Source organism: Mycobacterium sp. BMJ-28 (genome assembly GCF_054404835.1).
Genome location: NZ_CM136783.1, coordinates 3,346,490 through 3,401,112, shown reverse-complemented (window position 1 = coordinate 3,401,112; position 54,623 = coordinate 3,346,490). Strand labels below are relative to the sequence as shown.

Annotated in this window: 59 protein-coding genes and 1 pseudogene (2 of these 60 running past the window's edge); 26 read left to right on the top strand and 34 right to left on the bottom strand. The window is 67.2% G+C overall.

What is annotated here, in order from left to right; all coding sequences use genetic code 11:
* The 3 genes in view from ACXPWS_RS16920 to ACXPWS_RS16910 are tightly spaced (at most 26 nt apart) and all read left to right on the top strand, a layout consistent with a single transcriptional unit that may run on beyond the window.
* Positions 1-964: the final stretch of a primary-amine oxidase gene (locus ACXPWS_RS16920; RefSeq protein WP_458707774.1), read on the top strand. 968 nt of this gene lie to the left of the window's left edge; 964 of the gene's 1,932 nt are visible here — the last part of the coding sequence; its start codon lies off the left edge, out of view; the stop codon is at positions 962-964.
* 26 nt (positions 965-990) lie between these two features.
* A complete protein-coding gene (locus ACXPWS_RS16915) occupies positions 991-2,961 on the top strand; it encodes a DUF7064 domain-containing protein (protein WP_458707773.1) in 1,971 nt (656 codons plus the stop codon).
* Positions 2,962-2,978: 17 nt separating this feature from the next.
* A complete protein-coding gene (locus ACXPWS_RS16910; RefSeq protein ID WP_458707772.1) occupies positions 2,979-3,308 on the top strand; it encodes a YnfA family protein in 330 nt (109 codons plus the stop codon).
* Here ACXPWS_RS16910 and ACXPWS_RS16905 read toward each other — a convergent pair.
* Positions 3,305-4,183 carry an SCO6745 family protein gene (locus ACXPWS_RS16905; protein WP_458707771.1) on the bottom strand — a complete coding sequence of 293 codons (879 nt, stop codon included), beginning with the start codon at positions 4,181-4,183 and terminating at the stop codon, positions 3,305-3,307. The genes ACXPWS_RS16910 and ACXPWS_RS16905 overlap by 4 nt on opposite strands.
* A 74-nt stretch (positions 4,184-4,257) precedes the next feature.
* Here ACXPWS_RS16905 and ACXPWS_RS16900 point away from each other — a divergent pair, with 74 nt between their 5' ends.
* Positions 4,258-4,908: a TetR/AcrR family transcriptional regulator gene (locus ACXPWS_RS16900; RefSeq protein ID WP_458707770.1), complete on the top strand. Its 651-nt coding sequence runs from the start codon at positions 4,258-4,260 to the stop codon at positions 4,906-4,908.
* 15 nt (positions 4,909-4,923) lie between these two features.
* Here the strand turns inward: ACXPWS_RS16900 and ACXPWS_RS16895 are convergent, their stop codons facing one another.
* A complete protein-coding gene (locus tag ACXPWS_RS16895) occupies positions 4,924-5,628 on the bottom strand; it encodes a FadR/GntR family transcriptional regulator (RefSeq protein ID WP_458707769.1) in 705 nt (234 codons plus the stop codon).
* Between the two features lie 122 nt (positions 5,629-5,750).
* Here ACXPWS_RS16895 and ACXPWS_RS16890 point away from each other — a divergent pair, with 122 nt between their 5' ends.
* Both ACXPWS_RS16890 and ACXPWS_RS16885 read left to right on the top strand, forming a co-directional pair.
* Positions 5,751-6,254: a gluconokinase gene (locus tag ACXPWS_RS16890; protein WP_458707768.1), complete on the top strand. Its 504-nt coding sequence runs from the start codon at positions 5,751-5,753 to the stop codon at positions 6,252-6,254.
* Entirely contained in the window at positions 6,251-7,648 is a 1,398-nt protein-coding gene (locus ACXPWS_RS16885) for a GntP family permease (RefSeq protein WP_458707767.1), read from the top strand. The genes ACXPWS_RS16890 and ACXPWS_RS16885 overlap by 4 nt, the downstream gene beginning before the upstream one ends.
* A gap of 19 nt (positions 7,649-7,667) precedes the next feature.
* Here the strand turns inward: ACXPWS_RS16885 and ACXPWS_RS16880 are convergent, their stop codons facing one another.
* Genes ACXPWS_RS16880 through ACXPWS_RS16870 form a run of 3 tightly spaced genes read right to left on the bottom strand, consistent with a single transcriptional unit; the run spans position 7,668 to position 10,203 of the window.
* Entirely contained in the window at positions 7,668-7,994 is a 327-nt protein-coding gene (locus ACXPWS_RS16880; RefSeq protein WP_458707766.1) for a hypothetical protein, read from the bottom strand.
* A gap of 23 nt (positions 7,995-8,017) precedes the next feature.
* The gene (locus tag ACXPWS_RS16875; RefSeq protein ID WP_458707765.1) at positions 8,018-8,932 is read right to left on the bottom strand and encodes a LysR family transcriptional regulator; all 915 of its coding nucleotides are present in this window, start codon (positions 8,930-8,932) and stop codon (positions 8,018-8,020) included.
* A 20-nt stretch (positions 8,933-8,952) separates the two neighbouring features.
* Positions 8,953-10,203 carry a TetR/AcrR family transcriptional regulator gene (locus ACXPWS_RS16870; RefSeq protein ID WP_458707764.1) on the bottom strand — a complete coding sequence of 417 codons (1,251 nt, stop codon included), beginning with the start codon at positions 10,201-10,203 and terminating at the stop codon, positions 8,953-8,955.
* Positions 10,204-10,409: 206 nt separating this feature from the next.
* Here ACXPWS_RS16870 and ACXPWS_RS16865 point away from each other — a divergent pair, with 206 nt between their 5' ends.
* From ACXPWS_RS16865 to ACXPWS_RS16855, 3 genes are read left to right on the top strand one after another with little or no spacing between them, the layout of a single operon-like run.
* Positions 10,410-10,814: a nuclear transport factor 2 family protein gene (locus ACXPWS_RS16865; protein ID WP_458707763.1), complete on the top strand. Its 405-nt coding sequence runs from the start codon at positions 10,410-10,412 to the stop codon at positions 10,812-10,814.
* Positions 10,811-11,620: an SDR family NAD(P)-dependent oxidoreductase gene (locus tag ACXPWS_RS16860; protein ID WP_458707762.1), complete on the top strand. Its 810-nt coding sequence runs from the start codon at positions 10,811-10,813 to the stop codon at positions 11,618-11,620. Before ACXPWS_RS16865 ends, ACXPWS_RS16860 begins: the two co-directional genes overlap by 4 nt.
* Positions 11,621-11,640: 20 nt before the next feature.
* Positions 11,641-12,291 (top strand): nitroreductase family protein, encoded by a 651-nt coding sequence (locus tag ACXPWS_RS16855; RefSeq protein WP_458707761.1) that lies wholly within the window; start codon positions 11,641-11,643, stop codon positions 12,289-12,291.
* Here the strand turns inward: ACXPWS_RS16855 and ACXPWS_RS16850 are convergent.
* Positions 12,286-15,051 (bottom strand): annotated as a pseudogene (locus ACXPWS_RS16850) (MMPL/RND family transporter); the annotation flags it as partial. The gene ACXPWS_RS16855 and the pseudogene ACXPWS_RS16850 overlap by 6 nt on opposite strands.
* 135 nt (positions 15,052-15,186) lie before the next feature.
* Between ACXPWS_RS16850 and ACXPWS_RS16845 the strand changes: the two are divergent.
* The 3 genes from ACXPWS_RS16845 (at position 15,187) to ACXPWS_RS16835 (ending at position 17,989) form a co-directional block, all read left to right on the top strand.
* Positions 15,187-16,395, top strand: coding sequence for a sensor histidine kinase (locus ACXPWS_RS16845; protein WP_458707760.1), 1,209 nt, complete (start codon positions 15,187-15,189; stop codon positions 16,393-16,395).
* An 89-nt stretch (positions 16,396-16,484) separates the two neighbouring features.
* Positions 16,485-17,135: a response regulator gene (locus tag ACXPWS_RS16840; protein ID WP_458707759.1), complete on the top strand. Its 651-nt coding sequence runs from the start codon at positions 16,485-16,487 to the stop codon at positions 17,133-17,135.
* A gap of 44 nt (positions 17,136-17,179) precedes the next feature.
* On the top strand, positions 17,180-17,989 hold the full coding sequence (locus ACXPWS_RS16835; RefSeq protein ID WP_458707758.1) for an acyl-CoA thioesterase domain-containing protein: 810 nt from the start codon (positions 17,180-17,182) through the stop codon (positions 17,987-17,989).
* 24 nt (positions 17,990-18,013) lie between these two features.
* Here ACXPWS_RS16835 and ACXPWS_RS16830 read toward each other — a convergent pair whose 3' ends face one another.
* Complete coding sequence (locus ACXPWS_RS16830; protein ID WP_458707757.1) at positions 18,014-20,113, bottom strand: catalase; 2,100 nt, start codon at positions 20,111-20,113, stop codon at positions 18,014-18,016.
* A 71-nt stretch (positions 20,114-20,184) separates the two neighbouring features.
* Positions 20,185-20,724 carry a cysteine hydrolase family protein gene (locus tag ACXPWS_RS16825; RefSeq protein WP_458707756.1) on the bottom strand — a complete coding sequence of 180 codons (540 nt, stop codon included), beginning with the start codon at positions 20,722-20,724 and terminating at the stop codon, positions 20,185-20,187.
* A gap of 273 nt (positions 20,725-20,997) precedes the next feature.
* Between ACXPWS_RS16825 and ACXPWS_RS16820 the strand changes: the two genes are divergently transcribed.
* On the top strand, positions 20,998-21,381 hold the full coding sequence (locus ACXPWS_RS16820) for a heme-binding protein (protein ID WP_458713567.1): 384 nt from the start codon (positions 20,998-21,000) through the stop codon (positions 21,379-21,381).
* Positions 21,382-21,386: 5 nt separating this feature from the next.
* Here ACXPWS_RS16820 and ACXPWS_RS16815 read toward each other — a convergent pair whose 3' ends face one another.
* Positions 21,387-21,860, bottom strand: coding sequence for an RDD family protein (locus ACXPWS_RS16815; protein WP_458707755.1), 474 nt, complete (start codon positions 21,858-21,860; stop codon positions 21,387-21,389).
* A 136-nt stretch (positions 21,861-21,996) separates the two neighbouring features.
* Here ACXPWS_RS16815 and ACXPWS_RS16810 point away from each other — a divergent pair, with 136 nt between their 5' ends.
* Positions 21,997-22,905 (top strand): EamA family transporter, encoded by a 909-nt coding sequence (locus ACXPWS_RS16810; protein WP_458707754.1) that lies wholly within the window; start codon positions 21,997-21,999, stop codon positions 22,903-22,905.
* A complete protein-coding gene (locus ACXPWS_RS16805) occupies positions 22,875-23,237 on the top strand; it encodes a PNPOx family protein (protein ID WP_458707753.1) in 363 nt (120 codons plus the stop codon). Before ACXPWS_RS16810 ends, ACXPWS_RS16805 begins: the two co-directional genes overlap by 31 nt.
* On the opposite strand, the gene ACXPWS_RS16800 is transcribed toward ACXPWS_RS16805, so the two are convergent.
* The 4 genes from ACXPWS_RS16800 to ACXPWS_RS16785 form a co-directional block, all read right to left on the bottom strand.
* Positions 23,234-24,064, bottom strand: coding sequence for an ABC transporter permease (locus tag ACXPWS_RS16800; protein ID WP_458707752.1), 831 nt, complete (start codon positions 24,062-24,064; stop codon positions 23,234-23,236). The two genes, ACXPWS_RS16805 and ACXPWS_RS16800, sit on opposite strands and share 4 nt — an antisense overlap.
* Positions 24,061-24,936 (bottom strand): ABC transporter permease, encoded by an 876-nt coding sequence (locus ACXPWS_RS16795; protein WP_458707751.1) that lies wholly within the window; start codon positions 24,934-24,936, stop codon positions 24,061-24,063. Before ACXPWS_RS16795 ends, ACXPWS_RS16800 begins: the two co-directional genes overlap by 4 nt.
* A 30-nt stretch (positions 24,937-24,966) precedes the next feature.
* Positions 24,967-26,157, bottom strand: a complete 1,191-nt coding sequence (locus ACXPWS_RS16790; RefSeq protein WP_458707750.1) for a polyamine ABC transporter substrate-binding protein — start codon at positions 26,155-26,157, stop codon at positions 24,967-24,969.
* Positions 26,158-26,221: 64 nt separating this feature from the next.
* Positions 26,222-27,325: an ABC transporter ATP-binding protein gene (locus ACXPWS_RS16785; protein ID WP_458713566.1), complete on the bottom strand. Its 1,104-nt coding sequence runs from the start codon at positions 27,323-27,325 to the stop codon at positions 26,222-26,224.
* Between the two features lie 308 nt (positions 27,326-27,633).
* On the opposite strand from ACXPWS_RS16785, the gene ACXPWS_RS16780 reads away from it, so the two are divergent.
* Entirely contained in the window at positions 27,634-29,085 is a 1,452-nt protein-coding gene (locus ACXPWS_RS16780; protein ID WP_458707749.1) for a purine-cytosine permease family protein, read from the top strand.
* Here the strand turns inward: ACXPWS_RS16780 and ACXPWS_RS16775 are convergent.
* The 3 genes from ACXPWS_RS16775 to ACXPWS_RS16765 are packed head-to-tail and all read right to left on the bottom strand — an operon-like array spanning position 29,024 to position 32,352.
* Positions 29,024-30,193, bottom strand: coding sequence for an epoxide hydrolase family protein (locus ACXPWS_RS16775; RefSeq protein WP_458707748.1), 1,170 nt, complete (start codon positions 30,191-30,193; stop codon positions 29,024-29,026). The two genes, ACXPWS_RS16780 and ACXPWS_RS16775, sit on opposite strands and share 62 nt — an antisense overlap.
* Positions 30,194-30,197: 4 nt before the next feature.
* A complete protein-coding gene (locus ACXPWS_RS16770) occupies positions 30,198-31,691 on the bottom strand; it encodes an adenylate/guanylate cyclase domain-containing protein (protein WP_458707747.1) in 1,494 nt (497 codons plus the stop codon).
* 52 nt (positions 31,692-31,743) lie between these two features.
* Positions 31,744-32,352, bottom strand: a complete 609-nt coding sequence (locus ACXPWS_RS16765; protein ID WP_458707746.1) for a hypothetical protein — start codon at positions 32,350-32,352, stop codon at positions 31,744-31,746.
* Between the two features lie 91 nt (positions 32,353-32,443).
* On the opposite strand from ACXPWS_RS16765, the gene ACXPWS_RS16760 reads away from it, so the two are divergent.
* The 3 genes from ACXPWS_RS16760 to rox all read left to right on the top strand — a co-directional run bounded on the left by ACXPWS_RS16760 (position 32,444) and on the right by rox (position 35,918).
* On the top strand, positions 32,444-33,895 hold the full coding sequence (locus ACXPWS_RS16760) for an LLM class flavin-dependent oxidoreductase (protein ID WP_458707745.1): 1,452 nt from the start codon (positions 32,444-32,446) through the stop codon (positions 33,893-33,895).
* Between the two features lie 23 nt (positions 33,896-33,918).
* Entirely contained in the window at positions 33,919-34,392 is a 474-nt protein-coding gene (locus tag ACXPWS_RS16755; protein ID WP_458707744.1) for a GNAT family N-acetyltransferase, read from the top strand.
* Positions 34,393-34,481: 89 nt separating this feature from the next.
* A complete protein-coding gene (rox, locus tag ACXPWS_RS16750) occupies positions 34,482-35,918 on the top strand; it encodes a rifampin monooxygenase (protein WP_458707743.1) in 1,437 nt (478 codons plus the stop codon).
* Here the strand turns inward: rox and ACXPWS_RS16745 are convergent.
* Genes ACXPWS_RS16745 through ACXPWS_RS16735 form a run of 3 tightly spaced genes read right to left on the bottom strand, consistent with a single transcriptional unit; the run spans position 35,893 to position 38,536 of the window.
* Complete coding sequence (locus tag ACXPWS_RS16745) at positions 35,893-36,804, bottom strand: MetQ/NlpA family ABC transporter substrate-binding protein (RefSeq protein WP_458707742.1); 912 nt, start codon at positions 36,802-36,804, stop codon at positions 35,893-35,895. The two genes, rox and ACXPWS_RS16745, sit on opposite strands and share 26 nt — an antisense overlap.
* Entirely contained in the window at positions 36,801-37,529 is a 729-nt protein-coding gene (locus ACXPWS_RS16740) for a methionine ABC transporter permease (protein WP_458707741.1), read from the bottom strand. The genes ACXPWS_RS16745 and ACXPWS_RS16740 overlap by 4 nt, the downstream gene beginning before the upstream one ends.
* Positions 37,526-38,536, bottom strand: coding sequence for a methionine ABC transporter ATP-binding protein (locus tag ACXPWS_RS16735; RefSeq protein ID WP_458707740.1), 1,011 nt, complete (start codon positions 38,534-38,536; stop codon positions 37,526-37,528). The genes ACXPWS_RS16740 and ACXPWS_RS16735 overlap by 4 nt, the downstream gene beginning before the upstream one ends.
* 133 nt (positions 38,537-38,669) lie before the next feature.
* Between ACXPWS_RS16735 and ACXPWS_RS16730 the strand changes: the two genes are divergently transcribed.
* Both ACXPWS_RS16730 and ACXPWS_RS16725 read left to right on the top strand, forming a co-directional pair.
* Positions 38,670-39,584: a MetQ/NlpA family ABC transporter substrate-binding protein gene (locus ACXPWS_RS16730; RefSeq protein ID WP_458707739.1), complete on the top strand. Its 915-nt coding sequence runs from the start codon at positions 38,670-38,672 to the stop codon at positions 39,582-39,584.
* Complete coding sequence (locus ACXPWS_RS16725) at positions 39,581-40,942, top strand: LLM class flavin-dependent oxidoreductase (protein WP_458707738.1); 1,362 nt, start codon at positions 39,581-39,583, stop codon at positions 40,940-40,942. Before ACXPWS_RS16730 ends, ACXPWS_RS16725 begins: the two co-directional genes overlap by 4 nt.
* Before the next feature lie 9 nt (positions 40,943-40,951).
* Here the strand turns inward: ACXPWS_RS16725 and ACXPWS_RS16720 are convergent, their stop codons facing one another.
* Together ACXPWS_RS16720 and ACXPWS_RS16715 are read right to left on the bottom strand one after the other, a co-directional pair.
* On the bottom strand, positions 40,952-41,530 hold the full coding sequence (locus ACXPWS_RS16720; protein WP_458707737.1) for a class I SAM-dependent methyltransferase: 579 nt from the start codon (positions 41,528-41,530) through the stop codon (positions 40,952-40,954).
* A gap of 31 nt (positions 41,531-41,561) precedes the next feature.
* Positions 41,562-42,329: a helix-turn-helix domain-containing protein gene (locus ACXPWS_RS16715; RefSeq protein ID WP_458707736.1), complete on the bottom strand. Its 768-nt coding sequence runs from the start codon at positions 42,327-42,329 to the stop codon at positions 41,562-41,564.
* Between ACXPWS_RS16715 and ACXPWS_RS16710 the strand changes: the two genes are divergently transcribed.
* Positions 42,324-42,989, top strand: a complete 666-nt coding sequence (locus ACXPWS_RS16710; RefSeq protein ID WP_458707735.1) for a TetR/AcrR family transcriptional regulator — start codon at positions 42,324-42,326, stop codon at positions 42,987-42,989. The two genes, ACXPWS_RS16715 and ACXPWS_RS16710, sit on opposite strands and share 6 nt — an antisense overlap.
* 5 nt (positions 42,990-42,994) lie before the next feature.
* Here ACXPWS_RS16710 and upp read toward each other — a convergent pair whose 3' ends face one another.
* The 3 genes from upp to ACXPWS_RS16695 are packed head-to-tail and all read right to left on the bottom strand — an operon-like array spanning position 42,995 to position 46,051.
* Complete coding sequence (upp, locus tag ACXPWS_RS16705; protein WP_458707734.1) at positions 42,995-43,624, bottom strand: uracil phosphoribosyltransferase; 630 nt, start codon at positions 43,622-43,624, stop codon at positions 42,995-42,997.
* Between the two features lie 4 nt (positions 43,625-43,628).
* On the bottom strand, positions 43,629-44,798 hold the full coding sequence (locus ACXPWS_RS16700) for a URC4/urg3 family protein (RefSeq protein ID WP_458707733.1): 1,170 nt from the start codon (positions 44,796-44,798) through the stop codon (positions 43,629-43,631).
* Positions 44,795-46,051 (bottom strand): GTP cyclohydrolase II, encoded by a 1,257-nt coding sequence (locus tag ACXPWS_RS16695; protein ID WP_458707732.1) that lies wholly within the window; start codon positions 46,049-46,051, stop codon positions 44,795-44,797. Before ACXPWS_RS16695 ends, ACXPWS_RS16700 begins: the two co-directional genes overlap by 4 nt.
* A gap of 106 nt (positions 46,052-46,157) precedes the next feature.
* Here ACXPWS_RS16695 and ACXPWS_RS16690 point away from each other — a divergent pair, with 106 nt between their 5' ends.
* Positions 46,158-46,544, top strand: coding sequence for a hypothetical protein (locus tag ACXPWS_RS16690; protein ID WP_458707731.1), 387 nt, complete (start codon positions 46,158-46,160; stop codon positions 46,542-46,544).
* On the opposite strand, the gene ACXPWS_RS16685 is transcribed toward ACXPWS_RS16690, so the two are convergent.
* Positions 46,527-47,219, bottom strand: a complete 693-nt coding sequence (locus tag ACXPWS_RS16685; protein WP_458707730.1) for a TetR/AcrR family transcriptional regulator — start codon at positions 47,217-47,219, stop codon at positions 46,527-46,529. The two genes, ACXPWS_RS16690 and ACXPWS_RS16685, sit on opposite strands and share 18 nt — an antisense overlap.
* A 109-nt stretch (positions 47,220-47,328) precedes the next feature.
* On the opposite strand from ACXPWS_RS16685, the gene ACXPWS_RS16680 reads away from it, so the two are divergent.
* Positions 47,329-48,486, top strand: coding sequence for an acyl-CoA dehydrogenase family protein (locus ACXPWS_RS16680; RefSeq protein WP_458707729.1), 1,158 nt, complete (start codon positions 47,329-47,331; stop codon positions 48,484-48,486).
* A gap of 3 nt (positions 48,487-48,489) precedes the next feature.
* Here ACXPWS_RS16680 and ACXPWS_RS16675 read toward each other — a convergent pair whose 3' ends face one another.
* The 9 genes from ACXPWS_RS16675 to ACXPWS_RS16635 all read right to left on the bottom strand — a co-directional run bounded on the left by ACXPWS_RS16675 (position 48,490) and on the right by ACXPWS_RS16635 (position 53,799).
* Positions 48,490-48,753, bottom strand: a complete 264-nt coding sequence (locus ACXPWS_RS16675) for a hypothetical protein (RefSeq protein WP_458707728.1) — start codon at positions 48,751-48,753, stop codon at positions 48,490-48,492.
* Positions 48,754-48,948: 195 nt separating this feature from the next.
* Complete coding sequence (locus ACXPWS_RS16670) at positions 48,949-50,499, bottom strand: FAD-dependent oxidoreductase (RefSeq protein WP_458707727.1); 1,551 nt, start codon at positions 50,497-50,499, stop codon at positions 48,949-48,951.
* A 28-nt stretch (positions 50,500-50,527) separates the two neighbouring features.
* Positions 50,528-50,863 (bottom strand): rhodanese-like domain-containing protein, encoded by a 336-nt coding sequence (locus tag ACXPWS_RS16665; RefSeq protein WP_458707726.1) that lies wholly within the window; start codon positions 50,861-50,863, stop codon positions 50,528-50,530.
* Complete coding sequence (locus ACXPWS_RS16660) at positions 50,860-51,126, bottom strand: hypothetical protein (RefSeq protein WP_458707725.1); 267 nt, start codon at positions 51,124-51,126, stop codon at positions 50,860-50,862. The genes ACXPWS_RS16665 and ACXPWS_RS16660 overlap by 4 nt, the downstream gene beginning before the upstream one ends.
* Positions 51,123-51,563 (bottom strand): hypothetical protein, encoded by a 441-nt coding sequence (locus ACXPWS_RS16655; protein ID WP_458707724.1) that lies wholly within the window; start codon positions 51,561-51,563, stop codon positions 51,123-51,125. The genes ACXPWS_RS16660 and ACXPWS_RS16655 overlap by 4 nt, the downstream gene beginning before the upstream one ends.
* A 21-nt stretch (positions 51,564-51,584) precedes the next feature.
* Positions 51,585-52,004, bottom strand: coding sequence for a MarR family winged helix-turn-helix transcriptional regulator (locus ACXPWS_RS16650; RefSeq protein WP_458707723.1), 420 nt, complete (start codon positions 52,002-52,004; stop codon positions 51,585-51,587).
* Between the two features lie 9 nt (positions 52,005-52,013).
* Complete coding sequence (locus ACXPWS_RS16645) at positions 52,014-52,391, bottom strand: hypothetical protein (RefSeq protein WP_458707722.1); 378 nt, start codon at positions 52,389-52,391, stop codon at positions 52,014-52,016.
* The gene (locus ACXPWS_RS16640; RefSeq protein ID WP_458707721.1) at positions 52,388-53,320 is read right to left on the bottom strand and encodes a metallophosphoesterase family protein; all 933 of its coding nucleotides are present in this window, start codon (positions 53,318-53,320) and stop codon (positions 52,388-52,390) included. The genes ACXPWS_RS16645 and ACXPWS_RS16640 overlap by 4 nt, the downstream gene beginning before the upstream one ends.
* Positions 53,317-53,799, bottom strand: a complete 483-nt coding sequence (locus ACXPWS_RS16635; protein ID WP_458707720.1) for a cupredoxin domain-containing protein — start codon at positions 53,797-53,799, stop codon at positions 53,317-53,319. The genes ACXPWS_RS16640 and ACXPWS_RS16635 overlap by 4 nt, the downstream gene beginning before the upstream one ends.
* A 165-nt stretch (positions 53,800-53,964) precedes the next feature.
* Between ACXPWS_RS16635 and ACXPWS_RS16630 the strand changes: the two genes are divergently transcribed.
* Both ACXPWS_RS16630 and ACXPWS_RS16625 read left to right on the top strand, forming a co-directional pair.
* The gene (locus tag ACXPWS_RS16630) at positions 53,965-54,504 is read left to right on the top strand and encodes an RNA polymerase sigma factor (protein WP_458707719.1); all 540 of its coding nucleotides are present in this window, start codon (positions 53,965-53,967) and stop codon (positions 54,502-54,504) included.
* On the top strand, positions 54,501-54,623 hold the 5' end (the start) of the coding sequence (locus tag ACXPWS_RS16625; protein ID WP_458707718.1) for a QcrA and Rieske domain-containing protein. Its footprint extends 573 nt past the window's final position; only the first 123 of its 696 coding nucleotides appear in the window; it begins with the start codon at positions 54,501-54,503; its stop codon lies beyond the right edge, outside the window. Before ACXPWS_RS16630 ends, ACXPWS_RS16625 begins: the two co-directional genes overlap by 4 nt.

Below are 54,623 nucleotides of genomic sequence, written 5' to 3'. Positions count from 1 at the left end.
CTGCCTCGGTGAGATCCGCTATCTGGATGCGGTGCTGCACAACAGCAAAGGCGAGCCGTACACCATCGCCGACGCCATCTGTATTCATGAGGAGGACAATGCCGTGCTGTGGAAGCACGTCGACCACGGCGCCGGTGCCGAGGTGCGCCGGATGCGCAGGCTCACGCTGAGCTTCCATGTCACCGTGGCAAATTACGAGTACCTGGTGTACTGGCGGCTGTACCAGGACGGCAACATCGAATGCGAGGTCCGCGCCACCGGGATCATGGTCACCACCCCGTTACCGCCGGGTGCGCCGAACCCCAACGGCACGCTGGTCGACGATCGCACCTACGCCCCGTTCCATCAGCATTTTCTGGTGGCCCGCCTGGACTTGGACGTCGACGGTCCGGACAACACCGTCTACATGTCGGAGTCCTATGCCGAACCCGTATCCGAGACCAATCCGCACGGGTTGTCGGTGGTGACCCGGAACATCCCGTTGCGCACCGAAACAGAGGGCAGGCAGGATCTCAACTTCGGCACCCAGCGAACGTGGAAGGTGGTCAACACCAACGTCGTCAACGGTCTGGGCACCCACCCGTCCTACAAGCTGGTGCCCACCGGGGCACTGCCCGCGATGTTCGATCCGTCGGCGCCGGTGATGAAACGGGCCAACGTCATCGGACACACCCTGTGGGTGACCCCGAACCGGCCCGATGAGCGTTGGCCGGCAGGCGAATTCGTCAATCAGTCGGCCTCCGACACCGGACTGGGGGAGTGGACCAAGGCGGACCGGCCGATCCTGAACACCGACGTGGTGCTCTGGTATGTGTTCGGCCTGCACCACATCACCCGCCCCGAGGACTGGCCGGTGATGCCGGTGGACGTGGTGTCGTTCTGGCTGAAACCGTTCGGCTTCTTCGACCGCAATCCGGCCCTGGATGTCGCCCCCGAGGAAAAACTTGACACCTGTCACATGTGACCGGCGCCACTGCTAGGTTCACATCCATGCAGAGCCGACTCATCGAGCGTCCCACCGATCTGACCGACGACTGGCTCACCGGGGTGCTGAAGGCGGGCCGGGTCGTCGGCCACGACGTCGAGCGCATCGGCACCGGCCAGATGAGCGAGTGCTACCGAGTGACGTTGCGTTACGTCGACGGGGACAGTGGCCCGGCCTCGGTGGTGCTCAAGGTGGCCGCGGCCGATGTCAACAGCCGAACCACCGGCGTGGCGTTGGGGCTGTACGAGCGCGAGGTGCGGTTCTACGCGGAGGTCGCGCCGGGCCGCAACGGCCCGTTCGCGCCGTGCTTCCATCACGCCTACGACCCGGAGTCCGGGGCGTTCGATCTGCTGCTCGGTGACGCGGCGGCGGCCGGCGTGGGTGACGAGATCCGCGGGGCGAGCGCCGAACAGGCGACGCTGGCGCTGCACCAACTCGGCCTCGTGCACGGCCCGCTGCTGGGTGACCCCGAGCTGGCCGGCGCCGGCTGGCTGAACCGCGACGCGCCGATCAATCAGCCGCTGATCGCGGGGCTGTATGCCGGATTCTGCGAGCGCTACGCCGACCGGATCGCACCCGGGCACCGCGAAGTGTGTGAGCGGCTGGTCGGTGCCTTCGACGCGTACCTGACGGGGGAGTCCGCAACCGCACAGGGCCTGGTGCACGGCGACTACCGGCTGGACAACATGTTGTTCGGGCATCCCGGCGCGGATCGGCCACTGACGGTGGTGGACTGGCAGACCGTGACCTGGGGGCCGGTTTGCACCGATGTCGCCTACTTCCTGGGTTGCGCTCTGGCCCCGGAGGTCCGCCGGGCGCACTACGACGACCTGCTGGGGACGTATCAGCGCGCCCTCGGCGCCGGTGCGCTGACGCTGGACGAGGTGCGCGACGGTGTGCGCAGGCAGAGTTTCTTCGGGGTGATGATGGCGATCGTCTCGTCGATGCTGGTCGAGCGGACCGAGCGCGGCGATGAGATGTTCATGACCATGCTGGAGCGCCACTGCGAGCACGTGCTGGACACCGACGCGCTGGCGGTTCTGCCGGAAAGCGCTGTGCCCGAACCGCTCACACCCGATGCCTCGGACGAGGGTGCACATCAGCCGACCGATGAGCCGCTGTGGAATGAGAGCTGGTACTTCGATTTCGCCGACGAGGCCCAGGGCATCGGCGGCTGGGTGCGGCTGGGTCTGTATCCCAACCAGCAGAAGGCATGGGTCAACGCGTTGCTGTGTGGCCCCGATATGCCGACGGTCGCCATCAATGATTTCGAGGTGCCCTTGCCTGTGGACCCGGGGCACGTGCACACCGACCACCTCGAGCTGAAGCTGACCGCGACGGATCCGTTGCGCACCTACCAGGTCACCGTTCGCGGGTGTGGCGAGACCTACGACGACCCTGCCGGCCTGCTGCACGGTGAGCGCGGGAAGCCCGCCGACCTGGCGCTGGATCTCGAGTTCACCAGTGTCGGTGCGCCCTATCAGTACCGGATCACGCCGCGCTACGAGATTCCGTGCACGGTGACCGGGACGGCGATCGTCGCCGGCCGGGAGTACCCGTTGTCCGCGGTCCCCGGCCAGCGCGATCACTCCTGGGGCGTGCGGGACTGGTGGAGCATGGACTGGGTATGGAGTGCTCTGCACCTGCAGGACGGCACCCATCTGCACGGCGTTGACATCCGCATCCCGGGTGTCCCACCGGTCGGTATCGGTTACACCCAGCGCCACGGTGAACTCGTCGAACTGCAGTCGGTGCTGGCGGAGAAAGACTTCGCCGACAACGGATTACCGGTGTCGACGACGCTGTCTTTCACGCCAGGCGATATCGAGGTGACGGTGGACGTGAAGGGGCATGCACCCGTGCTGTTGACCTCGCCGGATGGGCGAGTCAGTCAGTTCCCGCGGGCCTGGGCCACGGTCAGCACTGCCGACGGCCGCACCGGGGTCGGCTGGGTGGAATGGAACCGCAATCTCTGACCCGGCAAGCTGGTGACATGCTCGCGCTGAAATCGATGTCCTTGTTCGTGCTCGCCGCGGTGCTGGAGATCGGTGGCGCCTGGCTGGTGTGGCAGGGCGTGCGGGAGCACCGTGGTTGGTGGCTGGTGGGTGCCGGTGTGATCGCCCTGGGCGCATATGGTTTCGTCGCCGCGTTCCAGTCCGATGCGAATTTCGGCCGGGTGTTGGCCGCCTACGGCGGGGTGTTCGTGGCGGGCTCGCTGGTGTGGGGGATGGTGGCCGACGGGTTCAGGCCCGACCGCTGGGATGTGACGGGGGCGCTGGTGTGCCTGGCCGGAGTCGGGCTGATCATGTACGTCCCGCGTTAGGGGCGGTCGTCGTCCAACTCGTCGCGGCGCAGGCCCATCGGGGTGGCCGCGGGGACATCTCCGCCGGCGACCACCAGGCGGGTCAGCGGTGTCAGTGCCGCGAACAGCGAGCCAAGCTGCTCGTCGTCGAGGGCGTCGAACGCCGCCAGCGCCAACCGGTCGGTACTGTCCTCGATCTCTGTCTTGAGCGCCGCGCCGGCTGCGGTCAGTGTGCCTGCCGCATCGATCAACCCGCGGGAGGCCAGCCGGTCCAGCTGTTCCCGCCAAGCATCCTCGTCGTAATCGCGGCTGGGGCCGATCATTTCGCGCGGCACCCGGCCGGCCACCGAATGCAGCACATTGCACTCCCGCCCGCTGATCCCGAGGGCAGCCAGCACGGCGACGTGCCCGTCACCGCGTTGCTCACGTAGCAGCGTGGTGGCGTGCCAGAGTTTGGCAAGGGGCTCCTCGGGCCATGGCAGTGCCGCGTTGGCGGCGAACAACGGGCGGCCGTCCAGCGGGGCGCTGCGGGCCGCGATCGCCGCCAGGTCGGCCGCGGTGCGCACCGTCTCGTCATCGGTGAGTCCGTATCGGCGCAGCGTCGCCACCGCGGAGGCCTGCCGGGCAGCCAGGGCGGCGGCCGGGGTGGCGATCTCCCATGCCGCGGGCAGTGCCTTGTGCACCTGGCGCTCCGAGAAGTTGTAGAACACCGCGGTGACGACCTCCGCGGGAACCGGCCCGAGCGGTGCCGAGCGGGCCGCGAAATAGCCCGTCCAGAATCCGCGATAACCGAGCTCGCCCAGGGCCGCGCGGGATTCCGGGGCGAAATACGTCAGCGCATGCACAGGTTCGAGTCGATCGAACAGACGGCGGGCCACCGAGAGAGGCCGATTCACGAGGCCAGTAAAACATCCGCGGCCGACGCCCAACATCCCGGTGCGGTTTCCGGCACCCCGGTAGGGTTTCCGGCATGGAGGACTCGACAGGAATCGGTTCTTCGGCACCATCAGACCCGACGAACCAGCGGCGGATACGTGATGTCGCGATCGCCTGCTTCGCGGAGCACGGCGTGTCCGGGACGTCGTTGCGCACCATCGCCGACGCCGCGGATGTGAGCGTGGGCCTCATCCAGCATTACTTCGGCAGCAAGGCGGGATTGATAGCTGCGATCGACGAGCACGTGCTGGAGGTGTTCGGACTGCTTCTGCATGATCGCCCGGCACCGGGATCGGAACAGAACTCGAGCATCTACCTGGGCGGAAACGCCCGGTTGTTCGTCGAGTACCCGGACGTCGTCGACTATGTCGCCCGGGTTCTGCCGGAAGGCGGCCCGACCGGCGCGGCGATTTTCGACGGGCTGGTGGACATCAGCGCGAAGCAGGGCGAAACGTTCATCGCGCGCGGGCTCGCCTGGCCCGACCTCGACCCGATGTGGTCGGTGCTGAATCCGGTGCTGGTACGTATCGCGGCGAGTGTGTTGCGCAGGCACATCGAACGCCACATCCCCGGTCCGCTGTACAGCCACGAGCAAACCGTGCGGTGGGACATCGCCACCACCAACCTGATCCGGCACGGTCAACTCGAGCCGGACACCGGCACCGCCGAACAGTCCGATCGCTGATCGGGATTTGCGCCGCTAGGCCTCGTCGGCGACCGCACGGGCGGCCTCGTCGATGATGGCTCGCATGGCGCGTTCCGCTCCGGATTCGTCGCGCAGCCGCACTGCCCGCGCCACCTCGTCGTGCAGTGCGATGGCCTCGGGGTTGGGCAGCTCGGGCATCATCCCGTGGTGGGTGCGCCCGGCGAGCACCTCGGCGACCACGCCGTTGAGCGCACGGAACATCTCGTTCCCGCTGGCCTCCAGCAGCGTCTGGTGAAAGATCTTGTCCGCCTGTAGGTATGCCGCGAGGTCGCCGGAGCGGCCGTGCATCACCATGTCCGACACCGCTGCGGCCATGATCCGGCAGTGGTGCGGGTCGGCCCGCGCAGCGGCCAGCGCGGCAGCTGCCGGTTCGAAGCCGCGGCGCAGCTCCGACAGCGACAGCAACTGCGCAGCACGGTCGCCGGATTCCAGGCGCCAGCGAATCAGCCTGGGGTCGAACACATTCCAGTTGACCGCCGGCTGGATGGTGATGCCGACCCGGCGCCGGGAGGCCACCATGCCCATCGACTCCAGGACGCGGATGGCCTCGCGGGCCACGCTGCGCGACACTCCGTGTTCGGCGCTGACCCCTTCGAGGTTGATCACGTCACCGGGCGGGTACTTCCCGGACACCACGGCGGCGCCGAGCGCGGTCAACACGTTGTCGTGCAGAGCGCTGACGTTTGGCGGCTTTACCACGGTTACATCGTGTCATAACTTAGCTCGACCGGTTTAAAGCAGATTTATTTGTGATGATCTTGCAATAGTCATACGTTTGAGTCATTCTGTGTGAGGTCAACCACAGCTAGGCAGGAGCAGCAATGACGTCACCGATCGTCGTCATGGGCGTCTCGGGGTCCGGAAAGTCCACCGTCGGCGCCGCGCTGGCGCAACGGTTACGTGTCCCCTTCGCCGACGCGGACGACTTCCACCCGCCCGCCAACATCGAGAAGATGAAGGCGGGTCATCCGCTCGACGACGCGGACCGCGGGCCCTGGCTGGACGCCATCGGACGCTGGCTGGGCGAGCATTGCGCCGCCGGCGGCGTGATGAGCTGCTCGGCCCTCAAGCGCCGTTACCGCGATCAACTTCGTGGGCACTGCGCAGGCACCGAGTTCCTGCATCTGAGCGGCACTCCCGAGGTCATCGGTGCCCGGCAGGCCAGCAGACCGGGACACTTCATGCCCGCCTCCCTGCTGGCATCACAGTTCGACACCCTCGAACCGCTGGCAGCGGACGAGGGCGGCGTCGTGATCGACGTCGGCCAGAGTATCGACGCCATCGTCGACACCTACATCTCACTCACTGGAGGGGAATCCCGATGAACGCCGCCGCGACACTGCTGGCCGACGCGCCCAAACTCGTCGAACCGGTGGCATCCGCCCCGCAATTGATTCTGGCCTTCCTCGTCGGCATCGCCGTCATCGTCGTCCTGATCACCCTGGTCAAGCTGCACCCGTTCCTGGCGCTCATCTTCGGTGGACTGACCGTGGGGCTGGTGGCCGGAGAGAACCTCACGAAGGTGCTCAAATCGTTCACCGACGGGTTCGGCTCGACGGCCGCGAGCGTCGGCATCCTCATCGCACTGGGCGCGATGTTCGCCAAACTGCTCGCCGACTCCGGTGGCGCCGACGAGATCGTGGACACCATCGTCGGTGCGGCGTCGCCACGGATGTTGCCGTGGGCCATGGCGCTGGTCGGCGCCATCATCGGCCTGCCGATGTTCTTCGAGATCGGTCTCGTGCTGCTGATGCCGGTCATCTACCTGGTGGCGCGCCGCTCCCAGCAGTCGCTGATCACCATCGGCATCCCCGCACTCGCCGGTCTGTCGGCCATGCACGGTTTCGTCCCGCCGCATCCCGGGCCGCTGACGGCCGTCGGCCTGCTCAACGCCGATCTGGGCGTCACCCTGGGCCTCGGCGTGCTGGTGGCGATCCCGACGATCGTCGTGGCGGGACCGCTGTTCGGAAAGCTCGCCGGCAAATGGGTGGTGGTCGACGCACCCGACACCTTCGACTCCTCACGCCCCTCCGATGAGGCGGCGCAGCGCCGGCCGTCGTTCGGGATCACCCTGTTCTCGGTGCTGCTGCCGGTCGCGCTGATGCTCGGCAAAGCCATCGCCGATATCTTCATCGACGACGAAAAGCAATGGCTCCGAGTCATCTTCGATGCTCTGGGCACGCCGCTGATCGCGCTGCTGCTCGCGGTCATCGTCGGCATGTTCACCCTGGGCCGGGGCGCCGGCATGGATCGGGCCGCGCTCACCAAATGCATCGAATCGGGCCTACCGCCGGTCGCCGGCATCATCCTGATCGTGGCCGCCGGTGGCGGATTCAAACAAGTGTTGGTGGACAGCGGTATCGGCACCATGCTGGCCCGCTGGGCCGAAGGTGTGCACATCTCGGTTCTGGTGCTGGCCTGGGTGCTCGCGGTGCTGATCCGGCTGGCCACCGGGTCGGCCACGGTCGCCACCATCACCGCCTCGTCGCTGATCCTCGGGTTGGTGGAGGGCATGAGTACCGGACAGGTGTCGCTGGTGGTACTGGCCGTCGGCGCCGGCTCGCTGTTCTTCTCCCATGTCAACGACGCGGGATTCTGGCTGGTGAATCAGTACTTCCGGCTCAGCGTCGGCCAGACCATCAAGACCTGGTCGATCATGGAGACGGTGCTGTCGGTGAGCGGCCTGGTCGTCGTGCTGATCCTGGACATCTTCGTCTGATCGCCCGGCGTCTCGTCGGTCAGGGACTCTGCCGGGGCCGGGTGTCGACCTGGGGCACCTTGACCCAGCCAGGGTTGTTGACGAAATCGGACAGGCAACCGGGCAGACCCCGGCAGGCGATGATCGCGCCGGCGCTGGGCGCGGCGCCGATCGCGGGTGGCACGGTGACCACCAGGTCACAGTTGTCGGTGTAGGCGCCGACTTGTTGCTTGCCGACCAGAATTCCTTGATTGGGACAGGTTGCCTGCGCCACGCCCGGTGGGTGGACCGCGGCCGGGGCGAGCATCGCTGCGCCCACGGCGCCGGCGAAGGCGCTCGCGGTGATCCAGCGGGCCGGGGTGCGCACATCCTGAGAATACGCTGGAAACGTCACCCGGGATACGGCCGAGGCCAGGGCTGCGCCGGCAGGGACCCCGGCGGCGGGCGCAGGCCTTCCAGCACCGCCCGCAGCGGTGGCCAGTGCGCGCGCCCGCGCCGGGTGACCGCGTAGGTGGTCAGTACTACGCTGGGATCGTCCAGTCTCATCACCGTCACACCGGCCATCGTGGGTCGGCCCATCGGAAGCAGGCCGACGCCGTATCCACCGACGATGAGATCCTCCACCAGGTCCAGGCTGTCGATCTGATGCGCGATACGCGGGGTGAACCCGGCGAGCGCGGCCAGTGCGCGCAGGGCGATCTCGTCGGCGGTGTTGCGCGAGTTGACGATCCATGGCCGGTCGGCATAACGGGCGATGCTGTTCTGTGGTGGGGCATCGTGGTCGGGCACGCCCAGTCCCCACGGGATGGACCACAGCGGGATCGCCTCGAGCACCGGACTCAGCGCGGCCGGCGCCAGGTTGTAGTCGTAGGTGAGCGCCAGGTCCAGATCGTCGTCGACGAGCAGCCCGAACGCCTCGGTCGGCTCGTATTCGCTGATCACGATTTTGATCGCGGGATGTCGGGCCGTCAGCTCGGGCACGATCGGCAGTAGCGAGACCCGGATCCCGGTGGCGAAACCGCCGATGCGCAGCGTCCCCGACGGCTCCGCGTGTGGATCGAGGTCCAGCCGCGCGGCGTCGATCGCGGCCAGGATGGTCACCGCATGGTCGGCGAGCCGCCGCCCGGCGGGGGTCAGCCGAACCCGGCGGCCGTCGGGCTCGATGAGCGTGGCCGCGGTCTCCTTGGCCAGCGCCGCGAGCTGTTGGGACACCGTCGATGTCGTGAGGTGGTGGGCGTCGGCGACGGCACGCATCGAACCGAGCCGCGACAACGTCAGCAGCAGCTGCAAGCGGCGAGGGTCCATTCGGCCATTGTGCCGTGAGGCTACGGCCGTACCGCGACACCGCGGATCATCGTGGCACGCGAGTGCGACAGTGCGCGGTCGGTGCCGAGTCCGGCGAGGATGTTCTCCGGGATCCATTGCACACCGATGACGCAGCGAGCCATCGCCTCGGCGTTCGGCCCGGCCATCCGGATCTCACCCGAGCGGACACCTGCCGACAGCATCGCTTTCGTCTGGCGCACCCGGGTGGTGAACGACCATCCCGGGTCGGCGATGTCGGGCGGGGACTGCCGCATCCAGGCCAGTTGGATGCGAAACTCGTCGGCGTACTTGTCCAGCGCGTTGATGTTCAGCCAGCTCAGCGCATCGAGCTTGGCCAGCGGCCCGGAGTCCGACCGCAGCACTTCGGTCCACCCGTCGCCGACCTTGTGACCGAATTCCATCATGATCGAAGTCAAAAGCTCATCCTTGGAACCGATGACGCGGTAGACGGTGCCGATGCCGATTCCGGCCGCCGCGGCGATATCGCGGATCGTCGTCATCTCATATCCGCGTTTGCCGAATTCGCTTCTCGCCGCCGCCCTTACGTGCAGGGCCTTGCTCCCGGCGTCGGGTGGCGCGCTGTCGATCCAGCTCTTGATCACCTCGCCGGCCGCCGCGAACGCCGCCGACCGGTTCAGGTCGGTGTCGGAAGGCTCACCCGTGGCCAGACCGCGCAGATAGATCTGGCACATCAGCGCGGCAACCTCGTCGCTGCCCGCCTTGTGCCGGATCATGTCCAAGCCGACGTGCAGCAAGCTCTGGCATATCCGGTCGGCGACGGTGGTCAGGTCGATCTCGGGCCGGATGAGACCGCTGCACTGCCCGGCGCCCAGCAATTGCCGCATCGCCGACTGGATACCGTCGGGGCGGCGCCGGGTGAGCGCAGCCAGGCTCGGATCGGCGCTCGGCCCTTCGTAGAACGACATCTGCAGCGCCGCACGGTGTGTCACGGCACAAGCTGCGATGGCACGCCCGAGGGCGAGGATCTGCTTCTCGATCTCCCGCGAATCCGGCTCGTCCGGGCCGTCGAGGGCGCGCTCACCGATCCGGTCCAGGTCGGCGTGGTACCACCGGGTCAACTCGGCGAGGATGGCTTCCTTGGATTCGAAGTGGTGGTACAGGCTGCCGGCCAGGATGCCGGCGGCGTCGGCGATCTGTTGCAGCGAGGCACGCAGACCCGATACCGCGATGACGTCGTTGGCGGTGCGCAGAATCTCGGTCCGGCGGGTGTGAGCGGGGGAGTCTGCCATCGGTTCCCCTCCTGTCCACCTCCATGACGGTCTCAGCTGCCGAGTGTATGACCTGTGCCGGCCGGGCCGGTCTGGACGGTGAGCCGCAAACGCGACGTTCTCTTGACTGCCCGTATGCGGCACACCTAGCGTCTGGGCAACTATTCGAGAGCATCTCTCGACTATTCGAGAACACAAGGGATGGCCATGTGCGACGGAGGCACCAGGTGAACGACGACCGCGCCGACATCTCCGATGTCCTCACCCGGTACGCCACCGGGATCGACCGCCGGGACTGGCCGCTGTTCCGCACCGCTTTCACCGAGGACTGCGTGCTGGACTACGGGGAGATCGGCACCTGGCAGGGCGTGGCAGCCATCACCGAGTTCATGGACCAATCACACGCCATGGCCGGTCACACCATGCACCGGCTGACCAATATGGCGATCACCGTCACCGGAGACACCGCGACCGCACGCACATATGTCGACGGCCTGATCCTGGCCGCCGACAACGCATCCGGAGTCAATGCGATCGGCTTCTACGACGACGAGCTCAGCCGTACCGTCGACGGCTGGCGGATCGCGCGGCGCCGATTCACCCCGGTCCGCATCGTCGCGGTGGCGTCATGAGTTTCGTGGACCGCTACGGTCCATGGGCGGTGGTGGCCGGCGCCTCCGACGGAGTCGGCGCGGCGTTCGCCGAGGGCTTGGCCGAACGCGGCGTGAACGTGGTGCTGCTGGCCCGCAGACAGCATCTTCTCGACGAGGTCGCCGACGGTATCCGAGCCCGCACCGGCGCGCAAACCCGAACGCTGGCAGTCGATCTCAGCAAGGACGGCGCCACCGCGACGATCGCCGGTGCCACTGCGGACCTGGAGATCGGCTTCCTGGTCTACTGCGCGGGTGCCGATCCGATCTTCCAGCCGTTCCTCGATCAGCCGGTCGGTGCCGCCGAAGCGATGGTGCAGCGCAACTGCATCGCGCCCCTGCGCCTGTGCCATCACTTCTCCGCGCCGATGGTGGCCCGCGGCCGGGGCGGCATCGTGCTGTTCGGATCCGGCGCGGGCTTCGCCGGCGGCCCGAACATGGTCGCCTACGGCGCGAGCAAGGCCTTCGACATGGTGTTCGCCGAAGCGCTGTGGGCCGAACTGCACGACAAGGGCGTCGACGTCGTCGGCCTGATCCTCGGCAAGACCGACACCCCGGCTCTGCGCGCGCTCGAGCACGCCAGGGGACTGCTGGCCGACACCGACACCGCGCCACCGGATGCCACGCCCGTCGGCGACGTCGTCGACGAGGCGTTCGCCAATCTGACCAACGGCCCCACCGTGCTGGTGGGCGAGCAGATGAAGTCCGTTGCGCCACTGCTCGCGTCGATGACGCGAAATGAGGCCGTCGCCTTGATCACCGCCGCCAGCGCGGCAACGATGGGATGAGACCGCGCTAGGGTGCCGCTATGGCGAGTGCGAGCAGTGACATCTGGGAAGTGCTGTCCACAGCGCGGACCATCCGCCGGTTCACCGACGAACCGGTGGCCGACGAAACCCTGGCCCGCTGCCTGCGGGCCGCGACTTGGGCGCCGTCGGGAGCCAATGCCCAGTGCTGGCGGTTCGTCGTGCTGCGCTCGCCGGAAGCCCGCGCCGCAGTCGCCCGAGCCGCCGCGCACGCCCTGTCGGTGATCGAGCCGGTCTACGGGATGACCCGCCCGGACCCCGAGGACACCGCACCGGCGGCCCGCAACAACCGGGCCACCTACGAATTGCACGACCTTGCAGGGGAATTCACCTCGGTGCTGTTCGCCCAGAAGAAGTTCCCGACGGCGTCGGAGCTGCTGCTCGGCGGATCGATCTTCCCGGCCATGCAGAACTTCCTACTCGCGGCGCGGGCGCAGGGCCTCGGTGCCTGCCTCACCAGTTGGGCCTCCTACGGCGGTGAGTCCATCTTGCGCGCGGCCGTCGGCGTTCCCGACGACTACCTGTTGGGCGGGCACATCGTCGTCGGTTGGCCCAAGGGCCGGCACGGCCCCCTGCGGCGCCGGCCGCTGCGTGACGCCGTCTACCTCGACCACTGGGACACGCCGGCCGATACGGTGCTCGGGACGCACTGAGGGCCACCAGAACCACCGGCCCAACAACACGACGAGCGACGGCAGCACGAAGGTCCGCACGATCAGCGTGTCGATCAGCAGCCCCACACCGACGGTGAGACCGATCTGCGCGACGCTGGTGACGGTGCTGCCCATCAGAGCCAGCATGGTGATGCCGAAGACCAGGCCGGCGGTGGTCACCACCCCGCCCGTGGCGCCGAACGCGCGGATCAGGCCGATACGGTCCCGGCCCTCCTCCCGGATCCGCATGGCAAGTAACAGGTTGTAGTCGGCCCCGACGGCCACCAGGGCGATGAAGCTGATCGGCCCGACCACCCAGTGCAACGGAACGCCGATGAGGTGCTGCCAGATCAGCACGCTGGCGCCCAGCGCCGCACCGAAGGACACCGCGACGGTGCCGACCACCACCAGTCCGGCGACCGGACTGCGCAGCAGCAGTGCCACGATCGCGAAGATCAGGGCCAGCGTGGTGACCGCGAGCAGGATCGTGTCGTGATGTACCAGAGCCTGCAGATCGTGGGTGGCGGGTCCGGTGCCGGCCAGGTACACCCCGGTCGGCATCAGCGTGCCCTCCTTGGTGGCTTCGGCCACGGCCGTGTCGATCAGCGTTGTGCGGGCGGCGCCGTCGTTGCCCCACACCTCACCGCGGCCGTACACCATCAGATACGTCGCACGTCCATCGGGTGAAATCAACTGGTCCAGTGCCGCTTTGAGCCTCGGATCGGCCAGGGCCCGATCCGGCATGTAGAAGCCGCCGGCCGCGCTGCCTTGGAAAGCGACCGCCGCCTCGCGCAGGTAGTCGGTGAGGGCGTGCAGACGCGGCCCCAGCTCGCCCAACTGTCCGCGCAGCTGCGCCATCGCCCCGCGCGCCCGGCCGATCGACGACGACATGGCATCGATCGCCGCGGGTATCTCGGCCAGCGCTCCGGTGGCGGCGGCCGACCCGTCGCCCATCCGGTTCACTCCTGCCGTCAGCACGGCGGTACTGGTTTGCACTGCATCGACGGGGGCCAGCACCCGCGCCGCCACCGCACATACCGGGTTGCCCGGGCAATCCGGTGTCGAGGCGACGAATCCCCGCACCGGATCCAGGTAGCCGGCCGTCTCATCGACGGTGCGCTGCAACGTCTCGGTGCCGTGGCGCATATCCGCCGCAGCCGCCGACACTTCACCCAGACCCGTCGCGCTGCCCTGCAGGCCGTGACGCATCCCGGTCAGCGCGGCGCCCATTCTGGCCAGCATCCCGTCGAACTCGGCCAACCCGTCCAGCCGCGCGACGATGTCGTCGACGCCGCTCCCGAGCTGCTCGCCGATCACACCAGCCTGACCGGACAGGGTGGCCTGCTCCGGGACGGTACCCGACGGCCGGCTCGCGGACTGGACAAGTCGCACACCGGGTATCGCCATCAGCGCACGGGTGACGCGCTCGATCGCGATCAGCCCCGCCGGATCACGCAGGTCGTGATCGGCGGCGACCGTCACCACCGTGGGCAGCAGCTGATTGGCGCCGAAATGCAGGTCCACCGCGGCGTACCCGCGATTGGACTCGGCCCCGGCCGGCGGCGCCGAGGTCTCGTTCCACCCGCTGCGCAGAGTCGCGACGGGCAACGCCAGCACCGCGACGGCACCGATCGCGGCGACCAGCACCGGCCCCGGCCAGCGTGCCACGGTCGCCCCGATACGGCGCCAGCGCCGACCGGTACGGTCCGACATCGGGCTGACCGCGGTCCACCGCGAGGACAGCGACGTCAGCGCCGGCGTCAAAGTCAGCGCCGCGCACATCGCCACGACAATGCCTATGGCACAGGGTATTCCAGCACTACGAAACACTGCCACCCGAGCCAGCCCCAGGCAGCTCAAGGCCGCCGCCACGGTCAGTGCCGACCCGATAACCACCGGCGCTATTCCCCGGCATGCCGCGGTCAGCGCCACTGTCGGCTCCTGCCCGCGCCGCAAGCCCTCCTGATGGCGGCCGGTCAGGAAGATCGCGTAATCGGTTCCCGCACCGAGCATCATGGCCGCGACGAGTGCCACCGAGAACATCGACACCTCGATGACCTCGGCGGCGCCGAGGGCGGCGACGATCGGCCGAGCCACCGCAAGCGCCACTCCCACCGACAGCAGCGGCACCGCGGCGGCGATCACCGAGCGGTACACCAGAAGCAACAGCAGTGCGATCAGGCCGACGGTGGCCGCGGTGATCATCAGCAACTGCCGGTCGATGGCCGCGAACTCATCGGCGATGGTGGCGCCCGGCCCGGTGACGTACACGGACAACCCGTCCGGCGGCCCGGCGCGAGCAGCCATCTCGCGCACCTGACGCACCGCGTCGGAGGCCGGCGTGGTGCCCAGGGCGCCGGCCAGCCGGATCATCAACGTCACCGACCGCCGGTCGGCGCTGACAGCAGCCGAGGAGGTCAGTGGGTCCGACCACAGGTCGGTCACCGTGTGAACGTGCGCGATATCGGCGCGCAACGCGCCGACCACCCGATCATAGAATTGCCGATCCGCCTCTGATAGTGGGCTGTTTCGTTCCAGCACAACATAATTCAGATTGTTGTCGGGAGCGTCCCCGAACAAGGCGCCGGATCTCTCCGATGCCACCGAACTGGGTGCATCGGCGGGCATGAACGCGCGGGCGTGCCTGTGCACCACCTGTTCCAGTTGGGGCACCCCAAGATTGGCCGCCGCGGCCACGACGAGCCACACCCCGACGACCAGCAACGCACCGCGGGTTGACACCAACGCCGACCATTTCATATGCCTAGACGCTAGGAAGCGGCCACCGGCCGGCGCGTCGTCCCGAAGGCCGAACGACGCCTCCTACCGTGGTAGGAATCCGAACCCGACCGCAGCATGATGGTCAACGCCGCCGCGTGGCCCTACCATTGGCCGATGCGCTCAGCGGTGCCCGAGTTCGTGCGTGTGCGCCTACGGCGCCGCGGCGAGTTGATCCCGCTCGGGTTCAACTGGGGGTTCGTGATCACCACCGACGTGGCGATGGTCCTCATCGTGTTGGGCGCCACCGTGCAGCGCCCGCACACCGACCATCTGGTGGCGGTGCCTGTCGCGATAGCGGTCGCGTTGTCCCCGCTGGTGTTGTTCTTCTGCACCGGCATGGGTTTCAGTCCGCCGCTGATGTGGGCGACCTGGTCCGCCGCCGGGGCGATCATGCTGTTCGCCACCTCCACTCCGATCCCGTACGACTTCGCTCCCTTGCTGATGGTGCTGATGGTGGGTGCGGTGACAGCGTCGGCCAGTCTGCGCACCGGCCTGCTGGCCACCGCGTCGACCATGGCCATCCTGCTGATTGCCGGGGCACTGCATCGCCTGGACGGGGTCGGGCTGTACGTGTGCATCCTCGGTATGGGGTGGCTGTGCGGCTATCTGATGCACCTCCAGCAGCAGTTGCACGCCGAGCAGCATGCCGCACAGGATGCCCTGGCCGAGCACGCTGCCGCGGACGAACGCCGCCGCATCGCCCGCGAGGTGCACGACGTGATCGCGCACTCGTTGTCGGTCACGTTGCTGCATCTGACCGGGGCCCGGCGCGCGCTGCAACAGGATCGCGATATCGATGACGCCGTGGACGCGCTCACCGACGCCGAGAAACTCGGCCGGGAGGCAATGGCCGATATCCGGCGCACTGTCGGGCTCTTGGACGAGGCGCCGATGAAAACCGCCCCCGAACCCGGTGTCGATGACATCGCCCGGCTCATCGACGATTACACCGGCGCCGGACTGAACGTCATCCTGCGCACCCAGGGCTCCATCGACAGGGTGTCGGCGGGAACCGGACTGGCCCTGTACCGGATAGCGCAGGAATCACTGGCCAATGTCGCCAAGCACGCCCCGGATTCGAAATCGTCGGTGACGCTGACGACCACGCACGACCACGCCGATCTGTCGATCGTCAACGAGTCCCCGGTGGCCGTGGCCGCGCGAACGCCCCCCGTCACCGTCGGCAGGGGAGTGCGTGGGATGCGGCAGCGGGTCGAGTTGCTCGGCGGGGTGATCGACATCGGTCCGACATCGCGGGGATGGTGCGTGCAGGCCAGGATCCCACTGCACGACGACACCAATCGCAAGTGGTGCGGTTCGTGACGGCCGGGGAGCGGCACGCATGAACGCCAGCGAGAAGCCGAAGGCGGATCGCGCATGAGCGTCAGCGAGAAGCCGAAGGCGGATCGCGCATGAACGCCGATATCGCCGTCCTGCTCGTCGATGACCAGGACCTGGTGCGGTCCGGCCTGCGCCGGATTCTGCGCCGCAAGGACGGGTTCGTGATCGTCGCCGAGTGTTCCGACGGTGACGAGGTTCCCGGCGCCCTGGCACGGCATCAGGTGGATGTCGTGGTGATGGATCTGCGGATGAAGCGGGTGGGCGGGATCGAGGCGACCGGATGCGTGACCGCGGCGGGCGGCCCGCCGGTGCTGGCGCTGACCACTTTCAACGAGGACGAGCTGCTCTCGGGGGCGCTACGTGCGGGAGCGGCCGGGTTCGTCTTGAAGGACTCCTCGGCCGAGGAGCTCATCCGGGCAGTGCGCGCGGTGGCGCAGGGGGACAGCTATCTGGACCCCGCGGTCACGTCCAGGGTGCTGAGCACCTACCGCAGGGCGGCAGATACGCCCCGGCCGACCGTCACCGAGCTGACCGGCCGCGAGCTCGACGTCCTGACCCTCATCGGCAAGGGCCGATCGAACACCGAGATCGCCGAACAGTTGTTCATCTCCGGTGTCACCGTCAAGAGTCACATCGGCCGGATCTTCGACAAGCTGGGCCTGCGCGACCGCGCCGCGGCCATCGTGTACGCCTACGATCACGGCATCGTCACCCCGCTGTAGGGCTGCGCTTCGGCACGGCGCGGGCCCTGTGCGACGATGCGCCAATGGCACGTCCGTTTCACTTCACCCAGACCGAGCAGGACACCTACCTGCCCACCGAGTACGCGCAGAGCCACTGGGGTGCCGACCACCTCAACGGTCCCGCGCTCGTCGGGCTGGTGGCTCGGGCCCTGGAGTCGGCGTTCGGAAGTCCGGAGTTCCTGCCCGCCAGGCTGACGGTCGACCTTTTCAAGGCCGCTCGCGGGGTACCCACCACCGCCAAACTGGCTTCGGTGCGCGACGGCCGCCGGGTCCGCAACGCGGAGTGCGAACTGGTCCAGGACGGTGTCACGGTGGTGCGCGCCACCCTGGTCCAGTACCGGCTGTCGGAGCCACCGCGGGGCCAGGAGTGGGTCGCGCCAATGACTTTCGTCGGGCCGCAGGGCCGCGACGAAGACCGGGGTATCGGCATCGGCAGCGATGCCGTGGGGTGGACGGACGCGATCGCCGATCACCAGAACACCTCCCGGAAGCGGTTCGTCAATCGCACCATCGACGTACTCGACGGCCGAAGCAACTCGCCGTTCGTCCGCGCGGCGATGGCTGCCGAGGGCACCAGCCTGGTCACCAACCTCGGCACTGCCGGTGTCGGCTATATCAACGGGGACCTCACCGTCGCGCTGTGCCGGCTGCCGCAGGACGACTGGATCGGGGTGCAGGCCGACTCGCACTGGGCCGCCGACGGCGTCGCGGTGGGTACGTCCACGCTTTTCGACGGCGCGGGGGCCTTCGGCTCCGGCATGGTCACCGCCGTGGCCAACCCGGACGCACAGATCGACTTCGCCGACGACCCGTTCCCCGAGCGCACCCGCTGAGATCGGCCCGCAGCAGCGAGCTGATCATGCCGGTACCGCCGCGGTGTCACGGTCCCACGCCCGGTGCAGGCCCAGCGCGGCGACGAACTGTTCGGCGAAGGCCTCGGGCAGCTCATCGGCGGCGGCTGTGGTGGAGATGACGCCCCGCTCGGACACGACCTCGGTGGTGTCGGCGAGCGACTCGGCCAGCCCGGCGATCCGCAGCAGGTCGATACCGGCGCCGAATGCGGCGATCGGTTTCAGGTGCCGATACGCCTCGGTGAGGAAATGCACGGCGTACCCGTCCCGGGCCAGCGCGTCCACGGCGTCCGGGCCACAGGGCACCAATACCGCGTCGTACAGCACCGACCCCATCGTGGTGACGCCCCGGTCGACGGCAAGCTCACCACCGGATCCGCCGCGCAGGGATCCACCGGCCACGGGGGCCAGCACCTCGACCACCGCACCCGCGGCGCGCAGCGCGGTGATCGCACGCTGGGTCCCCGTCACGTCCACGCCGTCGGCGGCCAGGACCGCGATCTTGCGGGTGGCGACGTCGCCGGGTGGCTGGTTGAGCTGGGACAGCGCCGCAGAGACCTGCACGTCGGGTGTGTCCGATTCGCCGGCGGGCGCGGGCAGTCCCAGCCGGGCGGCCACCCGCGCGGCCAGCTCGTGGTCGACGAGGTCCAGTTGCTCGACGGTACGTTCCCGAATTCCGGTGTCCGCGTCCACCTTGCCGAGTTCGAAGGCGAAGCCGTCCACGATGTGGTCGGCCTCGACCTCGGACATGCTCTGCCAGAACAACTTCGCCTGCGAGTAATAGTCCTTGAAACTGTCGGCGCGCTGTCTGATCTTGTGCCCTTCGACCCGCTCCGTGTAGTGCCGGAACACGTCGGCGTCGGCCAGCGCCGGGCAGCCACCGGCCAGGGTGTTCTTGTGGTAGGCGGTAGTGCCCTGGGCGATGGCGTGCTGGCCGTAACCGTCCTGCTGGTTGGTCCGCACCTCGGCGACGGGCCGGTTGACCGGCAGCTGGCTGAAATTGGGGCCACCCAGCCGGATCAGTTGGGTGTCCAGGTAGGAGAAGTTGCGCAGCTGGAGCAGCGGATCGTTGGTGAAGTCGATGCCGGGCACCACATTCGCAGTGTGGAACGCGACCTGCTCGGTCTCGGCGAAGAAATTGTCCGGGTTTCGATCCAGCACCATCCGCCCGACCGGGATCACCGGAACTTCTTCCTCTGGGATGATTTTGGTGGCGTCCAGCAGGTCGAAGGAGAACGTGAACTCGTCGGATTCGGGCACCAACTGCACACCCAGTTCCCACTCCGGGTACTGGCCGGCCTCGATGGCCTCCCAGAGGTCGCGACGATGGAAGTCGGGATCCTTGCCCGAGATCTGTTGGCATTCTTCCCACAGCAGGGAGTGCACACCGAGCTTGGGCGTCCAGTGGAATTTGACGAAGACCCCAGCGCCCTCGGCGTTTACCAGCCGGAAGGTATGTACGCCGAATCCTTGCATCATCCGGTAACTGCGGGGCAGGGCTCGGTCGGACATCAGCCACATGATCGCGTGCAGGGTTTCGGGCTGCATGGACACGAAGTCCCACAATGTGTTGTGCGCCGACGCCGCCTGCGGTATCTCGTTGTGCGGCTCGGGCTTCACCGCGTGCACGAAGTCGGGGAACTTGATCCCGTCCTGAATGAAGAAGACCGGCACGTTGTTACCCACCAGGTCGTAATTCCCTTGCGCGGTATAGAATTTCGTGGCGAAGCCGCGGATGTCGCGAACGGTGTCTGCCGATCCCCGCGAACCCGCGACGGTCGAGAATCGGACGAACACCGGTGTCCGCAGCCCGGGGGTGGTGAGAAACTGCGCGGCCGTGAAGTCGGCCAGGGAATCGTCGTAGGGCTCGAAATACCCATAGGCACCGGCGCCCCGGGCATGCACCACACGTTCCGGAATGCGCTCGTGGTCGAAATGAGTGAGCTTCTCCCTGGCATGGAAGTCTTCCAGCAGCGAGGGGCCGCGCGCACCGGCGCTCAGCGTGTCCTCGTCGTGGTCAACCCGAACGCCCTGTTGCGTGGTGAGATAACCGCTTCCACGCTTGAACCGAACCGCATCGAGCTGCCGCTGTTTGGCGTCGTCCACACTGCTTCCTCTCTCCTGAAAAGCAATGCACGAGTACCCGGGGACGCTTTCTTCAAACGCGACTGGTGGCGCTATGGCAGGCAGGTCGCGGCGTCCGCGATCGTGGCGCGCATGTTGCGCTCCATCATCTGCAGCGCGGCTCGCCCCAGATCGGGGTCGATATGGGCAACGGCATCGGAGGGAACGACCACATCGAAATGGCGCACGTATCCGTCCAGCGCGCTGTAGAGGATGCACTGCTCGGTCACCTGACCGGTGAAGACGAGGGTCGTGGTACCCAGCCGCTGCAGCAGGTAGTCCAAGGCCGTCGCGTAGAAGACGCTGTGCCGCACCTTGGTGAGGAACAACGCGTCCGGTTCGGGCACCAGCGGCGTGACGAGCTCGGGGCGACGGCCGCGTACCGCGTTCTGCACGATGTCGTGGGTAGTCGCGGTGAAGTCGCCGTGATTGTCGTTCACGTAGACGACGTCCACCCCGTCGTTGGCTCGGGCGTCGTCGACCAGTGCGGCCAGGGGGTCGACGATGCGGGCGACGTTGGATGCCAGCTCGTCGGCGTCATCGTGTCGGTAGTCGTTGAACATGTCCACCACGAGAAGGGCACAGTCGCTCATCCGAACCGGATACCCGGATAACAATTCGGTCACACGATAGATCACGGGCAGTTAAGAATCGGCGGTCGATCCTAAGGGCCGTTGAGGATTGCCGGGACATTCTGCGCAGCCCCTCACCGCCCGGCGCAAAATTGCGACCGAGCTCACGGCCGTTTGCTGTAACGCTCGAAAATGCTGCCCGCCACTGCAGTTCGCGGTGTTTGAGGTCTACGTATGGTGGAACTCGGGTCGGGTCCCGAAAACAGAAGCGACTCGAAGGAACATCTGCTGATCATGAAATTGAAGTCTGCGCATCGAATCACCTTGGCGGCACTGGCGGCCGGTGGCGTTCTCGGCACCCTGGCGACACCGGTGGCGTCGGCCGATCCGGTCGACTGCAGTCCCGCCGCCGTCAACGCCACGGTGCACTCAGTCACCGGCGCCGCACGCGGCTACCTCAATGCTCACCCCGGCGCTGACCAGGCGGTTTCCACGGCCTACACGCAACCACGGGAAGTCGCGGCGACGAACATCCGGACGTATTTCACCGCCAACCCGGCGGAATATCACGACCTGAAGGGAATCCTCGCGCCGATCGGGGACACCCAGCGCGCGTGCAACGTTCCCGTTCTCTCACCCGAATTGGCTTCGGCCTACTCGGAATTCATGGCCGGCTGACGGGCTCAACCCTTGACGACCTGCGTCCCACCGGCCAGGTCGTCATGGGCGCCCTGCCGCCACGGGCTGTTCTTGATCGAGACGGCGATCACCACATACGCGACGAACGCCAGCAGCGCACCGACATAAGGGATCGCGGCCAGGAGCGTGAAGGAGTTGCGGATCGCCGACTGCTTGAGGTCGGGATGCGGCCGACCGTGCGGACCGCGCACGTGCAACCGGAGAAGCTTCTTGCCGGGTGTCCAGCCGACCGACACCTCGAATGCGACGAAGTAGATGAAGGTGAGCACGCCCGAAAACAGGCCGGTGACAAGGATATTGGATAACGAATCGAGCGACACCACCGCGAATGCGCTGGCGACGTGCACGATGATGCCGTCGATCAACCGGGCGAAAAAGCGGCGGCCGAGGTTCCCGGCCACCGCCGGCTGGGGCGCGTGGCTGCGCCACGGTTGGGACACCTGATCACCGCTGGTCATGTGATCAATCTACGCAGGGCGATGGCGGGGCCACCAGGCTCGACCCATCCCGACCCCCAACCATCCACAAACCATGAACGGTATGTCCGTGAATATCACGTGGACATGAACATTCTGGGTGCCGTTCAATGCAGATATGAGCAGCCCCACCACCCGACACGGCGCCTTCATGGCAATCGCCGCCATGTGTTCGGTGCAGCTCGGTGCCGCGATCGCGGTCGGGCTCATCGACGACATCGGAGCAGAGGGCACGGCGTGGTTGCGACTGGCGTGGGCCGGCTTGCTCATGCTCGCGCTGGTGCGGCCGCGCCGCGCGGCCTTCACCCGGTCGGCGTTTCTCACCTGCCTGGTGCTGGGCGTCGTGACCGCGGGGATCACGCTGCTGTTCATGCTGGCCCTGGCCCGGATCCCGATGGGTACGGCGAGTGCCCTGGAATTCCTCGGGCCGTTGGGTGTCGCCGTGGCGAAGGGGTCGGGCCGGCATCGCCTGCTCTGGCCCGGACTGGCGGCCGCGGGCGTGGTGCTGATGACCGAGCCGTGGGCCGGAGCCGTCGATCCGGTGGGGGTGCTCTATGCGCTGGGATCGGCGGTGTGCTGGGGGATGTACATCCTGTTGACCCAGCGGGTGGGGGATGAGGTCGCCGGCATCACCGGCCTGGCGGTATCCATGCCCGTTGCCGGCCTCGTCGCGACCGCGGTAGCCGGTCCCACCGTGTTCGGCCGGCTCACCCCGGAGATCCTGCTGATCGGGGTCGGCCTGGCCATCCTGCTGCCCATCATCCCGTTCGCACTGGAACTGTTGGCCCTGCGCAGGCTCAGCACCGCCGCGTTCGGCACGCTGATGAGCCTCGAGCCCGGCTTTGCGATGCTGATGGGGTTGCTCATCCTGCACCAGGTACCTGCGCCGCCGGCCGTGGTCGGCATCGTCGCGGTGGTCGCGGCCGGTATCGGCGCCGCTCGCTCCGGTGGCCGGAGCGAGCCGCACGGAACGCCGCCCGAGGTTAGCCTCGATGCATGTCGAACGGAATCTTCACCAATCCAATGACCCGCGGCCTGGTCCGCAACCTCAACAGGCTCGCCATCGGTCTGACCACCGTCCCCCTCGTCGGGGACGTCGTCGGACGCAGCCTGGTCGAGATCCGCTACACCGGCCGTAAGTCCGGACGCACTTTCCAGACACCGGTGAACTACCGGGTGTCCGGCGATCAGGTCACCATCGCCGTCATGGCGCCGGACGCCAAGAGTTGGTGGCGTAATTTCCTCGGCGACGGCGGGCCCATCACGCTGCTGAACTTCCGCGGGGCCGACCGCACCGGACATGCCGTCGCCACCCGCGACGACAAGGGCCGCGTCCGGGTCAGCGTGCAGCTGACCTAGACCTCGATCCGCTTGCGCCGGTAGAGCGTCCCCGCACCGAGCAGGATCAGGCTGATCACCAGGATCGCCGTCGCCAGCACGTTGATCTGTGGTGGCACAGCCGCTTTCACGGCAGCATTCACATACAGCGGGTAGGTGACGGTGGAACCGCTGACGAAGTAGGTGATGATGAAGTCGTCCAGCGACAGCGCGAAGGACAACATGCCCGCCGCGATGATGCCCGGAACTATCAGGGGCAAGGTGACCTTGAAGAAGGTCCGGCCCGGGCCGGCACCCAGATCCATCGAGGCGTCCTCGAGGGTCCAGTCGAACCCGCGCACCCGGGCCCGCACGGTCATCGCGATGAAGCTCACCTCGAACGCGACGTGCGCGATCACGATGGTGGTGTAGCCGGCCGCCCAGTGCAGATCCAGGAACAGCGTCAGCAGCGAGGCACCCATCACCACTTCGGGTGCGGTCAGCGGCAGCACCATGAACGTGTCGACGGCCTTGCTGCCGCGAAACCGCTGACGCACCAACGCGATCGCCAACAAGGTGCCGAGCACCAGCGCGATCAACGTGGACACGAGCGCCACGTTGAGGCTGAGCTTGAGCGCGTCCACCAGCGCGGGATACTTGAACGGGTGCAACCAGTTGTCCAGGGTGAAACCCTGCCACGTGTAGTTGAACTTGCCCGCCGGATGGTTGAACGAGAAGAGCACGATCACCAAGATCGGCAGGAACAGGTAGAGCAGCACCAGGCCGGCGATGATGCGCAACACCAGGTCGCCCCATTTCGGCCTGGCCCGAACCGGTTTCACCACGGACCGGTCAACGGTGGCCGTCATACCAGGTCCTCCGTGCCCAGGGCGCGGGTGTACAGCAGCACGCCGATGAGGATCAGCACCATCAGTCCCAGGCTGAGCGCCCCGGCCACCGGGTAGTCCTTGACCACCAGGAACTGCTTCTGGATGACATTGCCGATCATCGTCGTCTGGGTGCTGCCCAGATAGTCGGCGTTGATGAAATCGCCTACCGCGGGGATGAATACGAGCATGCTGCCGGCCAGCACACCGGGCACCGACAGCGGCAGGATCACCTTGCCGAAGCTGCGCGGCCCCGAGGAGTACAGGTCGCGGGAGGCCTCCAGCAGACGGGGATCGATCTTCTCCAGGCTGACGTAGAGCGGCAGGATCATGAAGATGATCCAGTTGTAGATCAGGCCACCGATCACCGCCCAACTCGTCGACAGCAGCCGTCCCTCGCTGGGGAGCAGGCCGATGGTGTTCAGCGCGCCGACCACCCAGCCGTCATCGGCCAGGATCGTCTTCCAGGCCAGCGTGCGGATCAGGAACGTGACGAAGAACGGAAGGATCACCAGACCCAGGATCAGGTTCTTGAACCGGCCCGCCTTGAAGGCGATCACATATGCCAGCGGGAAAGCCAACAGCAGGCAGACCACCGTTGCGACGGCCGCGTAACCGAACGACCGCAGGATCTGATCCTGATACAGGTCGAACGCCTTGGTGAAGTTGCCGAAATTCCAGTCGAAGGTCAGCGTCGGCAGGTACACCGACCCGCCAGAGCTGGACAGCGAGGTGCGCGCCAGCGAAAACAGCGGCACCACAAAGAAAACCGCGAGATAGGCCAGCGCGGGCAAGATCATCAGGTACGGCGCGATCTTGCTGCGCTGGCGACTGCTGGAGGCGACTCCGGCCACTATGCTCCTCCCATCCGCGCAGCCATCCGATCAGCCGCCGGTGACAGCGGCGTACAGGGTGTTGAACTCCTGGGTTTGCTCGTCGGTGAGCGCGGCCCAGGTCTTCAGCTTGGCCTGGATGTCGGCCGGCGGGTTGATCAGCGGATTCGCCGCCAGTTTCGGATCGATCTTGTTCAGTTCGTCGGTCATGTCCGAGAGCACCGGCACGTACTGGGTGAAGGCGATCAGTTTGGCGTAGTTGGCCCGGTCGTACACGTAGTTGATCCACGCTTCGGCGGCCTTCTGGTTTTGCGTGGTGTACGGGATCACCTGGGTGTCGATGAACCAGTCGCCACCGGATTCCGGAACGATGAACTTCAGATCGGGGTTGTCGGCCTGTAGCTGCACGACGTCACCCGAATACGCCTGCGCCACCGCGATATTGCCGGCAGCGAGGTCGTCGGCGTAATCGTTTCCGGTGAACCGGCGGATCTGGCCCTTGTCCTTCTGCTCGCGCACCAGGTCGACGGCCTTGGTGATCGACTCGGTCGACGGGTTCTCCGGCGAATTGCCTTGGGACTGCATGATCATGCCCAGTCCGTCCTGGACATCGGACAGCAGGCTCACCCGGCCCTTGAACGCGGGATCCCAGAGGTCGTCGATCTTGGTGATATCGCGCTTGGTGGCGGCCTTGTTGTAGGCCAGGCCGACCATGCCGGTCATGTACGGCGCGGTGTACTTGCGGCCGGGATCGCCCGCCTCGTTGAGCAGGTCGGGCCGCAGGTTCTTGCGGTTGGGTACACCGGCTTCGGTGATCTCGTTGAGCCAGTTCAGGCCCTTGAGGCGCAACGCCATGAACTGGGTGGGGACCACCAGGTCCGCACCGATGTCCTGCTTACGCGACAGCGGCTCCTTGACCTTGGCGAACCACTGCTCGTTGTCGTTGAAGTCTTCCTTGTAGTCGACGGTCAGACCACTGGCCTTCTGGAATGCGGCGACGAATCCGTCTGCCATGTACAGCGGCCAGTTCGAGACGCGCAGGGTGCCCGTGGCCGGACCGCTGTCCGCAGTCGCGCTCGTCGACGACGATGAGGTGCTGCTGTTCGAGCCGCACGCGGCCAGGAACGACGGCCCCAGGATCGCGGCCGCGGCGGCGGCGGCACCGCCACCGATGAGGCGCCGCCGGCTGGTCCGGGCGGAACCCAGGCGGGAGAGCAGGCGAGGGTCGATCTCGTTGGACATGCGGGACCTTTCGTGAAATCAAACAGGTTGGGGGAGAGAGCTACTCGACGCAACGACCGAATGGCTACGAGTCGTCGAGCATCTCCTCGAGGTCCTCGGTGGTGGGAATGTCGCCGGCAGGCAGCACCAGGGAGGCCTCCGGCGACCAGCTCACGTGCACCTCGTCACCCGGCCGCAGCAGGGGCAGGTCCTGTTCGGGCCCGACGTGGGCCACCACGGTGGAATCATCGGGTGCGACGAGGGCCAGTCGCACCACGGGCCCCTGGAAGGTCAGGTCGCGCACCGTGGTCCGCACCGACACCACGTCTCCACCCGGTGCCTCGATGCTGACCCGGACCCGCTCCGGCCGGATCATCAGCGTGGCCTGGCCGCCGGCCTCGATCGCGGTGTCACCGGGGCGCGACTTGAGCGTCGAGCCGAGCACCTCGATCTCGACGAAATCGCGGTTGGCGCGGCCGGTCTGGCGACCCGCCCACAGGTTGGCCTGACCGATGAAACCGGCGACAAACACCGTGGCGGGCCGATCGTAGATATCGGTGGGGGTGCCGATCTGTTCGACGTTGCCGGCGTTCATGACCGCGATCCGGTCACTCATCGTCAGCGCCTCTTCCTGGTCGTGGGTCACGTAGATGAACGTGATCCCGACCTCGCGCTGGATGCGCTTGAGCTCGAACTGCATGGCGTGGCGCAGCTTGAGGTCGAGCGCGCCCAAGGGCTCGTCGAGCAGCAGGGCGCTGGGGTAGTTGACCAGGGCGCGCGCCAGGGCCACCCGTTGCTGCTGGCCGCCGGATAGCTGCGCGGGTTTGCGCTTGGCGAAATCGGTGAGCCGGACGATCTCCAGGATCTCGTCGACGGCGCGCGCGGTTTCGGCCTTGTCTTTCTTCGCGCTGCGCGGGCCGTAGGCCACGTTGTCCCACACCGTCATGTGCGGGAAGAGCGCGTAGTGCTGGAAGACGGTGTTCACATTGCGCTTGTGCGGCGGGACCCTGGACACGTCGACGCCCTCGAGACGGATCGCCCCCGAGGTCGGCGTCTCGAATCCGGCGATCATCCGCAGCGTCGTGGTCTTGCCGCAGCCCGAGGGGCCGAGCATGGAGAAGAACTCTCCCGAGCCGATGGTGAAGTCGGCTTCGGCCACCGCGACGTAGTCGTCGAAGCGTTTGGTCACGTGGTCGATCTCGATGACCGGGGCCGCCTTCGCAGACGTGGCTCCGTCCTCGCCCGTCGCGTGGTCAGCGGCGGTGGTGTGTGTGCCGGTCAGGACCGGACCTCCCTCGGCGTCGTGGTCGATGCGTTTCAACCTTGGTGCATCGCGGGGGCCTTCGCAAGCGATTCCGCAACGAATTTACATTTTGACAATGGAATCCATAGGCGAGATCGGAAATATTGGCAGAATCCGGCGCGCCGATGGGTTCGCGTCCCGTCATCGGTGGTGAGGGATGAGCCTGCTCATGTCGACCGTGATCGAATGGTCGCATGACAGGTGGGGTCGTAGGCACATTCCGGGGACTGAACGCCGAACCATTCACGGGCCGCACACCCAGCGGAGCCGGCGATTTGTCGGTGGAGACGCACGGCATCGCCCCGGTGGGTGCCGCACAGCGTTACGGAACGCCCGCACGGCTGTTCACCGTGTGGTTCGCCCCGCAGGTGAACATGACGGGGGTGTTCACCGGGACGCTGGCCATCACCCTCGGGCTCGGGTTCTGGCTGGGCCTGGTGGCGATGCTGATCGGGACCGTGCTGGGCGGGCTGGTGGTCGGGTATCTGTCGACATGGGGCCCGCGCACCGGAACCGCGCAACTGCCGGCCGCCCGCTTGGCATTCGGTCCCGGCGTCGTGCTGCCCGCCGCACTGCAATGGCTGTCGTCGATCGCCTGGGATGCGCTCGTCGGGTTGTTCGGCGGCGAGGCACTGTCGGTGCTGTTGGGCATCCCGTTCTGGGCCGCCGTGCTGATCGTGTTGGCAGTTCAGGGAGCCGTCGGTTTCTTCGGCTACGAACTGATCCACCGTCTGCAGGCGGTGCTCACGGTGGTGTTGTTCGTGACGTTCGTGGTGTTCGCGGTCAAACTGGTGAGCGGTCACCCCATCGACGCGGTGGTCACTTCCGCCACGGTGTCCGGGCCCGACCTGGCCGGGGCTTTCGTCCTCGAGGTCACCATCGCGCTCAGCCTGTCGATCTCATGGGCCAGCTACGCCGCCGACTTCAGCCGCTACCTGCCGGCACAGTCGTCCCGGCGCAAGGTGTTCGGCTACACCTTCGGCGGCATCGTGCTCGCCTATGTATTCGTGCAGGCCATCGGGATCGCCGCCGCCGGTGTCATCGGTGACCAGACCGCCGCGGGCGTGCGCGATGTGATGGGCGGCGGGATTCTCGGCGCGGTGGCACTGCTGATCATCGCGCTGGCCTCGATCGGCTCGGGGGTGATGAACGACTACAGCGGGTCCCTGGCCTTGCAGACCCTGGGGGTGCGGGTCCGCCGGCCCATCTCGGCGGTCCTGGTCACCGCGGTGGCCTTCACCCTCATCCTGTGGTTGCACGGCGCCGACACCGCCACCCGTTTCCAGGATGTGCTGCTGCTCGTCGGTTACTGGATCCCGGCCTTCGTCGCGGTGGTGGTGATCGACTGGTTGCTGCGGACCCGTGGCCGGACCGACCCCGCGGTGGATGTCACCACCGAGCCCACCCGCCGCGCCGATGCCCTCGCCGCGCTGCTGGTGTTCGTCGTGTCTTACGCGGCGGCCATCCCGTTCATGGACACCACCTTGATCCAAGGGCCGGTCGCGGTGGCCTGGCACGGCGCCGACATCGCCTACTTCGTCAACTTCGTGGTGGCCGCCGTGTTGTATGGCGGGTACCGGCTGTTCACACTCCCCGGTCGCTTCGCTGCAACCCGCCGGAACGCACGGTCGAGAAGAACTTCCTGACGTCCGCGACGAACAACTCCGGCTGCTCGAACGCAGCGAAATGCCCGCCGCGCGGCATGGCGGTCCACTGCGTGACGTTGTACGCCGCCTCGCACCAGCTGCGCGGAGCCCGCAGGATCTCCTTCGGGAAAGCCGCGACGCCGGTGGGGAGTTCGACGCGTTGGTCGTCCGCTCCGAACACGGCGTAACTCTCCCAATACAGTCGGGCCGACGAGGCGCCGCTGCCGGTGATCCAATAGAGCATGACGTTGTCGAGCAGTTCGTCGCGCGTCAGGACGTTTTCCGGGTGGCCATCGCAGTCGGTCCACGCCCAGAATTTCTCCACGATCCAGGCCAGTTGTGCCACCGGCGAATCGACCAGACCGTAGCCCAGCGTCTGCGGCCGGGTGGACTGCTGTTTCGAGTAGCCCGCATCCCAGCGCTGGTAATGCTTGGAAGCCGCCAGCGCCCTGGCATCGTCCTCGGTGGGATTCTTCAGGCTGTCGGCGGTGGGCCGGCAGATCGGCATGTTGGTGTGGATGCCGATGCAGCCTCCCACGTTTCTGCCGATCTGCGTCGTGACAGCGGCACCCCAGTCGCCACCCTGCGCGCCGTACCGGTGATAGCCGAGCCGGCCCATCACGGTCTCCCACGCCTGGGCGATCCGCTGTACACCCCACCCGGTGGTGGCCGGTTTCCCCGAAAAGCCGTATCCGGGCAGCGACGGGCACACGACGTGGAACGCGTCCGCAGCGCTGCCGCCGAATTTGGTCGGATCGGTGAGAGGTTCGATGACCTTCTGGAACTCGACGACGGAACCGGGCCAGCCGTGCGTGATGATCAACGGCAGCGCCCCGTCGTGCGGTGAGCGCTGGTGGATGAAGTGGATGTCCAACCCGTCTACTTCGGTGGTGAACTGCGCGAAGCGGTTCAACGCCCCTTCCCGGGCGCGCCAGTCGTAGCCGTGGGCCCAGTACTCGGCGAGTTCGCGGGTGTAGCTCAGCGGAATGCCCTGGCTCCAGTCGTCCACGCATTCGGCCTCGGGCCAGCGCGTGCCGGCCAGCCGACGACTCAGATCGTCGAGCTCGGCATCGGTCACGGCGATACGGAACGGGTGGATCTCACTCATCACTTCATCGTGGCACGAACACCTGCGTCGGCTCGGAGCGCCCGCGCAGCAGCACCTGACCGTGCGCCCGCCACAGCGGGCCCTCCGCGTCGTCGGCGCGGTCGACGGCGGCACTCGAGCAGGCGATACGTCCGTCGGTGACCTTCGCCGCGTCGGCCAGCCGGGCGGCCTCGTTCACCGGGTCGCCGATGACGGTGTACTCGTACCGGTTCTCCGCTCCGATATTGCCCGCGAACGCCGGCCCGGCCGAGACGCCGATGCCGTAGTCGAGTTCCTGCCGACCCAGCGCCGTGGCCAGGGTCCGGGCCGCGGCCAGCGCCGCGGAAGCCGAGGTGTCCGAAGGGATCGGCGCACCGAAGACGGCCAGTGCCGCGTCACCTTGGAACTTGTTGATCAGCCCGTCGTGGGCATCGACGGCGGCGACCACGATCCGGAAGAAAGCGTTGAACACGTCGGCCACTTCGGCGGGGGTACGTGTCATCGCCAAAGCCGTGGAGCCCGTGACGTCGACGAACAGCACGGCCACCTCACGGACATCCCCGGAGAGCACGTCATCGGCCACGTTGGTCCATTCGATGGCCAACCGCACCACATCCGGGCCGACGTGACGGCCGAACAGGTCGCGCAACCGGTCGCGTTCCTTCAGGCCCACCACCATCCGGTTGAAACCGCTTTGCAGCCGCCCGATCTCGGACTGCTCGTACACATCCACCTGCCTGCCGATGCGGCCCTGTTCGATATCGGCCATCGCGTCGATGATCTCGCGCAACGGGTCGGAAATGGACATCGAGACCAGAATCAGCGAACGCACCCCGAGAAACACCGCGACCAGCGACAGCAACACCACCGGCACATCCACCGATGCGGTCTCCGGGATGAACCAGCCGTTGGCGCGGCACACGACGAGCAGGGCGATGGTCGCGCTCGGCAGGGCGGTGGTGAGCACCCACAACAGCAGCAGCCGCGCCTGCACCCCCGGTGCGGTGGTGCGGCTCTCGAACTCCCTGGTGGCCGCGGCCACCAGGGGCCGGGTGACGCGCTGGGTGAACAGCAGACTGCTACTGACCGTGGAGATTCCGCCGAACAGCACCGACAAACCGATCAGCACGGTCGGGGCCCACCCGGTGCCATGGTTGACGGCGATGAACACCGCCCCGCCGACCAGCCAGATCGACAGCAGCAGCACCGACTGGTGCCGGATCATGTTGATCGCGGCGCGACGTTGCCGCACATCGGGTTGCGCACCGGCCTCGAACCAGTGCAGCGACCGCGAAATCAGGCGGTAACCTCCCGCTGCGGCCACCACGGTGCCGACCGCCACCACCGCCAGCAGGGTCACCAGATTGGCCCTGGTGATGAGAGTCGTTGCACCACTGAGAGTTTGGCGGCCGAGTGAAACCAGGATGATCACCACTTCGGCGGTGGTCAGCAGATGCGCGACGACCACCCCGGAAGCGAAGCGGATCGCGCTGCGCGACAGCACATTCCCGCGTGTCACAGCGCTGGTGCTCGGGACATGCTGCCGGTACCGAAGACCTTCCCCGGCATGGTCACATCTGCGGGACGTCGGTATAGGCCAGGCTGTAGCCGTCGGCCGAGAAGGTGAACCCCTTGCCGCTGGCCTCGCTCCCGCACGAGACGCCGGAGGCTTCTTGCACGTTGCACCGGAATCCGGCCGCGGCGAGCACCGTGCCGAAGGGCAGAGTGGCCGCGGGACCGGGCTGCAGACTGAACGGATCGTCTTCGGCCGCGACGAACTGCGCGTCGTCGTTGCGGTCGATCACCAGCGCAGAGGGTGGGACCTGACTGCCGTCGGCGCCGGGCACCGCCGTCGGCGCGCCCGCGATCGGCAGAGTCGTGGACCCCGCGGCGCGGCAGCCGGCCTGCACGTGCGGGATGATCGCGCACCGCCAGCGGCCGCTGGGTGTGACGAAAAAGTACCCCTGCTGTACGCCCGAGGTGGCGTAGAACTCGTTGGCATTGGCCAGGTGGGCATTGGTGGCGTAGGCCGGCAACGACGGTTGCGCCGGGGAAGTGGTGACGGGTGTGTGCGGTTCGCCGGTGTTGACGACGTTGGATGCGCCGCACCCGGATACCGCGAGCACCGCACACACCGCCAGCGGCACGGACCGGCGGGTGGCGTCTGTGCGGCGTGCCATGGGCTCAGCGTAGGCGATCGGGGTGGCACGCCATTGACGCACGCTGAACACAACCGGTGACGCCGGCCGCGGCGCCGGGAAGGCTGCCGGGGTGACCCGCGTAATTCGTTTCAATGCCTTCGACATGAACTGTGTCGCCCATCAGTCGCCCGGTTTGTGGCGCCATCCCGAAGATCAGTCGTGGCGGTACAAGGACCTGCAGTATTGGACGGAGTTGGCGAAGCTGCTGGAACGCGGCAGGTTCGACGGATTGTTCATTGCCGACGTGCTGGGCACCTATGACGTCTACGGCGCCAGCGACGAGGCCGCCATCAGGCAGGCCGCCCAGATCCCGGTGGGGGATCCGCTGCTCCTGGTGTCGGCGATGGCGCTGGTCACCGAACATCTGGGGTTCGGCATCACCACCGGAACTGGGTTCGAGCATCCCTACCCATTCGCCCGCCGGGTGTCCACACTCGATCACCTGACCGGGGGCCGGATCGGCTGGAATGTGGTGACAGGTTATCTGCCGGCCGCCGCGCGCAACATGGGGCAGACCGACCAGCCGGCCCACGATGCGCGGTACGACCACGCCGACGAATACCTTGAGGTGCTCTACAAGTTGTGGGAGGGCTCCTGGGAAGACGACGCGGTGGTCCGCGACCGGGACCGCGGGGTGTTCACCGATCCGCAGAAGGTGCACCATATCGGCCATCAGGGCCACCATTTCAGTGTGCCGGGCGTGCATCTGGCCGAACCGTCACCGCAACGTACGCCCGTCATCTACCAGGCCGGCTCGTCACCGCGCGGAGTCCGGTTCGCCGCTGAGAACGCCGAGGCGATCTTCACCGCCGCCCCCACCAAAGCGATTCTGCGGGAAACGGTTTCCACCATCCGTTCCGAACTCGAACTGGCCGGCCGGGATCCGTATTCGGCGAAGATCTTCAACCTTTCCACAGTGATCACCGCCGCCACGGACGAGCAGGCGCACGCCAAGCACGTCGAGTACCTGTCCTACGGTGATCCGGAAGGCGCGCTGACGTTCATGTCCGGCTGGATGGGCGTCGACCTGTCCCGCTACGGGCTCGACGAGCCGGTGGGCAACGTGGACTCCAACGCCATCCTGTCGGCGGTGAAGGCATTCCAGTCCGCCGATCCGGACGGCGGTGAATGGGCGGTCCGCGATATCGCAGAGTGGGGCAAGATCGGCGGAATGGGGCCACGGATCGTGGGTTCCGGTGCCACCGTGGCCGATACCCTGCAGGAATGGGTCGAGGAGACCGATGTCGACGGCTTCAACCTGGCGTACGCGATCACTCCCGGCTCGTTCGCCGACTTCGTCGACCACGTGGTGCCGGTGTTGACCGCGCGCGGTGCCTATCAGACCGAGTACACCCCGGGCACCCTGCGCAACAAACTCAACGGCCAAGGTGACCGGCTGCCCGACGAGCATCGCGGCGCCAGTTACCGCGTCGGCGGGCCGAATTCGACGATCATCGAACGACCCACGACGCTGCCGTCTTCCTCGTCGTCGGTGTCATCGCAACCGGCCAGGGGGCGGTAACCGCGCCGCCTAGACTCCCGGGCATGGACAACGGTCTCCTACGCCGGGCCACTGCCACCGACCACGCTGCGGTGCACCGTCTGATCGCGCAGGCATTCGCCAAGTATGTGCACCGGATCGGCCGCCGGCCGGCGCCGATGGATGCCGATTTCAGTGCGGCACTATCGGATTCGCGGGTATGGGTGATCGACCGCGGTGGCCATCTGGAGGCGGTGCTGGTGACCGAAACGCATGTGGACCACCTGCTGATCGACACCATCGCCGTCGATCCGGCCGCGCAGGGGCGCGGTGCCGGCGCGCGGCTGCTGGCCCGAGCGGAGTCCGATGCACGTGCGCTCGGGCTCGCCGAGGTACGGCTCTACACCAACGCGGCGATGACGGAGAATCTGTCCTACTATCCGCGCCGCGGGTATCAGGAAACGGGGCGCCGCACCGAGGACGGCTATCACCGGGTCTATTTCCGGAAGCAGATTTCCCCCGCCCCTTTCAAGATATAGCGCACCGGGGGGCTTGCCGCAAGGCCCCGGGTATGCCGCACAATCGTCCATCCATGCCTGTGACCAGGCCGATTGGATTGGGGGATTTCATGTTTGAGGTCATCGTCGTCGGTGCCGGACCGACCGGGCTGATGCTGGCCGCGGAGCTGCGCCTGCACGGGGTGCAGGTGCTGGTGCTGGACAGGTCGAACGAGCCGACCAAGGTGGTCCGTGCGCTCGGGCTGCACGCGCGCAGTGTCGAGATCATGGATCAGCGGGGCGCGCTGGAGCCTTTCCTCGCCCTCGGCCGGCAGTTCCCGGTGGGTGGGTTCTTCGCCGCCATGGACAGACCGGCACCCAGCGGCTTGGACACCGCCCACCCGTACACTCTGGGCATTCCGCAGCCTCTGGTCGAACAGCTGCTCGCCGAGCGGGCCAGTCGACTCGGTGCAGAGCTGCGCAGGGGCGCCGAACTGACCGGCTTGCGCCAGGACGGTGACGGGGTGACCGTCGACCTGGCCGACGGCACACAACTGCGCGCCGGATTCGTGGTCGGCTGCGACGGCGGGCGCAGCACGGTGCGCGCCCTGCTCGGTGTCGCCTTTCTCGGCGAACCGGCCACCACCGAGACGTTGTTGGGCGAGATGCGCATGTCGGCCGTACCGGAGGTGATCAGCGAAGCGGTTGAGCGAATACGGCAGACCCAGAAGCGTTTCGGGGTGGGGCCCGTCGGGGAGGGGCTCTACCGCGTGGTGGTGCCGGCAGCCGGATTGTCCGAGGACCGCGCCGTGGCGCCCACCCTCGAGGAGTTCCGCACGCAGTTACGCGCGGTCGCCGGAACCGATTTCGGTGCGCATTCCCCTCGGTGGCTGTCGCGTTTCGGCGATGCCACCCGGCAGGCCGAACGGTACCGGTGCGCGCGCGTCCTACTCGCGGGCGACGCCGCGCACATCCATCCACCGGCCGGCGGCCAGGGCCTCAACCTCGGGGTTCAGGACGCTTTCAACCTGGGCTGGAAGCTCGCCGCGCAGATCAACGGCTGGGCATCGTCGGGGCTGCTGGACACCTATCAGAACGAACGGCACCCGGTGGCCGCCGAGGTGCTGAACAACACTCGCGCGCAGATGGAGCTGATGTCGACCGCACCAGGGCCGCAGGCGGTGCGCCGGTTGTTCGCCGAGCTGATGGACTTCGACGAGGTGAACCGCTATCTGGTGGAGAAGATCACCGCTATCGGGGTCCGGTACGACATGGGTGACAGTCGGTGGGGCCGTCGGCTGCGCGACATGCCCGTCGGGCAGGGCCGGCTCTATGAACTGACGCACGCCGGCCGGGGCCTGTTGCTGGACCAGACCGGTTCGCTCTCGGTGTCCGGATGGGCCGACCGTGTCGACCACGTGGTGGCCGCGGCCCCCGAACTGGATGTGCCGGCGGTGCTGCTGCGCCCCGACGGCCACATCGCGTGGACGGGCGAGGCTCAACAGGACCTGGAGCAGCGCTTGTCGGTGTGGTTCGGCACGGTCACAGCGGCAGCAGGATGTCCTTGACGCTCGGGTCGGTGGCCAGGAACTGCTGTACCGCTGGGTCTTTGAATGTTTCGACGAGTTTCTTGATGTTCTCGGCCTCGGCCCACTTGGTGCCGATGGTGAGCTGGCCGGCGAATTCGTCGGGGGCCGGGGGAGCGAAGATCTGCTGTTTGATCGGGACCTTGGCGGCAAGGTAGTACTCGGTGTAACCGACCGCGGCGTCCAGGTCGGGCAGTGATCGGGACTGCGCGGCGAAGTCGAGCAGGGTGAACTTCAGGTGCTTCGGGTTTCCGGCGATGTCCTTCTGGGTCGCCTGCCACCGGTCCACGCCCGGTTTGAGCGTGATCAGGCCGGCCCGCTCCAGCAGCCACAGGCCCTGCGCCTCGTTTGCGGGATCGGAATACAGCGAGACGTTCGCGCCGTCGGGCAGCTGGGACACGTCGGTGTACTTATCCGACCAGATCCCGAAGCCCCAGCGGAACACCGGGGTGGCCGCCGTCTCCCGGAAGTCGGGATTGGCCTCCAGCACCTGCCCCAGCCACAGCTTGTGCTGATAGACGGTGCCGGCCACTTCGCCGTCGTTCACGGCCCGGTTGATGGTGTTGCTGTCGGACAAGCCGCGGAAGGCGACCTTGATACCGTGCCGCGGCGCGACCTCCTTGCCGATGAACTCGATCAACGCCTGCTCGGCCGCGTTGCCCTCATTGGTGGCGACGACAAGCGTCGCCCCGGCGATGTCGTTGGCGGACTTGGTCTCGTTGAAGAACGAGTATCGAACGACGACGGCACCGACGACCGCGACAGCGAGCCCGAGGGCGACCCAGGCCCAGATCGATCGCCGTTTGAGTTCGAATCCGTGATCGTCGGGGTCGGACACCGACGTGTCCGAGGTGGGAGTGGTGGTCATGCGGGGACCTTTCGGCGGAGGGGTGAGGTGTTGCGGCGGCGGTGCGGGGTGGTGAACCGGACCAGGGCGTCGCCGGTGAGCTGCACCAGGGCCACCGTGATGACCAGGATGACGATGGTGGCCAGCATGACCCCCTGATCGAACCGCTGATATCCGTATGTGACTGCGACATAACCGATTCCGCCCGCACCGATGGTGCCGGCGATCGCGGAGTATTCGATCATCGCGATGATGTTGATGGTGAGCCCGCCGATGATCGACGGCACCGCTTCGCTGAGCTGCGCGGTGCGGATGATCTGCAACCTGGATCCACCGGCGGCCCTGGCCACCTGGACCACCGACGGCGGAACCGTACGAAGCGAGTTCTCCACGATCCTGGTGAAGAACGCGATACCGGCCAGCGACATCGGCACCACCGCGGCGGCGATGCCGATGTTCGTGCCGGTGATCAGGCGGGTGAACGGCATGATGGCCGCCATCAGGATCAGGAATGGCAGTGATCGGCCGATGCTGATCACCCAGCTCAACGTGGTGTGCAGGGTTGGGTTCTCGAACAGTCCGCCCGGTGCCAGGTTGTGAATCAGCGCACCGAGCGGGACACCGACCAGCACCACGATCGACATCACGATGCCGACCATGATCAGGGTGTCCAGCAAGGCGGGGAACAGCAAGTCGGGCAGCTCGTCGAAGGGCACTTTGCTGTTGGCGAGCAGGGTTTCGGTCATGCCACCACTTCCAGCTCGCGGTCGATCTCGGTACTGGTGCTGGCCGACAGCCCCAGTCGGGACAGCACGCCGGGAACCCTGGCACCGAGGTCGGCCGGGATACCCAGGGTGGCGCCACCGACCGTCACTCCGGCAACGACCTGCACGGAAGCGCCGAGCACCGCGATCGCGACACCGAGCTCGGCGCCGGCGCGGCCGATCCAGTCTGCAGGCACATCGGGTGCGTCATAGACGACATTCCAGACCTGTTGTCCGGCAGTAGGTGTGGCGTCGACGCGGTGCGGCCGAAGTTCGGCCCCCAGCGCCGACGCCGGATCGGTGAGCAGTTCGATCAGTCGGCCGGACTCGGCGATGGCGCCGTGATCCAGCCGGGCCACCGAATCGGCGATCTTGAGCACGGTATCCATCTCGTGGGTGATGAACACGATCGACAGATTCAGGTCGTCGCGCAGTTCACGCAGCAGGTCGACCACCGAGGCCGTGGTGGTCGGATCGAGCCCGGCGGTGGCCTCGTCGGAAAGCAGCACCGAGGGTCGTAGCGCCAGCGCGCGGGCGATGCCCACCCGCTGGCGCTGCCCGCCCGACAGCTGAAACGGATAATGCTGTGCGCGCTGAGACAATCCGACCCGGTCGAGCAGTCCCGCGACCCGCTTCTGCGTCTCGGCCGCGGTGACTCCCAGATATTCCAGCGGCAGCGCGACGTTCTCGGCGGCGGTGCGCCTTTCCAACAGTCCGGCCGACTGGAAGACCGTGCCGATCCGGCGGCGCGCGACCCGCAACTTCCGATCGGGCAGTGTGGTCAGGTCTTCGCCGTTGACCACCACCGATCCCGAGGTGGGCGGGGTCAGCAGGTTGATACATTGCGCGAGCGTGCTTTTACCGGCCCCGCTGGGACCCACCACGGCAAGGATTTCGCCGGCGTCCACACGGAAATTGATCCGATCCAGCACCACCGTGCGCTGCGCACCATGACCGTAGGTCTTGGTCACATCGGTGAGTTCGATCATGGACGTCGACCCTGTCAGAGCGGAATGCGCTGGGACACCTTTGCACTCACGGTGAGCGCAGCACCCCCCGATTGACGCCAGGCTGAGCAGAAACATTGAGGTCCGCGGGCCGGACGGCGACACTCGGTGCGCTATGAGCATCGACGAATCCGAAGCCGATACCGCCGACTCCCACGGCTTCACCCTGCAGAAGCGCCGGAAGTGGCCGTTCATCGCGATCGCCGTCGCGGTGGCGCTGGCCGTCGCCGGGTACTTCCTGCTGTTGCGACCCGGCGGAACCCAGTCGCCCAACGAAACGGCGGGCGCCACCCTGCAGGTGGTGTATCTGGACTCCAACCCCGCCGAGAAGGCGATCATCGACTACATCGGCGAGCAGGTGGCACCCGATTATGGCGTGAAGGTCGCCGCCGTCGGGTTGGGCGACAGCACCCAGATCAACAGCGCCATCAACGACGGCCGGTACGCCGGCACCATTTTCCAGCACCGGCACTGGCTACAGCAGGTCCTCGACGCGAATCCCGGTTTCCGGGAACAGGCCGCGACGGGCCCGTTCTTCCACTGGGTGTTCGGCATCTGGTCGGACAAGTACAAGTCCGTGCAGGAGCTACCCGACGGAGCGACGGTGTCGCTGCTGGCCGACCCGGCCAACAACGCCCAGGGCATCTGGTATCTCGCGCAGGCCGGGCTGATCACCTTGCGGCCCGGCGCCGACATCACGGCGCTGACGCAGAAGGACATCGCCACCAACCCCAAGCACCTGAAGTTCACCCTGCTGGATTTCGGGGCCCAGCCGCGGGCGCTGCCGGACCTGGACGCCGTTGTCGGCTATGCCGAATCATTTCTGGCCGCCGGAGTTTCGCAGGACAAACTGATCTTCGCGCCGAAGTCGCCCGATGAGTTCGCCTCCGTGCTCACCGTCGGCAGCAACTACATCGACACCGCCAACATCACGAACCTGGTCAAGGCGTTCAAGGACCCGCGGGTACAGACCTTCATCGCCGACGACCCCGAGGTGAAGAAGCTTGCGCTACCTGGTGATCCGGCATGAGCCGGCGGGAACTGCATTTCGGGCTCAACGTGCTGTCCGACGGGATGCACCCGGCGGCCTGGCAGCACCCCTCGGCGGATCCGAACTGGTTCACCGACCCGGCATACTGGATCAATATCGCCCGCATCGCCGAACGCGGCACGCTGGATGCGTTGTTCCTGGCCGACAGCCCGTCGTTGTTCCAACCACCGGGCGAGCCACTGGTCGCCCCTCCGCTGGCGCTCGACCCGATCGTGCTGCTGTCGACGCTGTCCTCGGTCACCACGCACCTGGGCCTGATCGCCACGGTATCGACGTCATTCGAGGAGCCCTACAATCTGGCGCGGCGCTTTTCCTCACTGGATCACCTGAGCCGGGGCAGAGTGGCATGGAACGTCGTCACCAGCAGTGATCCCTACGCCTGGAACAACTTCGGCCGGGGCGATGGTGCTACCGCGCAGCCGGACCGCGACGAACGCTACCGCCGCGCAGCGGAATTCATCGACATCGTGCGTGCGCTGTGGGACTCCTGGGATGACGACGCCGTGCTCGCCGACAAGCGCACGGGAGCCTTCAGCCGGGTCGGATCGATCAACACGATCGACCACCGCGGCGAGTTCTACCGCGTGGACGGTCCGCTGACGTTACCGCGCCCGCCGCAGGGACATCCGGTGCTGTTTCAGGCCGGCGGCTCGGCGGGCGGACTCGACCTGGCCGCCCGCTACGCCGACGGCGTCTTCGCCGCGCAGGCCTCCCTCCCGGATGCGTTGCGCAACGCCGAAGAACTGCGGACCCGCGCCGTCGCCTACGGCCGCCCGCGGGACGCCATCGCGATCATGCCCGGGCTCTCCTTCGTGCTGGGCAGCACCGAGCAGGAGGCGCACCGGCGCCATCGCGAGCTCAACGACCTGGCGGGGGAGCGCCGGTTGGCCCATCTGGCCGGGCAGCTCAGCGTCGACCCTGCCGAACTCGACTGGGAAAAACCGTTGCCACGCTGGCTGATCGACGGCGCCGAGACGGCCGCCGGGTCCCAAGGCGCCCGCGATATCGTGGTGAACCTGGCCCGCCGGGAACATCTGACGGTGCGCCAGTTGCTCGACCGGGTGATCACCTGGCATCGGCTGGTGGTCGGTTCACCCGAGCAGATCGCCGATGCCATCGAAGAGTGGTTCGTTGCGGGCGCGGTCGACGGATTCAATCTCATGCCCGACGTATTCCCCTCCGGCCTGGAGCTTTTCGTCGACCACGTGATCCCCATCCTGCGGGACAGGGGATTGTTTCGCAGGGAGTACCGGCACACCACCCTGCGCGGACATCTCGGGCTGGACCGGGTGCCCGACCGACGGAGCGCGCTCACCGCTGCGGCCAGCGGCCTCTGACCCGACCGCTCAGGCCGCTGCGCGCAATTCGAATCGCAGCACATGCCCCCACAGGCCGGTGCTCGCATCCGCGGTGAATCCCAGGTCAACAGATCGGGCGGTGAATTCGTCCCGGCCGAACAACCGAAACGGTGATCGGTCGATCCGGTGGATCGCAGTGGCCAGCGGCGTGCGCACCAGGTCGTAGCCGGCGAACACCCCGCCCGGTCGCAACACCCGGGCGACCTCGCCCAGCGTGGTTTCCCAGTCGATCACGTGGTGCAGCATCAGGCAGCTCACCACCGAATCGAAGGACGCATCGGCGAACGGCAGGGCGGTGGCGTCGGCCGTCCGCACCTCGACGTTGGGCACCCCGCGTAACCGGTCGCCGGCCGCCGCCACCATGACGGGATCCAGATCCGTGGCGACCACCGCACTACCGGGGTGACTACGGGCCAGCTGTTCGGCAACGGCGCCACTGCCGGAACCGATTTCGAGCACCTCGCGTCCCAGCACCGCATCCGGCAGCGAGCGCACCACCGTGCCCGTGCCGGTGCGCCACAGCGCTCCACAGCAGAATGCCCGTTCGACCTTCGACATCGCCGGCATGACCGTCTCCCTTCGCGTGGTTGTGCGAGGTTCAGCCTGCCGCAGGGCGCCGGTCCGGCGCTTGTACAGATCCGTCCGGTTCGGTCAGCGCACGGACCAGGGAACTGGGGGCTCCACCGAGCAGTTCCCAGGCGACCCGGTTGGCATGTGCACCGTCGGTGAAGCCGGCAGCGTGCGCGGCGTCGGTCAGGGTGGCGCCGCGGCCGAGGTGCTCCAAGGCCGCGACCAGCCGAAGCCAGCGCGCGGTGGCCGAGAACGAGGCACCCATCTGTCTTTTGAACAACCGGCCCAGGTAGTCCGGGGACAGCGCCACCGCGTGGGCTATCGATACCAGGTCCGCAGGTTCACCCGGACGGGCCCGAACCAGTTCGACGGCCGCCTGCACCTGCGGATGAGCAGCGGCCGCCGTCACGTCGGCGCTCAATTCCGTCATCAACCGGCGTGCCGCCGCCTCCACTCCGGAAGACTCGAAAACCGTTGCAATGCAGTCGCAGAGCGATTCGCTGAGCAACCAAATCCCACCGCTGGTGCGGGCGTTGATCCCGGCGCCGGGCGCGGTATCCGGCCGCAGGTACAGCGATATCGGGAACACGCCCGCAGCTCCGCGCAACGCGTGCCGCCTCCCGCTGGCGATCGCCACCCCACGACAGCATCGGGTCACGCCGTCGGCGGTGCTCAGTTCCAGTAGCCCGCCGAGGCCGACCGCGACCTGCACCGCGGGGTGGTGATGGGTGGCGAGGTCACCGAACGCCCCGGCGACGGCCAGTTCACCGTGTTCGCCGATCCAGGTGCCGTGCACGTCACCATCGTAAGCGCGGATGCGGCGGCTAATGTGGTGCTCGACGATCTCAACGAGGAGTTACGTGCACACCATCAGTTCGACGGGACATCGGTGAAGCGGCAGGAAGCCGCGGCCCGGACTCGCGAAGCTCTGCTGGATGCCGGTGTCCGGTTGGCGAAAACCACCGGACTGGCCGGGCTGAGCGTCAACCGGATCGTGGCGGAGGCCGGCGTTTCCAAAGGTGCGTTCTTTCATCATTTCCCCGACCGGGCCAGCTACCTGCTGGTGCTGCACCGCGATTTCCATGACCGCGTCCTGGCTGAGGCCGGCACAATTCTCGACGAAGCGCCGCCCGGTGCCGAACGCCTGCTGCAAGCCACGCGCACCTACCTGGACGCCTGCCTGCGTGAGCGTGGGGTGCGGGCCCTGCTGCTGGAAGCGCGGGCAGAGCCCGTGACCGCGGCCGAGGTGCGGGCTCGCAATGCCCAGAACGCCGATATCTTCGAGGCGGATTTCGCCGCCATGGGGTGGGCGCAACCGCACGCCTCCGCCCAACTGTGGGTGGGCATGGCCGCAGAAGCCGCCTTGCTGGAATTCGATGCGGGACAGCGCATTACGGATCTGCGTGCATCCCTGGCCCGCTACGTCGACGCTGCCCCGCGCGCCATCGGTGGCTGATCGGGCTACTTGGTCCCGAAGATGCGATCGCCTGCATCGCCGACACCCGGCACGATGTAGCCGTGCTCGTCGAGGGTGCGGTCGATCGCAGCGGTGAAGATCTGCACATCGGGATGGGCCTCCTGCAGTACGGCGACACCTTCGGGGCAGGTGAGCAGGCAGACGAACTTGATGGACCGGGGGGAGTGCTCCTTGAGCCGTTCCACCGCGGCGACCGCCGAATTTCCGGTGGCCAGCATCGGATCGACCAGCACGACGTCACGCTCATGGATGTCGCTGGGAATCTTGAAATAGTACTCCACGGCCACATGGGTTTTCGGGTCGCGGTACAGGCCGATATGTCCCACCCGGGCGCCCGGCACCACGGCGAGCATGCCGTCGAGGATGCCGCTGCCGGCCCGCAGGATTGAGACGAAGACGAGTTTCTTACCGTCGATCACGTGCCCGGTGGTCACCTCCAGCGGGGTTTGCACCTCGACCTCCCGGGTGGGGATGTCGCGCAGCACCTCGTAGGTCATCAACGTCGAGATCTCGTGCAGCAGCGCACGGAAACTGTTGGTGGAGATGTCCTTCCTGCGCAGCAGGGTCAGCTTGTGCTGGACCAGCGGATGGTCGACCACGTGCACACCGGTCATATCGCTAGAACACCGTCCCGTCACTGATGATGGTCAAAGGTGGCAGTCCGTCTCGAAGCCGGCTCGCGGCGGCGCGACCGGCCTGCCACGTGCCACCCTCCAGAACACAGGCCAACGGGACCTCCGCGCCGAGCTCGGTACGCACCAGCGGTGCGAGTTCGTCCAACAGGGCCACGGTCAGCGCCCGCCATTCGACCACCAGCTCGTCGCCGACCGCCCATCGGCGGTGCGCCGCAGCCGGATCCCGCAACCCGAGCACACCCGTGTCGAGCAGCAGGCCGCCGTTGCGGTACTCCGGTAGCCCGGTCAGTTCGTCGATGCCGGTGACGGTGACTCCTGACCACCCGAACGGTTCCAGCAGCGAGTACGTCAGCCATTGGGACAGTTTGTGGAACGGCATCCAGCCCGCACTCGCCCCCCGGCCCGGCACCGCAGGATGCGGCCAGCAGTCACCGAGTGGATCGTCGCCGATCATGTTGCCGGTCAACCAGATACCCGACAGCGACGCCAGAAGCCAGGACAGGATGGCGTGCGCGGACACCGTCTTGTCCGGACCGACGAGCACGTCGAACATCGCGCCAGGGCGACTGTCGGGGCCGAACACACCGCTGTTGCCGGACATCACATCGCCCAGGCGCCGCAACAGCGCGGCACGGCCCTCCAAACCGATCAGCGGGTTGTTCGGGGTGACTTGGAATGCGTCGGCCAGCAGTTCGGCCGTCACCGTGCGAAGGGCCCCGGCGTCGGCACGCATCGGCTCGTCGGGGTCGCTGGAGAACAGGCCTGCGGTGAAGGCGTGCCAGCTGGCCACGCCCAGTCCCTCGGATCGGGTGAAGGACATTCCGCTGGCGTTCTCGGCGTAACGCCAGTGCGGCCCCGCACCGGCGTCGAGCAGCACACTGATCACCGTCACGTCGATCATGGAGCGCACATCCAGGTCGGCGCGGCGGTCCACCCCGCCGGCCTCGAAGTGCCGCCACCTGCTGTGAAACGGCACCTCGAGGTCGGGATATCGACCACGGGTCACCGCCGCGACCTCGGCGGCGGTGGCCGGCAGGGCGTCGTCATCGACGGTGAACCACGGCGATTCGCCGGCCCGCGCGCGAGCCAGCAGGAAACGCGCGCGCTCCCGGACGGCGGCGGTGGTGCGCAGCTCGGCGACCGGATCGCTCACGTATCCAGGCCCCGGCCCCTGACGCTTTTGAGCGCCTCGGCGTCGGGCACGTCACCCGGGGTGAAGTAGCCGGCGGCCATCTTCGCGTCGATCTCCACCCGGGCGTCCGCCGGTACCAGTTCGTCTGGGATGTTCACCCGCTCACCGACCTCGATACCCGAGCCGGTGATGGCGTCGTATTTCATGTTGCTCATCGAGACCAGGCGGTGGATCTTGCGGATACCGAACCAATGCAGCACGTCGGGCATCAGCTCTTGGAAGCGCATGTCCTGCACCCCGGCCACACACTCGGTGCGCGCGAAATACTGGTCGGCGGTGTCGCCCCCGACTTGGCGCTTGCGGGCGTTGTAGACCAGGAACTTGGTCACCTCGCCCAGCGCACGGCCTTCCTTGCGCGAGTAGGCGACCAGCCCGACCCCACCACGCTGGGCGCCCTGGATGCACTCCTCGATGGCGTGGGTCAGATACGGCCGGCAGGTACAGATATCGGAGCCGAACACATCGGAGCCGTTGCACTCGTCGTGCACGCGTGCGGTCAGCTCGACCGACGGGTTCGCCAGATCCTGTGCGTCGCCGAAGATGTAGACGGTCTGCCCGCCGATCGGCGGCAGGAAGACCTCGAGGTCGCTACGGGTCACCAGTTCGGGGTACATCCCGCCGGTCTCCTCGAACAGCACCCGGCGCAGTTCGGTCTCGCTGCAGCCGAAGCGGGCCGCGACGCCGGGCAGGTGCCACACCGGTTCGAACGCCGCCTTGGTGACCAGCGCCGCGCCGCCGTCCAGCAGGAAGCGGCCGTCCGGACGCAGCCTGCCCTTGGCGATGGCATCGGCGATCTCCGGCAGGATCACGTGCGCCTTGGTCACGGCGATGGTGGGCCGGATGTCGTAGCCGGCGGCCAGCTCGGCGGAAAACGCGTCGGCGACGGTGGCGCCCCACGGATCGAGGCTGACGATCTTGTCGGGGTCGCCCCACTGCGGGCAGGGTCCGATCACGTCGGTGGGCGAGGTGTTGGTCAGGTCGGCCCGGTGCGCACGCGACAGCGCTCCGGCGGCGACGGCCAGGGCCCGGTAGACACTGTAGGAACCACTGTGCGTGCCGATGACGTTGCGGTGCGCACGTGTGCTGGTGGTGCCGACGACGGGCCCGCGCTCGGTGGCGGTGGGCGCGCCCCAGCGGATCGGCAGCGCACTGGAACCGCCGCTGTGTGAGGTCAGGCGGATGTGACCGGGCTTGGGCGTGACGGTATCTGCCATCGTCGCTCCTTTGCTCCCGTAGGGAAGGCGCCAGCTTAGCGACTCAGCGTGTGCGGTGCCGGGCGATAACGCTGACACTGCGCCCGACCTGCGGCACAGTTGCAGGATGAGCAGCCAAAAGATACCTAAACCGGGGGATCTGAGGGCCGCGGCTCAGGCCGCGGTCGACTCCGCCCAATCCGCGGTGGAAGCGGCGCAGGCGGTGGCCAACGGCGCGATGCGCATTCCGCCGGCGTCCGTCCAGCTCGCTGCGCAACTTCCAGACCTCATCGAGAATCTGGCGACCGCCACCGAGCGCCTCAACACCACCATCGACCGCACCGAACGCTATCTGGCGATGGCCGATCCGATGTTTCGCACCCTGGACCGGCTACTGCCACAGCTGGAAGCCCTCGTGGCCACCGGCAACGAAGTCTTCCGGATGCTGTCCAGCATCCCCGGGGTGTCGCGACTGGGCAGGTTCACCGGACGTCCCTCAGAGGACCGGAGCTGAGCCTTTCAGCATCGGTTTGACCGCCGTCCGGCGCCTGCTCCTGCGCTCGCCGATCGCCCCATATCGGGTGGCCAGCCCGTCGATGAACGCAGTGAGCGCCAATTCGAAACTGGCCGTGTCGATTTCGTCAGCCTTGCCGCGCAGCAGGTGCGCCTGGTTCATGTGCGGGTAGCGGTCACGGTAGACCTGAATGTCGTCGGCGAACCCGCGGGAGAACGACCCGACCGTGGAGCCCAACACCAGCGAGCGCGTCGCCGCGCCGATCAGGGTCGCGTCCCTGGGTGGCCAGCCGGCCCGTACCAGACCCCCGTGCACGGCATCGGCGATCCGCAGGCTGGCGTCCCGCTGGCCGATCCCGCCGGCCAGGTAGGGCACCAGGTTGGGGTGTGCGGCCAGCGCCGACCGGTATGAGCGTGCCCAGCCGGCCAGCCCCGCCGGCCAGTCGGCACCCTCATCGAAGGCGGTCGTCTCGACACCGCTGACCACCCGGCTGGCGACATCGTCGAGGACGTCATCCTTGGTGGCGTAATGCCGGTACAGCGAGGCGGCCTGGACGCCGAGTGCGGTGGCCAGTTTGCGCATGGACAAACCGTCCAGACCGTCGCGGTCGATCATCTCCAGTGCGGCGTCGCGGATCCGATCGCGGCTGAGCAGCGGTATCCGAGGCCGGCCCATGACGCACCTCACCTTCCCGGAAAGCTTGCCTTAGCTAACGATGTTAGCTTAGTATGGACACATAAGCTAACACCGTTCGCTATTGGGCGTCAGCCCAGAGGAGATTTCGATGCGCAGGACCGTTTTCACCGAGGAACACGAAGACTTCCGGGCCATGATCCGCGCGTTCATCGAGGCCGAGGTCACCCCGGTTTACGACAAGTGGTTCGAGGAGGGCATCGCACCCCGCGATTTCTATTACAAGCTCGGCGAGTTGGGCATCTTCGGCATCGAGATTCCGGCCGAATACGGCGGTGCCGGCCTCGACTCGTACAAGTTCCAGGCCATCATCACCGAGGAGTGCGCGCGTGCCGCGGTGTCCTTCGGCGGTTCCAGCGTGCACGTCGGGCTGTGCCTGCCATATCTGAAGGCATTGGCCACCGAAGATCAGAAGCAGCGCTGGTACCCGGGCATGATGAGCGGCGAGACCATGTTCGCCATCGCCATGACCGAGCCGGGGACGGGATCGGATCTGGCCGGAATGCGCACCACCGCAAAGCCGTCCGGCGATGGAACGCACTACGTGCTCAACGGTTCCAAGACCTTCATCACCGGCGGCGTGCACGCCGACCGCGTCATTGTGTGCGCCCGCACCGCCCCGCCCCGCGAGGACGACCGTCGCTTCGGCATCTCCCTGCTGGTGGTGGACACCACCTCGGCGGGATACCAGGTCGGCCGCAAGCTCGACAAACTCGGACTGCGGGTGTCCGACACCGCCGAACTCAACTTCACCGACGTGATCGTGCCCGCCGAAGATGTGCTCGGCGAGGTGAACATGGGCTTCTCGTACCTCGGCCAGAACCTGCCGCGGGAGCGGCTCGGTATCGCCGTCGGCGCGTATGCCCAGGCCAAGGCCGCGGTGCGGTTCGCCGCCCAGTACACCAAGGACCGTACCGTCTTCGGCAAACCGGTCGCGGCCTTCCAGAACACCAAGTTCGAACTCGCGGCGTGCCAGGCCGACGTGGATGCCATGCAGGCGGTCGTCGACCGGGCCATGGAGGCCCACGATCTCGACGAGCTGACCGCGGCCGATGCCGCTTCGGCCAAACTGTTCTGCACCGACGTCGCCTCCCGCGTCATCGACCGCTGCCTGCAGTTACACGGTGGGTACGGCTACATCAACGAGTACCCGATCGCCCGCCTCTACGCGGACAACCGGGTCAGCCGCATTTACGGGGGCACCAGCGAGGTGATGAAGATGATCATCGCCAAGAACATGGGTCTGTAGAGCTCAGGGTGTCCATGTGCCGTAAGGCACAAGGGGATTGGTGCCGTACGGTATGTGCGGATTCGCCCCACCGGTGGACTGCTCACCCGGGATGACGATGGTCGGTACATGCGGATTTGCGCTGCCGGCCGCAGGATGCCGGGGCCGGATGTCCACCGGCACGTTGGGCGGCAGCACCACTGCACCGCCCGGGCCTGCCGAATCAGAGACCGCGACATGGTTGCCGGGGTTGCTCGGGTCGTTCATCGGCACCATATCAGCGCCCATGAATGTTCCAACTCCGACAATGACTTTCGCCGCACTCGCGGTCAACAATTCGATCATGTCTCCCACGATGCCGGATGAACACCAGCTGCGCCGCTTTCTCTAAGCGACCTCATATCAATGAGTTCTACGGGTGCAGGACGACGCCCAGCGGGTCGTCGTCGACCGGGAACGCCATGATGTCGGGCGCCCGGCGCTTCACGTTGGCTCACCCCATCCGGACGGCGCGTGGCAGATGGGTGAAAGGCCCTTGGTGGCAGGCCCTTCCAGAACGGATCCGTCGGGGGCGAAGCGCGAGCCGTGCAGCGGGCACTCCCATGCGTGGTCGACGTTGTTCCATCGCACGATGCCCCCCAGATGCGGGCACACGGCCGACACGGCGTCTCGCTTCGCACCGATCGCACTGACGGCGTGGGGATTCCAGATCGGACCGGATACCACACCGCCCCCGTCGGGGGGTGTAGCGGTACGGGAGAGGGCAGGCACCAGCCAGCCTTTCGCAAGATTGACCCCGACTTCGGCATTGTCTTTGAGTGCGGTGCCCAGCCCAGCCAGGTCGTGGGTGCTCCAGCTGCCGAAGGCCTCGGCCCAGTCCATCCGTCCGCCCAGCATGCGGGACGACAGTGCCAGCGCTGCGGCCACCCCGTTGGTCATGCCCCATTTGTCGAATCCGGTCGCCACGAAGATGCGGTCGGTTCTGGGCAGCACCGGCCCGACGTAGGGCAGCTCGCCGATGGGGTGGTAATCCTGCGCCGACCAACGGTGCGTCTGAACGGCACCCGGGTAGTGCACCGCCGCCCAGCGGGCCAGTTCGTCCACGGCGGCCGCGGCATCATCGCTGCGGCCCACCGGGTGACCGGCACCGCCGACGACAAGCTTGGTCCCCTCCGATGTCGGGGCGTAGCGCACCGATCGGGTGGGTGCGTCGACCGAGATGTACATCGAATTCGTGGTGTCGCCCGGCACGTCGAAGGCCATGCAGTAGGAACGCTGAGCCTTCAGGCGGGCGAAGAAGCCGCCCCGGTCCAGCATCGGGGTGCCGGTGGCAAGCACGCAACGCTGGGCCTGGATGGAGAAGTGACCGTCCCGGCTGTCATCGACGGCCTTGGCCACCCGCAGCTCGACGCGCAGGGGGCCGTGACCCGAGATGGCGGTGGCCCGCACTCCTTGCAGCACGGTTCCGCCGTGGGTCTCCAGTTCGACCACCAGGCTGTTGAGGAACGGCATCGGGTCGATCTGGGCTTGGCCCCGCAGCCGCACGCCGGCCTCGAACGGGAAGGGCACATCGGCGGAGTCCACCCATTCCGGACCCAGACCGGCGTCCTGGGCGGCTTCGAACACCGCCCGCGCCGTGTCCAGGCCGTGCGACGTCTGGGCATAGGAATGATCGTCTTCACGCTGGACCGTCAGGCCGTGATCGTCACAGTGCCGCAGCAGCCACTCCTGGCCCTCCCGGTTACCCGTGACGTAGTTGCGCAGCACGCCGGAGCCGTGCTTCGCGGCGATGCGGGCCAGCTTGGTGCCCTGCAGCAGGGTCACCTTGCCGGTGGTGTTGCCGGTGGCGCCGGCACCGATGTGACGCGCCTCGACGACGGTGACGCGCTTGCCGGCTCGTGCCAGCAGAACCGCGGTGGTGAGGCCGGTGATGCCCGCCCCGACGACCACGACATCGGCGGCCTCGGGCGCGACCGTCAACGCCGGTTGCCACGTGGTGGCCTCGATACGGTCGGTGGTCCAGAGCGATGGCATGCGGTGTGCTTACCCTGTCGCAGGCCGGTCAAACGCGATCGGTGAGCTGACCTCCTGCCGAACGCCACTGGACCAGGCCGCCACTCATGTTGACGGCCTCGAAGCCGTTTTCCACCAACAGGTTCGCCGCGCCCGCCGATCGCAGACCACCCGTGCAGAATGCGATGATCAGGCGATCGTCGGGCAGTTCCGCACAGCGCTCGGGCAGGGCTTCCAGCGGCATGTGCACGGCGTCCGGGATGTGCACACGGCGCCACTCGAAATCCCGTCGGACGTCGAGCACCAGTGCTCCCTCGGCGACGAGCCGGACCGCTTGGGCGGCGGTGACCGAGGGCGGTCGGCGCAGGAAGTGGCGGATGCTCATGCGGCGCGCGCCTCGCGTCGGACGTTCACCATGGTCAGAGGGCCGCTTAGCACGGGAAACACCGCACCGATGCGGGTGCGCGCGCCCAGCCCGCGGCCGAGCAGTGCGGTGACGGCGACCGCCAGGTAGAGCGCACCGTGCGCCGGACCCACGATCCTGGTGACCAGGTGGTCGTGCACCGTGGCGATATTGATCAGCAGCACGAGGACGCTGACGAATTCGGCCGCCGAGAGTATCGCGAGCGCGCGCAGCAAGGGGCTCATGCGATGTGCGATCCGGGCCGGACGATCATCAGAACCACGACGATCGTCCACAGCAGGTTGAAGATTCCGGCCAGCATCCCGAGTTGCCGAAGTGCTGGGGTGCTTGCGGGGGAGCCCAGCGCTTCACGTTGACGCGGCGCGATCTGCAGGGCGAGCAACCCACCCGCGATCGCGGTGAGCACCATCGCGACGACGATCCAGATCTCGGTGGCGCGGCCCTCCACGAGGGCCAGGATGAGGCCAACGGCTGGTACGACGAGTGCCAGCGCACCGTAGACGCGGGTGATCCGGTAGAGCACTGCGGCGATGTCCGGATTGTCGCGTTCCGGGATCCCGGCGACGGGGGCATAGCGGGGAAACAGGCTGGTGGACACCGCGACTGGGCCCACGAACAGGATGCCCGCCAGGACATGCACGGACAGCAACAGGGATTCCATAACCTTCAGGATAACTGAAGGTTATGAGGAAGGCGATGTCGCCCGTGTCAGGTACGTGCGCAGCGCGTCGGTGAGCTCGGGGTGCTGCGCGGTGAAATCCGCATCGAGGCGGGCCACCACCTCGGCGGCCCGCGCCAACAGCGCGTCGCCGCCGACCGTCGTGCGCAAGGTCGATGCGGCACCGGCATGCGCCGTTCCGTCGTCGACCAGTCCAGCCTCGACGAAGGCCGCGACGGCGGTGTGTGCGCTCTGCACGGTGATACGGGACCGCCGGGCCAGCTCGCTGAACGAGATGCCCGGCATTCCGCGGATATGGCCCAGCAAACCGTACTTACGGGTGGTCAGCCCGAGCGGCTTCAACGCCTCGGTGAACGCCGCCTCCCACACCCTGCTGACGGTGAGCAGCCCGATGGTGGGACTGAACGGAGGCGGCTCGGCCATGCAGGAAGGTTACCGGTGCCGAAGGGGCCGCCACAGCGTCGACGCCCCGAGCACCACCACCACGATCTCGGCGACGAGGCTCACCGCCGCATAGGGGTGTGGCTCCCAACCTTGTTCGATGAATCCGAGGAGGCCGACGGTACGGGACAGCGCGAAGGCAACGACGGCACCGGCAGATGCCAGCGCGGCCACCACACGCAGCCACCGCGGCCCGCCGGCCAGGATCAGGACGGCCAGCGCGGCGGACACCGAGGCAAAGACGAGAAATCCCGGGCCAACGGCCGGAATGAACCGGTAACCATCTAGATACAGCCGGGCATGCGCCACCGCCGCGGCGGCCAGGCCGGCCACCAGCACGAGATCAACCAGACTGGGTCGCCGAATCACCGCAGCTTCTCCTCTTTGAGCGCCAGCGCCCGGTCGCCCGTGGTGAAGCTGACTTCCCGGACCCCCAGCGCATCCTGGAGCTGACCGGCGGGAAGGGTGAGCGGTTTCGGCGCCGGGCCGTCGCCGGGGTGTGGCAGCGGGTAGGCCGTGGTGGTGCCGCTGTAGAACCTGATATTGCCTTCGGTCTTGGAAAAAAGTTGGTGCACATGGCCGTTCAGGCATGTCACGGAGGCGAACCGGCGCATGTAACTCAGTGCCTGCACGGAATCGTCGGTGCCCCAGCCCCAATCGGGATACATCGCGAACAGTGGTATGTGGCTGAATACGACCAGTGGGGTGTCCGATGACAGTGGCGCCAGATCCTTTTGGACGAAGTCGAGTTGGTCGGCGCCGAGGTGGCCGAGCTTCTTCAGATTCAGCGTGTTGACCAGGCCGAGGACGTGTACGCCTGCGATGTCGAAGCTGTACCAGCCGTCACCACGACTGCCCGCGCCAAAGGCGTTCCGGTATTTCTGCCCTGCGTCGTCGACCGCATCATGTTCACCCGGCACCGTGAAGATGTGCGGGGTGTTGATCCCGCTCATCATCTGCTTTACCTGGTCGAACTGCTCCGGTGTGGCCAGATGGGTGAGGTCGCCGGTGTGAATGACGAAGTCCGGGGTGTAGCCGAGGTTGTTGATCTGGGTGATGGCGCGGCCGAACGATCCGATGACGTCCGGATTCGCCGTGCCGTGGAAACCGATGTGGCTGTCGCTGATCTGCGCGAAGCGCAGACTGGGCCGTGCGGCGCCGGCCTGCGCGGTGCTACCGGCTGCATGGGACAGAACCTCGCCGCCGACGACGGCAAGGCCGACGGCGGCGCCGAACCAGGCGCTGTGCCGCATCAGCTGGCGCCGGGTCATGGACTGGGGATCACGGTCGTCGGTCACGGTGCCACCACCACGGTGCCGTGCATGAATGGGTGGATGCTGCAGAGGTAGTCGAAGGTGCCCGGGGTGGTGAACGTGAACGAGTATGTCCCGTTGGCATCCATGCCCGGTGAGTGGAATGAGTTATCCTGCGCCACAACGGTATGCGGCTCTTCGTCGCGATTGGTCCAAATCACCGTCTCGCCGCGTTCCACCTTGAGCGCGGCTGGGGTGAAGGCGAAGTTGGTGATGGTGACCTCGGTGCCGGCCACCGGGGCTGCCGACGTCGCCGTACCCACTTGCGGTGCCGGGGATGCGGCACTCATGCCCGGCATACCGGGCATGCCCGGCATACCCACCGACGTGCCGCCGTTCGGACTGAAATCGACGGTCGGATCCGGCGGTTCCGCGGGCGAGGAGCAGCCGGCCGATCCTGCCATCACGGCAGTCAGTACCAGCCTGGCGATCGCGCCGCGGGTGCGGCGCCGGGGTGCAAACATTGGTCAATACCTCCGTGCTGACGGTTTTCCGCGGTGCGGAGTGGTCACCGAGAGATAGGCCCAGGGGTTACACCCGCCGGTGTAACCCGGCCCCCTATCTACTGGTGCGCGGTCTCATCGGCCGGGCGGGACGGAAGGTGGCAGCGATGTGGGTCGGGACTCCCGGTGGCAGCGCACCCTGATCGCGGGCAGCAGCCGGACCTGCGGCTGGTGTCGCAGTCGTGCTATCCCAGTTGGGAAGCGGTGTATGAGGACAATGCGACCTGGGTGTACCGGACGATCTTCGCCAGGGTCGGTAACGCCGCCGACGCCGAGGACCTGACGTCGGAGGTGTTTTTGGCAGCGATGCGACCATTGCGGCTGACCGCCAGCGTCGCCGAGGTGCGGGCCTATCTGCGCACCACCGCGCGCACCGTGCTGGCAGCGCATTGGCGGGCCACCCTGGGCCGGGAGATCACCTCGATCGAGGATGTCGCAGCCGCACCGGAGAGCGAGGAGGCGATCAGCTCGGCGCCGCAGCGGGTAGCGATGGTGCTGGACGCGCTGCCCGAGAAGTACCGCAAGGTGTTGGAACTGCGATTCCTGCGCGGCCATCCGGTTCGGGAGGTCGCCGCCGAAATGGGTGTCAGTTTGGCTAATGCCAAGGTCCTGCAGCATCGCGCGCTACGACTGGCCGCCCAATTCAACGAGGGAGGGGCCCGATGAACCGGCGCGACACCCGTAAATACATCGATGATCTGCTGGCCGGCCGCCGGCCGAAGCCCTTCGCTCCCGACGATTTCGAAGCCGAGCAGATCCGCACCGCGATCGATCTGGCCGCGAGC

Bases quoted from the DNA above. Each gene is read 5' to 3' on its own strand.
- ACXPWS_RS16890 (WP_458707768.1), top strand. From the start codon at position 5,751: ATGACGTCACCGATCGTCGTCATGGGCGTCTCGGGGTCCGGAAAGTCC.
- ACXPWS_RS16650 (WP_458707723.1), bottom strand. From the start codon at position 52,004: ATGGCCGAGCCGCCTCCGTTCAGTCCCACCATCGGGCTGCTCACCGTC.
- ACXPWS_RS16910 (WP_458707772.1), top strand. From the start codon at position 2,979: ATGCTCGCGCTGAAATCGATGTCCTTGTTCGTGCTCGCCGCGGTGCTG.
- ACXPWS_RS16885 (WP_458707767.1), top strand. From the start codon at position 6,251: ATGAACGCCGCCGCGACACTGCTGGCCGACGCGCCCAAACTCGTCGAA.
- ACXPWS_RS16915 (WP_458707773.1), top strand. From the start codon at position 991: ATGCAGAGCCGACTCATCGAGCGTCCCACCGATCTGACCGACGACTGG.
- ACXPWS_RS16720 (WP_458707737.1), bottom strand. From the start codon at position 41,530: ATGCCGGCGATGTCGAAGGTCGAACGGGCATTCTGCTGTGGAGCGCTG.
- ACXPWS_RS16875 (WP_458707765.1), bottom strand. From the start codon at position 8,932: ATGGACCCTCGCCGCTTGCAGCTGCTGCTGACGTTGTCGCGGCTCGGT.
- ACXPWS_RS16870 (WP_458707764.1), bottom strand. From the start codon at position 10,203: ATGGCAGACTCCCCCGCTCACACCCGCCGGACCGAGATTCTGCGCACC.
- ACXPWS_RS16815 (WP_458707755.1), bottom strand. From the start codon at position 21,860: ATGACCAGCGGTGATCAGGTGTCCCAACCGTGGCGCAGCCACGCGCCC.
- ACXPWS_RS16755 (WP_458707744.1), top strand. From the start codon at position 33,919: ATGGACAACGGTCTCCTACGCCGGGCCACTGCCACCGACCACGCTGCG.
- ACXPWS_RS16775 (WP_458707748.1), bottom strand. From the start codon at position 30,193: ATGAGTGAGATCCACCCGTTCCGTATCGCCGTGACCGATGCCGAGCTC.
- ACXPWS_RS16685 (WP_458707730.1), bottom strand. From the start codon at position 47,219: ATGGGCCGGCCTCGGATACCGCTGCTCAGCCGCGATCGGATCCGCGAC.
- ACXPWS_RS16735 (WP_458707740.1), bottom strand. From the start codon at position 38,536: ATGATCGAACTCACCGATGTGACCAAGACCTACGGTCATGGTGCGCAG.
- ACXPWS_RS16730 (WP_458707739.1), top strand. From the start codon at position 38,670: ATGAGCATCGACGAATCCGAAGCCGATACCGCCGACTCCCACGGCTTC.
- ACXPWS_RS16810 (WP_458707754.1), top strand. From the start codon at position 21,997: ATGAGCAGCCCCACCACCCGACACGGCGCCTTCATGGCAATCGCCGCC.
- ACXPWS_RS16695 (WP_458707732.1), bottom strand. From the start codon at position 46,051: ATGGCAGATACCGTCACGCCCAAGCCCGGTCACATCCGCCTGACCTCA.
- ACXPWS_RS16635 (WP_458707720.1), bottom strand. From the start codon at position 53,799: ATGTTTGCACCCCGGCGCCGCACCCGCGGCGCGATCGCCAGGCTGGTA.
- ACXPWS_RS16740 (WP_458707741.1), bottom strand. From the start codon at position 37,529: ATGACCGAAACCCTGCTCGCCAACAGCAAAGTGCCCTTCGACGAGCTG.
- ACXPWS_RS16680 (WP_458707729.1), top strand. From the start codon at position 47,329: ATGCGCAGGACCGTTTTCACCGAGGAACACGAAGACTTCCGGGCCATG.
- ACXPWS_RS16855 (WP_458707761.1), top strand. From the start codon at position 11,641: ATGGCGAGTGCGAGCAGTGACATCTGGGAAGTGCTGTCCACAGCGCGG.
- ACXPWS_RS16675 (WP_458707728.1), bottom strand. From the start codon at position 48,753: ATGGGCGCTGATATGGTGCCGATGAACGACCCGAGCAACCCCGGCAAC.
- ACXPWS_RS16670 (WP_458707727.1), bottom strand. From the start codon at position 50,499: ATGCCATCGCTCTGGACCACCGACCGTATCGAGGCCACCACGTGGCAA.
- ACXPWS_RS16780 (WP_458707749.1), top strand. From the start codon at position 27,634: ATGACAGGTGGGGTCGTAGGCACATTCCGGGGACTGAACGCCGAACCA.
- ACXPWS_RS16725 (WP_458707738.1), top strand. From the start codon at position 39,581: ATGAGCCGGCGGGAACTGCATTTCGGGCTCAACGTGCTGTCCGACGGG.
- ACXPWS_RS16825 (WP_458707756.1), bottom strand. From the start codon at position 20,724: ATGAGCGACTGTGCCCTTCTCGTGGTGGACATGTTCAACGACTACCGA.
- ACXPWS_RS16845 (WP_458707760.1), top strand. From the start codon at position 15,187: ATGCGCTCAGCGGTGCCCGAGTTCGTGCGTGTGCGCCTACGGCGCCGC.
- ACXPWS_RS16790 (WP_458707750.1), bottom strand. From the start codon at position 26,157: ATGTCCAACGAGATCGACCCTCGCCTGCTCTCCCGCCTGGGTTCCGCC.
- ACXPWS_RS16660 (WP_458707725.1), bottom strand. From the start codon at position 51,126: ATGAGCCCCTTGCTGCGCGCGCTCGCGATACTCTCGGCGGCCGAATTC.
- ACXPWS_RS16900 (WP_458707770.1), top strand. From the start codon at position 4,258: ATGGAGGACTCGACAGGAATCGGTTCTTCGGCACCATCAGACCCGACG.
- ACXPWS_RS16765 (WP_458707746.1), bottom strand. From the start codon at position 32,352: ATGGCACGCCGCACAGACGCCACCCGCCGGTCCGTGCCGCTGGCGGTG.
- ACXPWS_RS16745 (WP_458707742.1), bottom strand. From the start codon at position 36,804: ATGACCACCACTCCCACCTCGGACACGTCGGTGTCCGACCCCGACGAT.
- ACXPWS_RS16840 (WP_458707759.1), top strand. From the start codon at position 16,485: ATGAACGCCGATATCGCCGTCCTGCTCGTCGATGACCAGGACCTGGTG.
- ACXPWS_RS16835 (WP_458707758.1), top strand. From the start codon at position 17,180: ATGGCACGTCCGTTTCACTTCACCCAGACCGAGCAGGACACCTACCTG.
- upp (WP_458707734.1), bottom strand. From the start codon at position 43,624: ATGACCGGTGTGCACGTGGTCGACCATCCGCTGGTCCAGCACAAGCTG.
- ACXPWS_RS16665 (WP_458707726.1), bottom strand. From the start codon at position 50,863: ATGAGCATCCGCCACTTCCTGCGCCGACCGCCCTCGGTCACCGCCGCC.
- ACXPWS_RS16800 (WP_458707752.1), bottom strand. From the start codon at position 24,064: ATGACGGCCACCGTTGACCGGTCCGTGGTGAAACCGGTTCGGGCCAGG.
- rox (WP_458707743.1), top strand. From the start codon at position 34,482: ATGTTTGAGGTCATCGTCGTCGGTGCCGGACCGACCGGGCTGATGCTG.
- ACXPWS_RS16820 (WP_458713567.1), top strand. From the start codon at position 20,998: ATGAAATTGAAGTCTGCGCATCGAATCACCTTGGCGGCACTGGCGGCC.
- ACXPWS_RS16860 (WP_458707762.1), top strand. From the start codon at position 10,811: ATGAGTTTCGTGGACCGCTACGGTCCATGGGCGGTGGTGGCCGGCGCC.
- ACXPWS_RS16655 (WP_458707724.1), bottom strand. From the start codon at position 51,563: ATGGAATCCCTGTTGCTGTCCGTGCATGTCCTGGCGGGCATCCTGTTC.
- ACXPWS_RS16690 (WP_458707731.1), top strand. From the start codon at position 46,158: ATGAGCAGCCAAAAGATACCTAAACCGGGGGATCTGAGGGCCGCGGCT.
- ACXPWS_RS16805 (WP_458707753.1), top strand. From the start codon at position 22,875: ATGTCGAACGGAATCTTCACCAATCCAATGACCCGCGGCCTGGTCCGC.